At 41.2% G+C, this 45,977-nt stretch carries 43 protein-coding genes and 1 pseudogene; 22 read left to right on the top strand and 22 right to left on the bottom strand.

Going from position 1 to position 45,977, the window contains the following annotated elements; all coding sequences use genetic code 11:
• Positions 1 to 200 precede the first annotated feature (200 nt).
• On the bottom strand, positions 201 to 332 hold the full coding sequence (locus tag E0H94_RS18945; protein WP_264757566.1) for a hypothetical protein: 132 nt from the start codon (positions 330 to 332) through the stop codon (positions 201 to 203).
• Between the two features lie 132 nt (positions 333 to 464).
• Positions 465 to 2,396 (bottom strand): ATP-binding cassette domain-containing protein, encoded by a 1,932-nt coding sequence (locus tag E0H94_RS17235; protein WP_131327610.1) that lies wholly within the window; start codon positions 2,394 to 2,396, stop codon positions 465 to 467.
• A gap of 185 nt (positions 2,397 to 2,581) precedes the next feature.
• On the opposite strand from E0H94_RS17235, the gene E0H94_RS17230 reads away from it, so the two are divergent.
• The 4 genes from E0H94_RS17230 (at position 2,582) to erpA (ending at position 6,479) form a co-directional block, all read left to right on the top strand.
• The gene (locus E0H94_RS17230) at positions 2,582 to 3,589 is read left to right on the top strand and encodes a putative solute-binding protein (protein WP_131327609.1); all 1,008 of its coding nucleotides are present in this window, start codon (positions 2,582 to 2,584) and stop codon (positions 3,587 to 3,589) included.
• A 219-nt stretch (positions 3,590 to 3,808) separates the two neighbouring features.
• Positions 3,809 to 4,819: a putative solute-binding protein gene (locus E0H94_RS17225; RefSeq protein WP_131327608.1), complete on the top strand. Its 1,011-nt coding sequence runs from the start codon at positions 3,809 to 3,811 to the stop codon at positions 4,817 to 4,819.
• Between the two features lie 217 nt (positions 4,820 to 5,036).
• Positions 5,037 to 6,017, top strand: a complete 981-nt coding sequence (locus E0H94_RS17220) for a putative solute-binding protein (protein WP_413773027.1) — start codon at positions 5,037 to 5,039, stop codon at positions 6,015 to 6,017.
• Between the two features lie 126 nt (positions 6,018 to 6,143).
• Positions 6,144 to 6,479 (top strand): iron-sulfur cluster insertion protein ErpA, encoded by a 336-nt coding sequence (gene erpA, locus E0H94_RS17215; RefSeq protein ID WP_116762906.1) that lies wholly within the window; start codon positions 6,144 to 6,146, stop codon positions 6,477 to 6,479.
• Between the two features lie 65 nt (positions 6,480 to 6,544).
• On the opposite strand, the gene E0H94_RS17210 is transcribed toward erpA, so the two are convergent.
• Complete coding sequence (locus E0H94_RS17210; RefSeq protein WP_131327607.1) at positions 6,545 to 7,675, bottom strand: anhydro-N-acetylmuramic acid kinase; 1,131 nt, start codon at positions 7,673 to 7,675, stop codon at positions 6,545 to 6,547.
• Between the two features lie 63 nt (positions 7,676 to 7,738).
• On the opposite strand from E0H94_RS17210, the gene tyrS reads away from it, so the two are divergent.
• Positions 7,739 to 8,971: a tyrosine--tRNA ligase gene (tyrS, locus tag E0H94_RS17205; protein ID WP_131265628.1), complete on the top strand. Its 1,233-nt coding sequence runs from the start codon at positions 7,739 to 7,741 to the stop codon at positions 8,969 to 8,971.
• 63 nt (positions 8,972 to 9,034) lie between these two features.
• Here the strand turns inward: tyrS and E0H94_RS17200 are convergent, their stop codons facing one another.
• The 5 genes from E0H94_RS17200 to dnaA form a co-directional block, all read right to left on the bottom strand.
• Entirely contained in the window at positions 9,035 to 9,406 is a 372-nt protein-coding gene (locus tag E0H94_RS17200) for a hypothetical protein (protein ID WP_131327606.1), read from the bottom strand.
• A gap of 131 nt (positions 9,407 to 9,537) precedes the next feature.
• The gene (gene gyrB / locus E0H94_RS17195; protein WP_131327605.1) at positions 9,538 to 12,006 is read right to left on the bottom strand and encodes a DNA topoisomerase (ATP-hydrolyzing) subunit B; all 2,469 of its coding nucleotides are present in this window, start codon (positions 12,004 to 12,006) and stop codon (positions 9,538 to 9,540) included.
• Between the two features lie 43 nt (positions 12,007 to 12,049).
• Complete coding sequence (recF, locus tag E0H94_RS17190; protein WP_131327604.1) at positions 12,050 to 13,132, bottom strand: DNA replication/repair protein RecF; 1,083 nt, start codon at positions 13,130 to 13,132, stop codon at positions 12,050 to 12,052.
• A 14-nt stretch (positions 13,133 to 13,146) separates the two neighbouring features.
• The gene (gene dnaN, locus E0H94_RS17185; protein ID WP_131265632.1) at positions 13,147 to 14,295 is read right to left on the bottom strand and encodes a DNA polymerase III subunit beta; all 1,149 of its coding nucleotides are present in this window, start codon (positions 14,293 to 14,295) and stop codon (positions 13,147 to 13,149) included.
• Positions 14,296 to 14,405: 110 nt separating this feature from the next.
• Positions 14,406 to 15,779, bottom strand: coding sequence for a chromosomal replication initiator protein DnaA (gene dnaA, locus E0H94_RS17180; RefSeq protein ID WP_131327603.1), 1,374 nt, complete (start codon positions 15,777 to 15,779; stop codon positions 14,406 to 14,408).
• Between the two features lie 649 nt (positions 15,780 to 16,428).
• Here dnaA and rpmH point away from each other — a divergent pair.
• The 5 genes from rpmH to mnmE all read left to right on the top strand — a co-directional run bounded on the left by rpmH (position 16,429) and on the right by mnmE (position 20,530).
• A complete protein-coding gene (gene rpmH / locus E0H94_RS17175; RefSeq protein WP_000831329.1) occupies positions 16,429 to 16,563 on the top strand; it encodes a 50S ribosomal protein L34 in 135 nt (44 codons plus the stop codon).
• Positions 16,564 to 16,593: 30 nt separating this feature from the next.
• On the top strand, positions 16,594 to 16,983 hold the full coding sequence (gene rnpA / locus E0H94_RS17170) for a ribonuclease P protein component (RefSeq protein ID WP_131327602.1): 390 nt from the start codon (positions 16,594 to 16,596) through the stop codon (positions 16,981 to 16,983).
• 9 nt (positions 16,984 to 16,992) lie between these two features.
• Positions 16,993 to 17,313 (top strand): membrane protein insertion efficiency factor YidD, encoded by a 321-nt coding sequence (yidD, locus tag E0H94_RS17165; protein WP_131327601.1) that lies wholly within the window; start codon positions 16,993 to 16,995, stop codon positions 17,311 to 17,313.
• 5 nt (positions 17,314 to 17,318) lie between these two features.
• A complete protein-coding gene (gene yidC / locus E0H94_RS17160; RefSeq protein WP_131327600.1) occupies positions 17,319 to 19,073 on the top strand; it encodes a membrane protein insertase YidC in 1,755 nt (584 codons plus the stop codon).
• A 101-nt stretch (positions 19,074 to 19,174) separates the two neighbouring features.
• Positions 19,175 to 20,530 carry a tRNA uridine-5-carboxymethylaminomethyl(34) synthesis GTPase MnmE gene (mnmE, locus tag E0H94_RS17155; RefSeq protein ID WP_131327599.1) on the top strand — a complete coding sequence of 452 codons (1,356 nt, stop codon included), beginning with the start codon at positions 19,175 to 19,177 and terminating at the stop codon, positions 20,528 to 20,530.
• Positions 20,531 to 20,739: 209 nt separating this feature from the next.
• Here mnmE and E0H94_RS17150 read toward each other — a convergent pair whose 3' ends face one another.
• The 3 genes from E0H94_RS17150 to E0H94_RS17140 all read right to left on the bottom strand — a co-directional run bounded on the left by E0H94_RS17150 (position 20,740) and on the right by E0H94_RS17140 (position 23,533).
• Complete coding sequence (locus E0H94_RS17150) at positions 20,740 to 21,570, bottom strand: class I SAM-dependent methyltransferase (protein ID WP_131327598.1); 831 nt, start codon at positions 21,568 to 21,570, stop codon at positions 20,740 to 20,742.
• A gap of 432 nt (positions 21,571 to 22,002) precedes the next feature.
• Positions 22,003 to 23,181, bottom strand: a complete 1,179-nt coding sequence (locus E0H94_RS17145; RefSeq protein WP_413773026.1) for an MFS transporter — start codon at positions 23,179 to 23,181, stop codon at positions 22,003 to 22,005.
• An 85-nt stretch (positions 23,182 to 23,266) separates the two neighbouring features.
• Positions 23,267 to 23,533 (bottom strand): metal/formaldehyde-sensitive transcriptional repressor, encoded by a 267-nt coding sequence (locus tag E0H94_RS17140; protein WP_131327597.1) that lies wholly within the window; start codon positions 23,531 to 23,533, stop codon positions 23,267 to 23,269.
• A 38-nt stretch (positions 23,534 to 23,571) separates the two neighbouring features.
• Here E0H94_RS17140 and dmeF point away from each other — a divergent pair, with 38 nt between their 5' ends.
• Both dmeF and E0H94_RS17130 read left to right on the top strand, forming a co-directional pair.
• On the top strand, positions 23,572 to 24,552 hold the full coding sequence (gene dmeF, locus E0H94_RS17135) for a CDF family Co(II)/Ni(II) efflux transporter DmeF (RefSeq protein WP_165495630.1): 981 nt from the start codon (positions 23,572 to 23,574) through the stop codon (positions 24,550 to 24,552).
• Between the two features lie 125 nt (positions 24,553 to 24,677).
• Entirely contained in the window at positions 24,678 to 25,379 is a 702-nt protein-coding gene (locus E0H94_RS17130) for a DsbC family protein (RefSeq protein WP_131327595.1), read from the top strand.
• Between the two features lie 68 nt (positions 25,380 to 25,447).
• Here the strand turns inward: E0H94_RS17130 and E0H94_RS17125 are convergent, their stop codons facing one another.
• From E0H94_RS17125 to E0H94_RS17105, 5 genes and pseudogenes are all read right to left on the bottom strand, one after another.
• Positions 25,448 to 25,705, bottom strand: coding sequence for a GlsB/YeaQ/YmgE family stress response membrane protein (locus tag E0H94_RS17125; RefSeq protein WP_131327594.1), 258 nt, complete (start codon positions 25,703 to 25,705; stop codon positions 25,448 to 25,450).
• 202 nt (positions 25,706 to 25,907) lie between these two features.
• Positions 25,908 to 26,435 carry a hypoxanthine phosphoribosyltransferase gene (hpt, locus tag E0H94_RS17120; RefSeq protein ID WP_116762939.1) on the bottom strand — a complete coding sequence of 176 codons (528 nt, stop codon included), beginning with the start codon at positions 26,433 to 26,435 and terminating at the stop codon, positions 25,908 to 25,910.
• Positions 26,436 to 26,639: 204 nt separating this feature from the next.
• Positions 26,640 to 27,959, bottom strand: coding sequence for a guanine deaminase (gene guaD, locus E0H94_RS17115; protein ID WP_131327593.1), 1,320 nt, complete (start codon positions 27,957 to 27,959; stop codon positions 26,640 to 26,642).
• Positions 27,960 to 28,013: 54 nt separating this feature from the next.
• Positions 28,014 to 28,127, bottom strand: a pseudogene (locus tag E0H94_RS17110) (aromatic ring-hydroxylating dioxygenase subunit alpha); the annotation flags it as partial.
• 82 nt (positions 28,128 to 28,209) lie between these two features.
• A complete protein-coding gene (locus E0H94_RS17105; RefSeq protein WP_131327592.1) occupies positions 28,210 to 29,172 on the bottom strand; it encodes a TerC family protein in 963 nt (320 codons plus the stop codon).
• Positions 29,173 to 29,818: 646 nt separating this feature from the next.
• Here E0H94_RS17105 and E0H94_RS17100 point away from each other — a divergent pair.
• Positions 29,819 to 30,103, top strand: coding sequence for a GNAT family N-acetyltransferase (locus E0H94_RS17100; RefSeq protein WP_131327611.1), 285 nt, complete (start codon positions 29,819 to 29,821; stop codon positions 30,101 to 30,103).
• A gap of 102 nt (positions 30,104 to 30,205) precedes the next feature.
• Positions 30,206 to 30,562: a hypothetical protein gene (locus tag E0H94_RS17095; RefSeq protein WP_131327591.1), complete on the top strand. Its 357-nt coding sequence runs from the start codon at positions 30,206 to 30,208 to the stop codon at positions 30,560 to 30,562.
• A 52-nt stretch (positions 30,563 to 30,614) separates the two neighbouring features.
• Here the strand turns inward: E0H94_RS17095 and mpl are convergent, their stop codons facing one another.
• Positions 30,615 to 31,979 (bottom strand): UDP-N-acetylmuramate:L-alanyl-gamma-D-glutamyl-meso-diaminopimelate ligase, encoded by a 1,365-nt coding sequence (mpl, locus tag E0H94_RS17090; RefSeq protein ID WP_131327590.1) that lies wholly within the window; start codon positions 31,977 to 31,979, stop codon positions 30,615 to 30,617.
• 254 nt (positions 31,980 to 32,233) lie between these two features.
• Between mpl and E0H94_RS17085 the strand changes: the two genes are divergently transcribed.
• From E0H94_RS17085 to E0H94_RS17070, 4 genes are all read left to right on the top strand, one after another.
• Complete coding sequence (locus tag E0H94_RS17085) at positions 32,234 to 32,572, top strand: DMT family protein (protein WP_131265648.1); 339 nt, start codon at positions 32,234 to 32,236, stop codon at positions 32,570 to 32,572.
• 293 nt (positions 32,573 to 32,865) lie between these two features.
• Positions 32,866 to 33,381 (top strand): 5-(carboxyamino)imidazole ribonucleotide mutase, encoded by a 516-nt coding sequence (gene purE / locus E0H94_RS17080; protein ID WP_131327589.1) that lies wholly within the window; start codon positions 32,866 to 32,868, stop codon positions 33,379 to 33,381.
• Complete coding sequence (locus E0H94_RS17075; RefSeq protein WP_319922786.1) at positions 33,368 to 34,531, top strand: 5-(carboxyamino)imidazole ribonucleotide synthase; 1,164 nt, start codon at positions 33,368 to 33,370, stop codon at positions 34,529 to 34,531. Before purE ends, E0H94_RS17075 begins: the two co-directional genes overlap by 14 nt.
• 746 nt (positions 34,532 to 35,277) lie before the next feature.
• Entirely contained in the window at positions 35,278 to 36,576 is a 1,299-nt protein-coding gene (locus E0H94_RS17070; protein ID WP_131327587.1) for a lytic murein transglycosylase, read from the top strand.
• A 48-nt stretch (positions 36,577 to 36,624) separates the two neighbouring features.
• On the opposite strand, the gene E0H94_RS17065 is transcribed toward E0H94_RS17070, so the two are convergent.
• The 5 genes from E0H94_RS17065 to E0H94_RS17045 form a co-directional block, all read right to left on the bottom strand.
• Positions 36,625 to 37,002, bottom strand: a complete 378-nt coding sequence (locus tag E0H94_RS17065; RefSeq protein ID WP_131327586.1) for a hypothetical protein — start codon at positions 37,000 to 37,002, stop codon at positions 36,625 to 36,627.
• Between the two features lie 118 nt (positions 37,003 to 37,120).
• Entirely contained in the window at positions 37,121 to 38,020 is a 900-nt protein-coding gene (locus E0H94_RS17060) for a matrixin family metalloprotease (protein ID WP_131327585.1), read from the bottom strand.
• Between the two features lie 110 nt (positions 38,021 to 38,130).
• Entirely contained in the window at positions 38,131 to 40,074 is a 1,944-nt protein-coding gene (gene dnaK / locus E0H94_RS17055; RefSeq protein WP_131327584.1) for a molecular chaperone DnaK, read from the bottom strand.
• A gap of 121 nt (positions 40,075 to 40,195) precedes the next feature.
• Positions 40,196 to 40,744: a nucleotide exchange factor GrpE gene (gene grpE, locus E0H94_RS17050; RefSeq protein WP_131327583.1), complete on the bottom strand. Its 549-nt coding sequence runs from the start codon at positions 40,742 to 40,744 to the stop codon at positions 40,196 to 40,198.
• Positions 40,745 to 40,904: 160 nt separating this feature from the next.
• Positions 40,905 to 41,798: a LysR family transcriptional regulator gene (locus E0H94_RS17045; RefSeq protein ID WP_131327582.1), complete on the bottom strand. Its 894-nt coding sequence runs from the start codon at positions 41,796 to 41,798 to the stop codon at positions 40,905 to 40,907.
• A gap of 108 nt (positions 41,799 to 41,906) precedes the next feature.
• Here E0H94_RS17045 and E0H94_RS17040 point away from each other — a divergent pair, with 108 nt between their 5' ends.
• The 4 genes from E0H94_RS17040 to E0H94_RS17025 all read left to right on the top strand — a co-directional run bounded on the left by E0H94_RS17040 (position 41,907) and on the right by E0H94_RS17025 (position 45,566).
• Positions 41,907 to 42,761, top strand: coding sequence for an MBL fold metallo-hydrolase (locus E0H94_RS17040; protein ID WP_131327581.1), 855 nt, complete (start codon positions 41,907 to 41,909; stop codon positions 42,759 to 42,761).
• A gap of 525 nt (positions 42,762 to 43,286) precedes the next feature.
• Positions 43,287 to 43,523, top strand: coding sequence for a hypothetical protein (locus tag E0H94_RS17035; RefSeq protein WP_131327580.1), 237 nt, complete (start codon positions 43,287 to 43,289; stop codon positions 43,521 to 43,523).
• Between the two features lie 271 nt (positions 43,524 to 43,794).
• Complete coding sequence (locus tag E0H94_RS17030; RefSeq protein ID WP_131327579.1) at positions 43,795 to 44,856, top strand: alpha/beta hydrolase; 1,062 nt, start codon at positions 43,795 to 43,797, stop codon at positions 44,854 to 44,856.
• Positions 44,857 to 45,014: 158 nt separating this feature from the next.
• Positions 45,015 to 45,566 (top strand): peptidylprolyl isomerase, encoded by a 552-nt coding sequence (locus tag E0H94_RS17025; protein ID WP_131327578.1) that lies wholly within the window; start codon positions 45,015 to 45,017, stop codon positions 45,564 to 45,566.
• The last annotated feature ends 411 nt before the right edge of the window (positions 45,567 to 45,977 follow it).

The following is a 45,977-nucleotide window of genomic DNA, read 5'->3' as shown; positions in this document are numbered from 1 at the left end:
TTAATCAATCAGTAAAAATCCACACAAGTTGTTCTTCATAATCTCTTAATGATCTTCTTGATGACTCGTCATCATCAAGCTAGGTCGGCTATGTTACTCTAATTTCAATCAAAGTCAACAGGTTTTGTTAATTATTTTTAAACCCCTTCAAGACTTCCAGATTCTACCGCTTGGGCTAAATCCTTGTTTCTCAACAAGTTTTAATCAACATCACCGCCGATGGATGTGCATTCTACAGCATTCCCAACACGTTGCAATACCCTTTTTAAATTATTTTGCACATGTGTTGGTTTTTTCCACAAAACAATGCAAAAAACTAGTTTTTCATTCATTTTTTAATCGTTTTCGAACCTAAATCGCATATTTATTTTCATTTAATGTGTTTTTTGCTTTTGCTGTTAGTACTTAATGTAGAAAAAGCACAACATTAACGTTGTGCTTTTTCTATTTTGTCATTTGAAGAATTAAAATATGCTTTCCAACGCTTCTAATTCCATCATTAACGTCAGCATCTCTTCTTCAATTTGCTCTAATTTTGCTTTTAACTGATTTTGTTCATCCATCAATTTCAGCAAATCATCCTTACGGTTTGCTTCATATAGCGTAGGATCACCCAATAAAACTTCAATTTCTGCTAAGCGTGGCTGAACTTTGGCGATCTGAACTTCATTTTTTTCAATATTTTTACGAATTGGACGACTGAGTTCACGTTGACGCGCCGCTTCTTTACGTTGAGCCTCTTTGTCCAGTTTAGAAATAGTGGGTTTCACTTCAACTTGGGATTGAACTGGAGCAGACGGTTGTTGACCATTCTTCATCATGTCGATACGTGCTTGACGTAACCATTCGGCATAAGCCGTCAAGTCGCCATCAAATTCACGACTTTGACCCGCATGAACCAAGATCAACTCATCACAGACAGAAGCAATCAATTGGCGTTCATGCGAAACCAGAACCACCGCACCTTCAAAATCTTGCAGTGCCATTGTGAGTGCATGACGCATATCTAAATCTAAATGGTTGGTGGGTTCGTCCAGAATTAATACGTTTGGACGTTGCCATACAATTAATGCTAAAGCCAAACGTGCTCGTTCACCACCAGAGAAACTTTCACTTGGTGTGTCCATACGTTCGCCACTAAAGCCAAAGCTGCCCAAGAAAGAACGTAAACTTGCTTCACTAATTTTTTTGTCGGCAATACGAGCCAATTGCAACATTGGGCTGGCGTTACCATCCAAAGCATCCATTTGATGCTGAGCAAAATAACCAATATTTAGCAGTTCAGAATCTTTACGCGTCCCTTGTAATAGTTTTAGATCGCCAACCAGTGATTTAATCAAAGTTGATTTACCTGCGCCATTCATTCCCAACAAACCAATGCGACTGGTCGGGGTAATTTGCAAATTAACATTGGTCACAATTAGTTTTTCACCGTAACCAATATCGGCAGTTTCAAGTTCCAGTAAAGGTGAACTCATTTTCGACGGTTCACGGAAACTGAAGGTAAACGGCGTATCGACATGCGCAGCAGAAAGTTCCTGCATACGTTCCAATTGTTTGATTCGACTTTGCGCTTGTTTGGCTTTGGTGGCTTGTGCTTTAAAGCGGTCGATATATTTTTGCAAATGTGCACGTGTTTCTAATTGCTTTTCGTAGGCTTGTTGCTGTTGTGCTAAACGCTCACTACGAGTACGTTCGAAAGTCGAGTAGTTACCTGTATATAAAATTAGTTCTTGATTTTCGATATGTAAAATATGGTCGGTAATCGCATCCAAGAAATCACGGTCATGCGAAATCAGAACCAAAGTTCCTTCGTAGGCTTTCAACCAATCTTCTAACCACAGAATTGCATCTAAGTCTAAATGGTTGGTTGGTTCATCTAGTAATAATAAATCTGAACGACTCATGAGGGTACGCGCAAGGTTCAGACGCATACGCCAACCGCCCGAGAAACTTGAAACATCGAGTTGTGATTGATGTTCAAAGAAACCTAAGCCTGCCATGAGTTGTGATGCTTTAGCCGCGGCTGAATAACCATGAATTTCATCAAAGCGACCGTATAAATGAGCCAGTTCATCATCACTTAAGCTTTCTGGATGGTCCAGTTTGTTCTGAATTTCCCAGTATTCTTCGTCGCCTGATAAAACGAAATCAATGGCTTTCATGTCTAAAGCTTTGATTTCTTGTGCCATATGGGCAACGGTCCACACCGCAGGACGGGTCAAAGATCCTCCGTCAGATTCCATTCCCCCCAAGAGCGCAGAAAATAAGGTGGATTTTCCTGCACCATTGACGCCTGTTAAGCCAATTTTCCATCCTGGGTGTAGCTGCATGGATGCTTTTTGAAATAAAACACGTCCACCGCGACGTATAGAAAGTTGATCTAACTGAATCATTGAAATATCTAAATGAGAAGAATAGTGGGCGTATTCTAAAGGAAGTCGCTTAGAAAAGAAAAAGCACCAACCACAGATACACGGAAATGTTACCGATCGGAAATAGAGCAAAAACTCTATTTCACCCCCAAAAAACATGTTTATATAAATTTGTTCCTGAAAAATCAAAAAATTGAGGTGAAATAATGAAAAAAGCCTTTTTTGTCTTGTCTACAGCAACACTCTTCAATTTGTCCAATTTGGCGCATGCAAATATTCATGTTTGCGTTTTCGATTTGCTTGGCAAGTCTGGGGAATCTTATAAGTTGCTTGAAGAATGGGCATTGGCCAGTAAAAACTGGGGCGCCAATATCGACCTGACGGCTTACAAAGATGAAGCCAAATTAGACCAAGACTTCAAAGCTGGTAAATGTGATGGTTTTTATATGACCTCTATGCGTGCCCGTAATTATAATAAATTTGCGGGTTCAATTGATGCATTAGGTGGAGTACCCAATAACGCGATTGCGCAGAAAGCCATTATTTATGTTTTAGACAAACGAAACCAGAAACGCCTCATCACAAAATCAGGTAAAGAGACTTATGAAGTTGCAGGGATTGGGCAGATTGGCCCAGCCTATTTATTTGTACGGGATAAATCAGTCAATACCGTTGAAAAACTCAATGGTAAAAAAATTGCAGTGATGGAATTCGATCAGGCGCAAAAAATTATGGTGAAACGCGTGAATGCTGTTCCTGTGATGTCTGAAATTTCCAATTTTGTGAAAAAATTTAATCAGAATGAAGTCGATGTCGTGCCCGCACCGGCTTATGCCTTTAAGCCACTCGAAATTTATAAAGGGCTGGGCAATAACGGCGCCATGCTCAATTTTCCCGTATTGAATGTCACGGCAGACCTGATTATTCGACCAGAACAATTTCCAGAGGGTTTTGCTGCCCAATCTCGACAATGGTTTGTCCGCCAACTACCTAAAAATTTTGCGATGGTACAGCGCGTAGAAGCCAGCATTCCGAACAAATATCGCATGGAACTGGCTAAAGATGACAAAGAAAAATATCAAAGATTGTTGCGTGACGCGCGAATGGATCTGACGCAACAAGGCATCTATGACCCCACCATGATGACAGTACTGAAAAAAGCCAGATGTACCGTTGAGCGTACCAATTTTGAATGCTCATTGGGGGGAGAATAATTGGATGATAATTTTTCCCCAAAAAAATCTTGATTTAATTGACTGATTTTAATCGAAACACAGCTTTGGATTGGACAATTTGACAGCAATTTTGCAGAGAGTGTCATTTTTTTATTTTAAAATGGAGTAAATACTCTATTTTAAAAGGCAAAACTTGCTTAAGATTGTCTGCGTGTAAGGACACTTAGAACAATAACCAATCTGAAAAGGATGAACACAATGAAAAAAGTCATGTTCGGTTTAGCTGCTATTACTGCTGTAAGTCTCTCTACGACTGCGCAAGCAGCCAAAGTGGATATCTGTGTGTTTGATTTGCTCGGTAAGTCAGGTGAATCTTATCAAATGGCGCAAGAGTGGGCATTAGCAGCCAAAAGCTGGGGTGCAGAAATCAACCTGATTCCACGACAAGATGAAGCCGTCGCGGATAACGACTTTAAAGCAGGTAAATGTGACGGCGTTTTTATGACTGCAATGCGCGCACGCCAATACAATAAATTTGCAGGTTCCATTGATGCCTTAGGGGGGGCACCAAGCAATACCATTGCCCAAAAAGCCATTAGCTTTGCCCTAGACCAACGGAATGCCAATAAAATGGTCACAACATTGAGCGGCAAAAAATATGAAGTGGCAGGTATTGCCCCTCTCGGTTCTGCCTTTATTTTTGTGCGTGATAAAAACATCAATTCCATAGAAAAAGCGGCTGGGAAAAAATTCGCAGTCTTGGGCTATGACCAAGCACAAAAAATCATGGTGCAACGTGTTGGTGCCCAAGCGGTCATATCGGATGTTTCAAATTTCGTGGCTAAATTTAATAATGGTCAAGTCGACATGGTAGGTGCCCCAGCCTATGCGTATAAACCTCTCGAAATTTATAAAGGTTTAGGCAGCAATGGTGCGATGTTTAACTTTCCTGTGCTACAAGTCACTGCCGACTTTGTGATTCGTCCTGAGCAATTCCCTGCTGGTTTTGGACAAAAATCTCGTGACTGGTTTGTGAAGAATTTACCAAAAAGTTTCTCGATGATTAACCGTCTTGAAGCCGGTATCCCTGCCAAATACCGCATGAATTTAAGTGCTGAAGATAAAATTAAATACCAAAAAATGTTACGTGATGGTCGTATCGATCTTACCAAGCAAGGTATTTATGATACAGGCATGATGAGTGTCTTGAAAAAGGCGCGTTGCTCTGTCGATAAAGCCAATTTTGAGTGTTCCATGGCTGGTGAATAAACCATAAATCAATCACTAAGGCCTAGATTATTCTAGGCTTTTTTATCTAAATTTTTGTCTAAAGTGCCAATGTTCAAGGATAAAAACACGCTAATCTTGAACACAGGTAAACGCTTTGCTTTACCACTTAAAATGATGAAAAACATCATTCCAACAATACAAAAAGAATGGAATAAGGACAATTCACATGATGAAACGATCATCAAGGCAACTTTTGATGGGACTTGGGCTATCTGTAAGCACCAGTTTTGTTCAAGCCAAACAAGTGGTGTGTGTGTTTGATTTCGTTGGTAAAAGTGGCGATGTCTATGCCCTAATGAAAGATTATCAATTGGCAGCTAAAAACTGGGGCGCAGATATTGAATTGCGAGTTGCGCAAAATGAAGCGGTGATTGCCGAAGATTTTAAAGCAGGAAAATGTGATGGAATTAGTGTGACTGGCATGCGCGGACGGCAATTTAATGATTTCACTGGCTCACTAGATGCGATTGGAGCCATTCCCAACCTCAAGTTAGCAGTTAAAGTCATGCAAGGTTTAGCCAATCCGACTTTTAGCAAATATATGCTGAAAGGCAAATATGAAATTGCAGGCGTCATTCCTGTCGGTGATGCCTATCTGCTGGTGAATGATCGTAGTATTAACACTGTCGCCAAAGCAGCAGGCAAAAAGATTGCTGTGTTGGACTATGATCAAGCGCAAAAAATCATGGTGCAACAAGTCGGTGCTCAGGCCGTCAGTTCCGATGTCACCAATTTTGGCAGCAAATTTAACAATGGTCAGGTTGATATTATTGGGGCACCTGCTGCTGCGTTTAAAGCACTGGAATTACATAAAGGTTTGGGCAATAAAGGGGCTATTGTCAATTATCCAATTTTACAAGTCACAGGCAATATCATTATTCGTCCCGACCGTTTTCCTAAAGGCTATGGTCAGCAATCGCGTGAATGGGTCAAATCACAACTTCCACGTGCTTTTGGCATTTTAGGTAAAATGAAAGCCGATATTCCAAGCAAATACTGGATGGACGTCCCTGCCCCCGATCAACCAGGCTATCAAAAAATGATGCGTGATGCGCGAATTAATTTGACCCAACAAGGGGTGTATGACAAACGCATGATGAAACTGCTGTGGCAATTCCGCTGTAAAGAAGATGCCAAAAATTTTGAATGTGGCTTGCAAGATGAAAACTACAAATAATCTTGATAAAATTACTCTGATTTGACTTTTAATCTTCAAATATTGACCATATATTGAGTATGCTATACTAGAGATATGGTCTTTTTCATTTTTAAAAGACCCATGAACCGAACAGAGGAATCTATCATGACTGCTCCAACGCTTGTGTTGACCGACAATGCTGCAAATAAAGTACGCCAATTGCGCGATAGTGAAGGCAACCAAGATTTAATGTTACGTGTCTATGTAACAGGCGGGGGCTGTTCAGGCTTTTCTTATGGCTTTAACTTTGCCGACAATATGAATGAAGATGACGCCGAATTCATCAATGGCGATGTCAAAATGTTGGTCGACTCTCTTAGCTACCAATATTTAATCGGTTCTGTGGTTGATTATATTGAAGGTCTAGAAGGTTCACGCTTTATTGTACAAAATCCAAATGCAACCACGACCTGTGGCTGTGGCTCATCTTTCTCGATTTAAGTTGATCACAGATGTAAAAAAACCTCCAAATTCAGGAGGTTTTTTTATGGATGTCTTCTCGACGTTTAAACTGCAGTTATGCTGCCTAGAATACGATAACCTTCAGCGCCAGTCACCGCAGGTAAATTACCGCTTAAATGCTCAACAAAACGCTTCGCTAACCAAGCAAAAGCTGTGGCTTCAACCCAAGTCGGACTTAAACCTAAGTCTGCGGTACTTTGTACCGTCCATTGGTGCTTGCGTAAACGCCAGCGTAATTGTTCCAAAAGTTGTGAATTATACGCTCCACCACCACAAACATAGACCTCACCCGTGTCCATACCTGAACGATAGATGGCTTTTTTAATGGCGCGTGTAGTCAGTTTTAATAAGGTGGCTTGGATATTTTCAGGGTTATCTTCCAATTCATCATACGCCAGCTCATCATTGCGCCAATCCATGATCTGGTCATCCAACCAATCCAAATTAAAATCTTCACGTCCCGTACTTTTAGGCGGCTCTTTGGCAAAAAAGTCATGTGCCTGTAAGCGCTCTAATAAACTGCGAATTGGCTGACCATAAGCGGCCCAGTTGCCATTTTCGTCATACGGTTGTCCGGTATAACGATGGCACCATGCATCCATCAGAATATTGGCAGGTCCAGTATCAAAACCCGAAACCAGCTCTGGTGCACCCGCAGGTAAAAGACTAACATTGGCAATGCCACCTAAATTTAGAATCACACGGTGAATACTTTCATGCTGAAATAATGCCTGATGAAAAGCAGGCACCAAAGGTGCACCCTGCCCACCTGCCGCCATATCACGACGGCGGAAATCGGAGACTACAGGGATTTGAGTGATTTCAGTAATAATATTGGGATCGCCAATTTGCAAAGTAAAACCATGCTCAGGACGATGACGAATGGTCTGCCCATGCGAACCAATGGCTTTAATTTGGCTGCGGTCGAGTTGATGCTGTTCAATCAGTGTATTGATGCCTTCACCAATCATTTTTGCCAAAGCCACATCTGCCTTGCCCATACGATCAATTTCATTGTCATCTGGCAAAGTCAGTGCCATCAATTCATCACGTAAATCGGGGTCAAACGCTAAGGTGAGCGTGGCATGCAACTGCAATGGGTCGAATGAAGCGGCCACAATATCTACCCCATCCATGCTGGTGCCGGTCATTATCCCAATATAGATTGCTGTCATGATTATTCTAAAGCCTGCAATGTGCTGAAAAAGTGTTAGTATATCGCACAAATTGAATAACTGATGTGTTTGGGTTTTGTGATGTCAAATTTCCTGCCAGCTGAAGAACAGCTTGCCCTCATTCAACGAGGCACTCATGAAATTATCTCTGAAGAGGATCTGTTAAAGAAACTCAAAGAGAATCGTCCTCTAAAAATTAAAGCGGGCTTCGATCCGACTGCACCAGATTTGCACTTGGGGCATACCGTTTTAATTAATAAACTAAAAACTTTCCAAGACTTAGGTCATGATGTCACGTTTTTGATTGGTGACTATACCGCGATGATCGGTGATCCAACAGGTAAAAGTGCCACACGCCCTCCGTTGTCACGTGAACAAGTCTTAGAAAATGCCAAGACTTATCAAGAACAAGTATTTAAAATTCTTGATCCAAATAAAACCAAAGTGCGTTTTAACTCAGAATGGTTTGCGACTAAAACTGCAGCTGATTTAATTCAGTTGGCTTCACAGCAAACGGTTGCCCGCATGTTAGAACGTGATGATTTCACCAAGCGTTATAACAATCAGCAACCGATTGCGATTCATGAGTTCTTGTATCCATTGGTTCAAGGCTATGACTCAATTGCACTTGAGGCAGATGTGGAACTCGGTGGTACGGATCAAACCTTTAACTTATTGATGGGACGTACGCTGCAAGGTCGTTATAATCAAGAAGCACAGGTCTGCATTACGGTGCCAATTCTTGAAGGCTTAGACGGCGTCAATAAAATGTCTAAATCTTTAGGCAATTACATTGGGGTATTTGATACGCCTGGCGCCATGTACCAAAAAGTGCTTTCCATGCCAGATGCTTTGATTGAACGTTATTTTGATCTTCTTAGCTTTAAATCGATTGAAGAAATCAAAGTCCTGCTCAAAGAAGTTGAAGATGGTCGTAATCCACAAGAAGTGAAGAAAATTCTGGCACTTGAATTGGTTGAGCGTTTCCACGGTGCGGAAGCTGCTGCCAATGCGCATAAAGGTGCAGGGAACATCATTACCGAAGGTGAACTACCTGAAGGGACACCTGAAATCACGATTTCACGTGCCGAGTTTGGTGGTGAAATGTTTATTGCCTCGATTGTACGTGCTGCGGGTTTAACCAAGAATGCGGCGGCGGCCAAAGATGCTGTTTCACGTGGAGCCGTTAAAGTCGACTGGAATGTGGTCGATGCTGGCTTCTCTGTGAAAGAAAATATCACGGTGATTGTTCAAGCTGGTAAAAAAGCCATTGCGAAAGTGACTTTTACTGACTAAAACCAATCCCGAATAAATTAAAAGCAGGTCACTCGACCTGCTTTTTTTTATGCTTAAATCAATTCAATCACATACACCGACCAGTTTCTTTTTGCAAAACCGTAGTTCAATAATTTGCCATGCATCGGCTTGAAAGGACCAAGTTTCTTGAACGACCTGTCCAGGCTGCGCAAGATGGAGCAAAATTCGGCATTCAGTTTGCGTCGGGTTAAACTCAAATATTTCGGTTTGAATGTCTAAATAACGTGGTTTCCATACGCCGTTTTGCACTGCATGTTGAATACATGCATAACGACTCAAATTACTTTCCACCTTCCCCTGTGCCTCATATACCACTTTAAATTCTGGATGCTCGTATATGATCAGCTCCTGCACTTGTCCCGTATAAAAAGCATTGAGCCAATGATCACGACACTGTTCCAAACTTAAATCCATATGCTTTTCACTCAGTTATTTTTTAGTCAGCATGCCAGAACAATACGACAGTTTAATAACCATCACTAAAAAACAACAAAGTCTATGCAATAAAAAAGCAGCCCGTAGGCTGCTTTTAAAATGACATGCTGTTAGGCATCAATATCGGCATTTAAAGCATTCTCTTCAATGAATGCGCGACGTGGTTCGACATCATCACCCATCAAACAAGAGAACATACGATCAGCCTCAATCGCATCATCAATCGTCACTTGCAACATATTACGATTGTCAGGGTCCATCGTGGTTTCCCACAACTGCTCGGCGTTCATTTCACCCAAACCTTTATAACGTTGGATCATCATGCCACGGCGCGAGTCTTGTAAAATATGCTGCCACACTTGGTGGAAATTGTTGACCACAATTTTACGCTCGCCTTTTTCCAAATATGCACCCTCTTCAAGCAGGCTAAACCAGCTCTTCGAGTTTTTCAGCAAACGGACATACTCACTCGAAGACAATAAGCCTGCATCAAGTAAATAGCTGTGTGGGAGGTTGTGCACATAAATCGTGATGCGTGGGAAATACACTACTGCCTTTTGACCATCAGCCAACTCTTTATCGAAGGCTTCAAGCGTCAATTCTGGACGTAAGCTCGGCTGTGTTTTTTCCACAGCGGCACGCAATTGCTCACCCCACTGTTGTACATAAGCCAAATCTTGTGAATGATCAAACTTATAAGCGTCCATCGAGATCAAACCATCCAATAAGCTTGCAGGATAACGCTGGGTTAACCGCTGTAAACTCTTCTGTGAGGTTTGATAATCGGCAATTACCTTGGCTAAAGCTTCACCACGAATCGCAGGCGCTTCAGCACTGATATGCAAAGCCAAATCATCAATGGCATTTGAAATCAGGAAAGTTTCCAAAGCTTCATTATCTTTAATATATTGCTCTTGCTTGCCTTTTTTCAACTTATACAACGGTGGTTGGGCAATATAAATATGGCCACGTTCCACCAATTCTGGCATTTGACGGAAGAAGAAGGTTAACAATAAGGTACGAATATGTGAACCATCGACGTCGGCATCGGTCATGATAATAATTTTGTGATAACGTAACTTATCAGGATTATATTCTTCGCGACCAATACCACAGCCCAAAGCCGTGATCAGCGTGCCGACCTCTTGAGAAGAAATCATCTTGTCAAAGCGTGCACGTTCCACATTGAGAATTTTACCTTTCAGCGGTAAAATCGCCTGCATTTTACGGTTACGACCTTGTTTCGCCGAACCACCCGCAGAATCACCCTCGACCAGATACAATTCAGACATTGCAGGATCTTTTTCCTGACAGTCTGCCAATTTACCTGGCAAACCCGCAATATCTAAGGCACTTTTACGACGGGTCATTTCACGGGCTTTACGCGCCGCATCACGTGCACGTGCCGCATCAATAATTTTGCCTGCAATTGATTTTGCCGCAGCAGGGTTCTCAAGCAAGTATTCAGAGAATGCCTTGTTCATTGCTTGTTCTACCGCAGATTTCACTTCACTCGATACCAATTTTTCTTTGGTTTGCGAAGAAAACTTCGGATCTGGCACTTTCACTGAAATAATGGCGGTTAAACCTTCACGCGCATCATCTCCCGTGACTGCCACTTTTTCTTTTTTCAGCAAACTCTCATTTTCCATATAGCTATTTAAGCCACGGGTCAACGCTGCACGGAAGCCTGCTAAATGTGTACCACCATCTTTTTGCGGAATATTGTTGGTAAAGCAACGGACATTTTCTTGATAAGTGTCATTCCATTGCAAGGCCACTTCTACCCCAATGCCATTTTCAGCTTGAGTAGTAAAGTGGAAAATTTCATTCAGATGGTTTTTGCCCTGATTAATATATTTAACAAACTCAGACAAACCACCTTCATAGTCATATACATGTTCTAAGTTAATCCGCTCATCACGCAGAACAATACGTACACCTGCATTCAGGAAAGACAATTCACGTAAGCGACGTGCCAAAACATCGACACTAAAAATCGTTTGACTAAAGGTGTCCGAGCTTGGCCAAAAACGTACAATCGTGCCTGTGGTTTCGGTATTACCAATCACTTTGAGTGGATACTGCGGATCACCATGGCGATATTCTTGTTGATGAATATGCCCCGCACGATGAATGGTTAATTCGAGTTTGCTCGACAAGGCATTTACAACGGAAACACCTACCCCGTGCAAACCACCTGAAACTTTATAACTATTATCGTCAAATTTACCGCCAGCATGCAGAATAGTTAAAATAACTTCTGCGGCAGAAACCCCTTCTTCAGGGTGAATATCGGTTGGAATACCACGACCGTTATCAGAAACACTGACTGACTCATCTTCATGAATCGTCACCAAGATTTCATCACAATGACCTGCTAAAGCTTCATCAATGGCGTTGTCCACCACTTCGAATACCATGTGATGCAAACCTGAACCATCATCAGTATCGCCAATATACATACCTGGGCGCTTACGAACGGCATCCAAACCACGCAACACTTTGATGCTAGAGGAATCATAAGCCTTTTCGTTGCTTTGTTCTGTTTGAGTGACAGATTGGTCTTCTGAACTCATGGTTACTCCCTAGTGAAAAATCGGTCTATCCAAAGATGGGAAATCATTGCACAACACATGCTACTCGACCATTTTCCACGTGGAACAATTGGTGGGAAATAGACAAGTCATGTAAATGTTTTTGCACAGATTCATGCTCTAAAGTGGTAATAAAAACTTGACTACCAAGTTGGCTTAATCGCTCAATTAAACGTTGTTGTGCGGCTAAATCTAATTCTGCTGTCAGATCATCTAATAATACCACAGTTTCCTTATTACAGGCATGTAGCATTGCAATCTGTGAGAGTTTTAGCGCCATAATCAACAGCTTTTTCTGTCCACGTGACAGCACAATATCGGCCTCCCCCATTGGGGTTTTCAGGCGTAAATCGGCCCGATGTGGACCATATTCAGTATATCTTCGATCGACATCTTTTTGGTGCTGACTGCACAGGTCATGCAGTAATCCATGTTCTGTATGAAAGCCAGCGACATATTCTAGTTCAACAGTTAAATTGGGCAGTAGATGCTGCAAATCTTGCTGAAAAAATACATTCCACTGTTCCACAATCGCAACCCGCTGTGAGTGTAAAATCTCACCATATTCACCCAACATTTTGTTCCACGGTTCTAAGTCTTCTAGACTTAAATGACGCCGCGATTTTAATAGGCTATTACGTTGTTTTAAGGCGCGTGAATAAAACTGCCAAGCATGATAGAACTCAGGTTCCACGTGAAACATTAACCAATCGAGCAACTGTCGTCTTGGTTTGGCGCCATGATCAATAATATCGGTACTTTGCGGATCAATATGCTGTAAAGGCAATAGTTTTGCTAACTGCCCTTGCGTAGCAATATGATCCCCATTCACTTTCATGACCTGCTCACCACTGACATGTTTTTGCATCCCAATTTTTTCACTGGAAGACTGGGCAAAAACGACGGCATTCTGGGCATCATGCAAAATGTAGTGTTTAGGAATATGGGTACGAAAGGAACGACCTGTCGCCAACAAATGAATCGCCTCCAAAATCGAGGTTTTTCCCGAACCATTCGCACCATAAAAGACGTTAAACGGCTGCAACTCAGAGAGTGCAACCGTTTTTAAATTACGAACACGTTCGATGTTTAAACGCGTAATCTGCATAATAAATCTAGCAATTACACACGCATTGGCATGACAACATAGGTCTGATCGGCATGTGCAGGGTCATGCACCAACACCGATTGATTGGCTTCACTCATAGTCATCGAAACATCATCACCATCCAAAACACCAAGCACATCAAGTAAATATTGTGCATTAAATGACATTTCTAATGGTGCATCGTTGTACTGGATTGCCAAATCTTCAATCGCTTCATCTTGTTCAGGGTTATTGGCACGCAATTGCAAAGTATCTGCACTGAAATTTAAGAATACGCCACGCAGTTTTTCATTACTTAAAATAGAAACGCGCTGTAAAGACTGCTTAAATACATCATGTGCAATCAACACGTTTTTATCGCCACCACGTGGAATTACACGGCGATAGTCAGGGAATTTTCCATCAATAAGTTTCGTGGTAAAACGCACTTTAATGGTTCCCTGCTCTTTATCACGGCTTGGGGTATTGATGGTCACATTCAGCAATTCACGACCAATCAATAACGACAATTGCTCATCTTCAATACTCAGCAAGCGCTGTAATTCACCGACGGCTTTACGCGGTACAATCGCTTGAATCAATTGTTGTGTATTTGAAGATGCCAATGTTTCACATAATGCCAAACGGTGACCATCTGTAGTTACTGCACGCAATTGATTTTCATCAATTTCTAACAAAGTACCGGTTAAATAAAAACGTACATCCTGAACTGCCATAGCAAAGGCCGTTTTTTCAAATAAACGCTTTAATTCACGCTGCGTCACCGCAATCTGTGTACCTTGTGTATTTTCCGTATTGAGTAATGGATAATCTTCGGCAGGCAAAGTCCCCAATACAAAGCGACTGTTACCCGATTTAAGGATACAGCGCTGGTCTTCGGTAATTTGAATATCAATTAATGCAGAGCTAGGTAAAGATTTACAAATATCCATCAGTTTACGTGCAGGAACTGTCGTTTCACCTGCTTGTAAACAAGCACCTTCCATTAAATTGGTACTTGCAACCAATTCAACTTCTAAATCGGAACCTGTAATCGCCAAAGCATTTTGACTCACTTGTACTTTAACATTCGATAAAATGTTTAAGGTGTGGCGACGTTCCACGGCTCCTACCACATGTGAAAGAACATTAAGTAAACTTTCTTTGGCGATTTTTAAACGCACGATGCATTCCTCGAAAAAACTGAAGATGAAAAATAAATTAATTAATTTTTAGCAGTGTACTATGCGGCAGAATATACCGCATTGCAAGAATAGAATTTGACCAAGATCGATTAACTTTGCAGCAGGCGTTGCAAGTTTTTGTAATCCTCATTAAAGATAGGATCATCCTCTCTTAAGCTTTGTACTTTTTCACACGCATGCATGACCGTACTATGGTCACGACCACCAAATGCCATCCCAATTTCAGGGAAACTATCGCCTGTCAGTTCACGTGCCAAACCCATCGCCAATTGACGAGGACGTGCATAAATACGCGTTCGTTTAGGACCGATTAATTCTTTCAGTGGAATGCGGAAATACTCACTCACCACCCGTTGAATATTTTCCGTACTAATGGTTCGAGCACGAATTGCCAAAACATCTTTAAGCGATTCTCGAACCACATCAAGGTCAATTGAGGTCCCTTTGAAACGAGAAATAGCGACCACTTTATTCAGTGCACCTTCTAACTCACGGACATTGGCAACCACTTGTTGTGCAATAAATAACGCACAATTGCGCGGTAAGTCTACACCACTACTTTGCGCTTTCTTTAATAAAATCTCAATGCGCGTTTCAATATCTGGCGGCTCCACCCCAACTGACAAGCCCCAAGAAAAACGCGACACTAAACGGGCGTCTAATTCTGTCAATTCTTTAGGATAACGGTCCGAAGTTAAGATAATTTGCTTCGATTCATCCAATAAAGCGTTAAACGTATAGAAAAACTCAACCAAGCTGGCTTCTTTACCAGCCAATAAATGGATATCGTCCACCAGAAGTAAGTCTAAAGAACGACAGTTTTTCTTAAATTCTTCTACCTTGCCTTGTTGTAAGGAGCTAACAAAATCCTGAACAAAGCTTTCTGCGGTCATATACATCACACGTGCATTAGGTTTGGCTTGTAATAAAGCATTTCCTACCGCTTGCATTAAGTGGGTTTTACCTAAACCTGTCGGACCATATAAAAACAAAGGGTTATGCTGAGAAGCCCCCAATTGAGTCAATACTTTACGGCAGGTTTCAGCAGCCATTTGGTTGGAACGGCCTTCAACAAATAGCGAAAAAGTAAATAAGGGATTTAGCAATCGCTTTTTATTTTTTAACGGCGAATCCTCTTTCTCTTTTTTTACCTTTACAACGGGTGCAGAAGTTTCTAATGCCGCAGTTGTAGTCGCAGGTTGTTCACTTGGAGATAAAATCGCACCTGGACGCGAATCCACCATAATTTCCACACGACGCACCCGCCCTTCAGACAATTGCTCCGCCAAAATGGTAATCAGTTCTAAATGATGTTCCTGAATATAGCGCGTCCAATATGGATTAGGCGCATATAGTCGCAAAGTGTCTTCTAACTCTTCAGCAACTAAAGGGCGAATCCACATTGTAAAAACATTTCCAGATAGCTCTTGTCGCAAGCGAGTTAAGCAGTCTGTCCAAAGCATGTGAAACCCCTATTCATCCATTTTTAAATTTAAAAACACCACTGTCCGCCAAAGCGGGTCGCCATTCTAACCAAGTTATCCACATCTGTCATGAAGAATTCTGCAAAAGTTGCTCAAAAAAGAAATAAACAATCTAAATTTAAATTCAAAACCATGTGTGGATAAAAACACCCACAGGCTGTGGATAAAAAAATACACCAAGTTATCCACAATTCCTTTAACTCTTAAAAACATAGATATCCACAATGTTAACTCTTGTTTTTATATATGAAAAATAGGTTTTCCACAGAAAAAACGTCCCTTAATAAGAATAAATTTAAATTTTAAAATTTGAATTTATTTATAAGGATCGCTTTTGGTGTGGATAACTTAGATACGCGAATGAATTTAAATTTAAACCATTGCGTATTTATATTGGTGTGGATAAATTTGTGAATAATACTGTTTATAACTTATTTTCCATTATTTAACAACTTATTATGATGTGAATAGTTTTTAAATCAGAGCAAGCCCCAATTTAGACTTTCCAAGTTAAGTTTTATTGATTACAAGTTTATTTGGTTCGAAGAGGTGTTTTTGATTGACAGCTCAAGCAATGAACACTAAAATCGCGGACCTTTATAGAAAGATCATTTTTTGGAGTTTCGATATGAAACGTACATTCCAACCATCTGAATTAAAGCGTAAGCGCGTTCATGGTTTCCGTGCTCGTATGGCTACTAAAGCTGGTCGTCAAGTATTAGCTCGCCGTCGTGCAAAAGGTCGTCACAGCTTAACTGTTTAATTTGTTAGTGCTTAGACGATTTTGGGTGTTATGACACTTTATGACTTCGGCGCAGAGCGGCGTCTTCGTTGTGCTGCCGATTATAAAGTTGTGTTTGATGGTGCGCTTTTTAAAGTGCACCAACCCCATTTCTTATTTCTTGCGACACCTTCCAAACAGCCTAACAGTCGTTTGGGTATTGTTGTTGCTAAGAAAAAAGTGCGCCGTGCGCATGAAAGAAATCGAGTAAAACGACTTGCTCGCGAAAGTTTTCGCCTGCATCAAATGCAACTGGATGCCTTGGATATTGTTGTTATGCCTAAAGTTGGTATAGAAACAGTCACGAATTCAGAATTGCATCAGCAATTACAATTTGCTTGGCAAAAGCTGCAACGCATTGCTAAAAAGCATTCAAAAATAGCTCCCTCCCCACAGAAGTAGAGAAGGCCAATGGTACGTGTGCTGCATTGGTTTATTCGATTCTATCAGATCGCAATTAGTCCTATGTTAGGACCACGTTGTCGGTATCTACCTACATGTTCTCAATATTCATTGGAAGCAATCCATACACATGGAGCTGTACGGGGTGTTTGGTTGGCTGCAAATCGTATTTGTCGATGTCATCCATGGGGCGGCTCGGGTTATGATCCTGTTCCTGCTAAAGCAATTCGTTTTATTTCATTTCAGCAAATCGATTCTCAAATCCATCTCGTTGCTGTACCCTTTCGTGGATGTTTATGGAATCAAAATCACTCTAACTTTTTGGGGTAATAGATATGCAACAATGGGCCAGGATTGCAATTCTAGGAGCCATGTTTGTCGTCGCATATTTGCTTATTTTGGCATGGCAAAAGGACTATGGTCATAATGAAGTACAACAGCAGCCACAAGCTGCTGCAGTAGTTTCACATGAAGTGTCTGCCGACTTGCCAAATGGACAGACAGCTACGGCTGCTCCTGATGTGCCACAAGCAAATAGTACTGCTCAGCAAACTACAGAATCGACTGCGGCAGCAAGTCAACAGCTTATTTCAGTTCAAACTGACCTTTATCATCTTTGGATTAATCCTAAAGGTGGGGATATTGTTCGTGTTGAATTACTCAATCATGATAAAAACAAAGATAGCGATGAACCGTTTGTTATGCTGGAAAGCGATGCCAAACGTACGTATGTTGCACAATCTGGTTTAATTGGTCTAAATGGACCTGACAGTGGTCGTAATGGTCGTCCTGTCTATGAAATTGAGAAATCTGCATATACTTTAGCTGATGCAAAAGCAGCGAAAGATAAAGACGGCAAGTCAGTTCAAGTACTTTCTGTTCCGATGGTCTTTAAAACGGCTGACGGCGTAGAAATTATTAAAACTTTCACGTTCACTCAAGGTGAATATCCAGTTGTGGTCAATCACAAAGTGGTTAACCGCAGTGGTCAAAACTGGCAAGGCCAGATGTTTGGTCAGCTCAAACGTGATAATTCGGAAGATCCAGGTAAATCGGATCAGGGTATTTTCACCTTGGGCACCTTCTTGGGTGGTGCATGGGGTACGCCTGAAGAACATTACAACAAGCTTAAATTTGCCAACTTTAACGACGAAAAGTTAAATGTTGAAGCAAAAGGCGGCTGGGTTGCAATGGTTCAGCATTACTTCGTTAGTGCTTGGATTCCAGGTGAGTTGAAGTTGACTCAGGCGAATGGTCAAGCTTATAGCGCTAAATTAGAGTCGCGTAAATCGAGTGATGACATGAACATCCTCAGTTTTACTTCACCAACCATTAATGTGCCTGCAGGTACAGTGGCAGAAGTCGACGCGACGTTCTATTCAGGTCCTAAAATTCAATCTGAATTGAAAGACTTGGCTGTAGGGTTAAATCAGACCGTTGATTATGGTTGGTTATGGCCAATCGCGAAATTATTGTTCCTTGGCTTACAATTCTTCCATAATTTGGTGGGGAACTGGGGCTGGTCAATTATTTTACTGACTGTATTGGTTAAACTCATTTTGTGGCCGTTGTCGTCTAAGAGCTATCGTTCGATGGCGAAAATGCGTGTAATTGCGCCAGAAATGCAGCGAATGAAAGAAGAATTCGGTGAAGACCGTATGCGCTTCTCTCAGGAAATGATGGCATTGTACAAGCGTGAGCAAGTCAATCCACTTTCAGGTTGTTTACCGTTATTACTACAAATGCCAATCTTCTTGGCTTTGTATTGGGTATTGATGGAAAGTGTGGAATTGCGCCATGCGCCTTGGATGCTCTGGATTCAAGACTTATCCGCAATGGATCCTTGGTTTATCCTGCCATTATTGATGGGCGTGACCATGTTCATTCAGCAAATGTTGAACCCGCAACCTGCCGATCCAATGCAGGCGAAAGTGTTCCGCATTATGCCAATTATGTTCACGGTATTCATGTTGTTCTTCCCAGCAGGTTTAGTGCTGTACTGGATTGTGAACAACACGATTACGATTACACAGCAATGGTTTATTAATAAATCAGTCGCTAAAGCACGTAGCTCGTCAGACGCTGCATAACGCAGCGTCTCAAAGCAACTAGCTGATTAAATCCGCTTAAGATGGTAATCTTAGGCGGATTTTTCTTTGGGTTAGATTAGGACTTAAGTCAGGTGAATTGTATGCAGCATCAAACCACTATCGCAGCGATTGCTACTCCGCCAGGACGTGGTGGTGTGGGGGTGATTCGTCTTTCTGGTCCGCAAGCTTATGCGATTGCAGAACAGTTGACGCAAAAGGCATTGCCGAAAGCACGCATGGCCGGGTTCCGCCAATTTCTTGATCTTGAAAAAGAAGTATTGGATGAAGGTTTGGTGATTTGTTTTCCCAATCCGAACTCATTTACGGGTGAGGATGTGGTTGAATTACAGGGGCATGGTGGACCTGTGATTCAAAATGCCTTGCTTGCCCGGTGCTTAGAATTGGGTGCAACCGCTGCTAGAGCAGGCGAGTTTTCCATGCGTGCTTTTGAAAATGGCAAACTGGATTTGGTGCAAGCGGAAGCGATTGCCGATTTAATTGATGCGACTTCGCAGGCTGCAGCTCGATCAGCTGTACGTTCTTTGCAAGGTGCTTTTTCACATAAAGTGAATACGGTGCTAGAAAAGTTAATTCATTTGCGTTTACACGTGGAAGCGGCAATTGACTTTCCTGAAGAAGAAATTGACTTCTTGGCTGACGGCAAGATTTTAACCTTATTGGAAGACGTACAGCATTCCGTGGCTGCGGTGCAGAAATCTGCCCGTCAAGGACAATTGCTACGTGAAGGTTTGCAGGTGGTGATTGCAGGTAAGCCGAATGCGGGTAAATCTTCTTTGCTCAATGCCTTAGCGGGCATTGAACGGGCGATTGTGACGGATATTGCAGGCACCACCCGTGATGTGTTGCATGAAAAGATTAGCTTGAATGGTTTGCCAATAACATTGACTGATACCGCAGGATTGCGTGAAACAGGCGATGTGGTGGAAAAAGAAGGTATTCGCCGCGCGATTAAAGAAATTGAACAAGCGGATTTATTGTTATTGGTCTATGACTTGAGTCAAGGTGAAGACCCACTGCAATTGGCACGTGAATACTTTGAGCATCATCTTGAACCGAAACGCTTAATGTTGATTGGGAATAAATGTGATTTAACCAATGCAACAGCTCAAATTGGCGATTTTCAAGGTTTCAGGCATATTACCGTGTCAGCCAAGCAGGAAACAGGCGTTCAATCACTCATAGAGGCGATTACAGCGCATGCTGGCTTTCAGCCAGAAGAAGATACCTTTATTGCGCGAACACGCCATTTAGACGCAATGAAGCGCACACAGCACTATCTTGCAGAAGCCCATGAGCAGCTGGTGGTGTTTCATGCAGGTGAATTGGTTGCTGAGTCGTTACGTCTTGCACAAAATGCTTTAAGTGAAATTACAGGTGAATTTAGTGCGGATGATTTATTAGGTAAAATTTTTGGATCGTTCTGTATTGGAAAGTAATTTAAAATTATAGTGTTATTCAATACGTTCTAATAGATTCCAATATTTAAATAAAAAGCATTCCTGAATGCTTTTTATTGTTTAGGGCGTGTGTTCATTTGGCTCTGTACCAAATCGACACGCAAGTAATGTAAATCATCGATGGATCGTTTCGTACAAGCTGATCAAATTGAGCGGTAATAGCATGAAAGTGTTTTAATCTCGCACAGTCATTTTTTCGCAATGATTTGTGCCAGCACAATCCGCCCTTCTTGCAAGTTTTTTCCTTGATTTTGCGCCATGGCTTTAAAATCAGCCCCTAGGAGTATGTGAAATCCAAGGGAGGGTAACCCTTCCTTTTGTATCTTCTCGGCCAGAGACACAAACCATGTACGTGCACTTTCGGTTGTGTCTAACCAGTCAGTGATTGTAAAACCGGCTTGTTGGAGTAGCTGACGTAGCTCATTTGGCTGTACCAGAAAGCTGGTGTTTGGTGTACGTGCCCATGGTACAGGAAAAAGGACGGGGCTCAATGAACCCGCAAGAACATCATAAATTGCCAGTGTGCCACCTGACTTCAGCACGCGGTACATCTCCTTATAAAGCTGAGCTTTATCCAAGATATTCATTGCCACATGCTCTGTCCAGACCACATCGAAGGTCTGATCGGGAAATGGCAGTTGGGTTGCATCGCCTTGGTGATAATCAACTTGGTGTGCAAGACCAATCTTGGTCGAGAGCATTCTCGCAGCACGACAGTATTCTTCCGTCAGGTCAATACCTGTGACATGACAGCCGAATTCTTTTGCAAGACAACGCGAAGTCCCACCAATACCGCTACCGACATCTAGTACATGTTTTGTGGCATCAAGTCCAGCAGCATGGGCAAGTTCGAGAGTCGCTGTACGTCCTCTGATATGAAACTCATCAATCGGTGCCAGATCTTCAAGCGTTAGGTTGTTGATGTTCTTGCCTGCTTTTTCCAGTGCTGTCAGTATGACGTTTCCCAAATCGCTACATGTATAGTGCATTTGGATTGTTTGATTGACACGAGATTGCATAAATATGGTCCTCCTCGTGTTGACGATAAGTGATAGGACATATTGACTCTATAATGGAAGAAGGCACGAAAATAACTGTTTTTATTCAGCATTTAATGATGTTTATTTGATCATGCTCGTCGGGTGAGTATTCAATATGTTGTCATTATTAATTCACTCTTGGTAGCACAATCATAACAAATCACATGATCTGGAAATAGGGGTTATCAGTATCAGATCTTGTGCCTAATTAAAAACAACAGTAAAAGAAGATGTTGAGTTACATTGGGGGAAATTCAGTACCTGAGTGATTGCTTTGATGGTTTTCGGTCAATTGGCGATTGATTTTGAGCACATCATAATGATGTATATTAAGCAGGCATTTTGCGAAATACTTGGGGTTGTGTGAAGGCATGCTTGCTGAAATAGTAAAAAGAATTATTCAAAGCAGCTTTAAATCTGGAGGTTATTTTTCTTCTGTAAGAACAATAAAGTGAAACATAGTAGCGCCATACCAATTCCAAAACCGCTCACTGCCAGATTTAAGCCCCATAAATCTGCACTATAACCTACCGCAATAATCGGCACGATCGTGCCTAGATATCCCGTAAACAAATAGGTCGGGATCACTGCGGCACGATTGTGTGGATCTGTCATTTGATGAATCAGGCCAAATGATCCCATAATGCTTAGACCATGTCCCAAGCCTACGCCAATATCACTGATAAAAAACAATAGACTAGATTGGGTTTGCATACAGATAGCTAAGAGTAGACAACTGCCCATCAGCAGGATCAAACCATAATTTAAGCTACGTGCTGCGGGTAACGATTTGGCAAAAAACTGTACGATTGCTGAAATAAACAGAATGCTGGAAATCGCGATGCCACTGACCAGAGGCCCATGCCAAGGAATCAGGTCTTTGACAAAGGATGCAGATAGCGAAGCAAACAGACTAAATGCACCAAAGGCACAAAAAGCGGTTAAACCTGCAATAAAAAAATGAGTTCGGGTCTGAGTGGCAGGAAGCTCTAAATGCGGTGCAATTGAAAATGCTTGAGCTTGAAAAGTCGGTGATTTTAAGCGAAATAATCCGATTAAACAGAGGACTGCCCCTACAATAATCGGCAGATAGGGCGTGAGCAATGGAAATGCGGAAAATTGAGCAATCACACCGCCAATTAATGGACCTAAAGCAAAACCGATGACGGTAATAATTGAGCTTAACTGTGGGGCATGAGATTTATGACTGTCTGGAATGGTGAGCATTAAGCCTAACATAGCGGAAGTACTAATCAGCCCTGAGGCAATCCCAATAATAAAACGCCCTAAGCCGAGCCAACTAGCGCTACTGGCAAAAGCAGACAGTACTAATCCTAGAATGACAAATACGAGGCCGACTTGCAGCGTGCGCAAAAAACCAAAGCTGTTGCTGGCGCGGCCGAAAAAGAGCAGCGTTGCTAAACAGCCAAACATATAGGCGACAAAAATGTAGGTAATTTGGCTAGGTAGCAAATGCCATAATGCCTGATAAATCGGATACAGTGGACTTGCGAGCGCTGTACCGATGGTACCCATGCATAAGGCAAGGCTGATCATCATAAATGAACGCCAAGGATGTTGAACCGTCATAAAGCATCACAAAAACTGTCGGAAAAGCACAGTAAAAAATAAAGAGTTTCGACAGCTTAAGCCGAAATTGATGCTTAAACAATCACTAACCGTAGCGTTTTAATAACTTTAAAAATTCAGCAAGTTCAGCTTCATCAAATTCACTCTGAGGTTTTAGAACATGATGGCGCAGATGGGCTTCAATCAGTTCATTCATTAGACCATTGACTGCCCCCTTTACCGCAGCCACTTGCTGTAATACTTCAATACAGGAGCTGTCCGGTTGCATGAGGGCTTGGTCGATGGCTTGAATTTGCCCTTGCAAACGCTTTACGCGATTCTTAATTTTTTTATCTTCATATAAATGGCCCACACTTTCCTCCAAAAAATAAATATACTACTAGGGAGTATATTGGTGAGAACATTATGCAACATTCGATCATGCACAGAAGCCATAGTCATCAATTTGATGAAGGGAATCCTTTGGCACAAAAACGAATCTTAATTGCGACTATTTTAACGGCAGTCATGATGCTATTAGAAGTGATTGGCGGCTGGATTTTTAATTCTATGGCATTACTTGCCGATGGCTGGCACATGAGTTCGCATATGTTGGCATTGGGGCTGGCTTATTTTGCCTATTGTGCTGCACGTCATTATGCTCAGGATCACCGTTTTAGTTTTGGTACGTGGAAAATTGAAATTTTAGCGGGATATAGCAGTGCAATTTTGCTGTTGGTGGTGGCTATTTTTATGGCCTTTTACTCGGTGGAACGACTGATTCATCCTGTTGATATTCAATATAATGAAGCAATACCGATTGCGATTTTAGGCTTGGTGGTGAACTTGATTTGTGCATGGCTTTTACATGATGGTCACCATCACCATCACCATCACCATCACCATCACCATCACCATCACCATCACCATCACGAAGAATCGACTCATGTGCATCAGCATGAACATGATCTCAATCAAAAAGCCGCTTTTTTACATGTGGTTGCCGATGCGGTGACGTCGGTCTTTGCAATAGTTGCTTTGTTTGCTGGAAAATATATGGGATGGTCATTTCTCGATGCCTTCTTAGGGATTTTGGGGGCAATCTTAGTGGCACGTTGGGCTGTGGGATTGATGCGGGATACGGCGAAAACATTATTAGATGCGGAAATGAATCATCCTGTGGTGGCAGAAATCCGAGAGGTGATTCAGGATCTGCCTGTGGTTGTTGATGTGACCGATTTACATGTCTGGAAAGTCGCCAAAGGTAAGTTTGCTTGTATTTTGGCACTCAGTAGTCACTCATCTATCAGTGCAGATGAAGTGCGTGAGGCATTGTCGATTCATGAAGAAATTGTGCATGTCTCGGTAGAGATTAATCCTTTATCGGTTTAAGGCATAGTTCCACGTGAAACATTCAGGTATTTGTTTTACCAAATACCTGATAAAAATTATCAATCATCACAATAATTCAGCTTAAACTGATTCACTTTTATCACTTACGTGAACGAGCAGAATTCATGTTGAAAAGAACAATGGTTGCGATGCTAGCGAGTTTCATTTCTTGGTCTAGTTTTGCGAGTGTCGAGACTGTAAAAACCAATTTAGCCAAACAACATCCAGATTTGAAAATTGAGAATATTCAAAGTACTGAAATGTCAGGTATCTATAGTGGCTCTATGGATGGTCAAGTGGTTTATGTTGGAGAAAATGCACAGCATATTTTAGTGGGATCGATGATTCGCTTGAAAGATCAGCACAATTTGACCAAAGATTTGATTTTAAAGCAGAACTCAATTGACTGGAAAAAATTGCCACTACAAGATGCAGTGAAAACCGTGCGGGGTAATGGTAAACGTCAATTGGCAGTTTTTTCTGACCCAAATTGCCCATATTGTAAGCAACTTGAGGCTGAATTAAAAAAACTGGATAACGTGACCATTTATACCTTTATTTATCCAATTAAACCGCAATCAGTTGCGCCGTCTAAAGCGGTATATTGTGAAAAAGATCAGAGTTATGCCTGGGAAAACCTGATTGCTAAAGGGATTGCTCCTGCGGGTAATAAAAGCTGCGCCAATCCAATTGAACGTAATTTGAAATTGGGTCAATCTCTTGGGGTGAATGGAACACCGACGCTGATTTTCTCGAATGGCTTTAAAGCGGCGGGTGGCTTCCCTGCTGAACAAATTGAACTCATTTGGAAAGAGTTAGGTTTGTAATGAGATAGAAATTAATTTTAAAAAGCCTTTTCATGGTTCACGTGAAAAGGCTTTTTTTGTGCGAAAAATTAAGCGCGGGATTTTTTCATAATAAGATTATAGATAAACAAAAGAATAATTGCGCCAATCACAGAGGCAATGAAGCCTGCTGCCACATGATCGGCATAAAGACCGAGCATGCGTCCACCATAAGTTGCCAGTAAAGAACCTGCAATCCCTAATAGTGTTGTGACCAAAAAGCCTGCCTTGTCATCGCCAGGATGTAGGGCACGGGCAATCAGACCTGCAATAAAACCCACAATAATTGCAACAATGAGTGACCACATGAGTATTCTCCTTGTTCTTATTTTGAATCAATGATTTTGCTTATTATTTTGGAGAAAAAGGACTTGAATTAAACAGCAGATCTGCAAAGAACTGTGGTGTTTTTGTGTGGAGCTTTTACAGAACCAAGACATATAAAAGCCTTCTAAAACCCGTACAACACGGGGAATAGAAGGCTAGAGATAGTGTATTTAGACGCTAAGCTTAGAGACCAATTTCACCAATAAAAGGAATATGACGATACTTTTGATCGTAGTCGAGACCATAGCCGACAATAAACTTATCTTCGACTTCAAAGCCCAAGAATTTTACGTCTAAATCAATTTCACGGCGTGATGGTTTGCTCACGAGCGTACACAATTCAATCGAGTTGGGTTCACGTGTTTCCAAAATTTCAAGCACTTTGCTTAAGGTATGCCCAGAGTCAATAATATCTTCAACAACAAGGACATCTTTACCACGAATTTCGCCGTCTAAGTCTTTTAGAATGCGTACATCACGGCTCGAAACGGTTGATTTGCCATAGCTCGAAACCGTCATAAAGTCGAGTTCGTGAGGTTTTTCAATTGTTCGGCATAAATCAGCCATAAAAATAACGGAACCACGTAATAAGCCAATTAAGACAAGTTCTTTATCACTTTGGGCATAGTGGGCATTAATTTTAGCACCAAGCGCTTGTACTTTTGCTTGGATTTCTTCAGCTGAAATCATTACGCTCATTTGAACGGTCATGGGCAGATACCTAAAAATCAAAAATAAAAAAGGCGTTGACTTGCAACACCTCAAAATATGCATTTATTTTAATACATCTTCTATCGAGATGCATCTTTTGTTGCTTATTTCTTGTTCGCAGCATGACTATCGTGTCGAAGTATGATCGTGCCTGCAAGCAGCAGCAGGCACAGTTCTAACTTGGACATTGCGGGTGCAATGGCGTTATTTAGGTTGGACATAGGCCGCTTGACCATACACATAAGTTGCGTGAATATTACGATCATCACCCATGGTCATGAGGGCAAATAAGGCATCTTCAATGCCTTTGGCACGTTGTTGACGCAATGCTTGCAAGGCCGTGGCTTGCAGGTCGAGCACAATAAAATCGGCTTCTTTACCTACATTAAAGTTACCTAATTGCTGTTCAAGGCTTAATGCTTTGGCACCACCTAGGGTGGCATGATAAAGCGATTCAAAAGCAGACAGTTTGTCGCCTTGTAATTGCTGTACCTTATAGGCTTCATTTAATGTCTGGAGTTGGTTGAAGGATGTTCCTGCACCAATATCGGTGCCCAAACCGACTTTTACTTGTTTTTCCCAAGTCTTTTTCAAGGGGAACAAACCACTACCGAGAAACAGGTTTGAGGTTGGACAAAAAGCAATGGCTGAATCCGTGGCATGCATGCAATCCCATTCATGGTCTTCTAAATGCACGCAATGAGCAAAGACCGAACGCGATCCTGTAAGACCATAATGATGATAAACATCGAGATAACCTTGCTGTGCAGGGAATAATTCGTTTACCCAAGCAATTTCATTTTTATTTTCACTTAAATGCGTATGTACGTAGACATCTGGATATTCGGCTTTGAGTTGCCCTGCCAGTTGTAATTGTTCAGGCGTCGAAGTGGGTGCAAAACGTGGCGTGATGGCATAGAGTGCACGCCCCTGCCCGTGCCATTTTTCAATGAGGGCCTTTGAATCTGTATAAGCACGTTCAGGCGTGTCGCATAAAGCTTCGGGTGCATGACGGTCCATCATCACTTTGCCTGCAATGAGACGCATCTGGTGGCGTTGAGCAGCTTCAAATAAAGCATCAACTGATTCTGGATGGACGGTACAGAATACTAAGGCGGTGGTGGTGCCATTTTTTAACAGTTCTTGCACAAAGAATTCGGCAATTTTTGCAGCATATGCAGGGTCTTGAAATTGCATTTCGGTTGGAAACGTATAGGTATTCAGCCATTCCAACAGTTGTTCACCATAGGCACCGACCATTTCCGTTTGCGGGAAATGAATATGGGTGTCAATAAAACCAGGCACAATCAACTTCTCAGGATAATGTTGAATTGCAACGCCTGCTGGCAGATGTGCCGCTGCATCTTGCCAAGGACCAAACCATTGAATTTTTCCTGCTTCACTGATCAGCACGCCATCTTCTATATAACGCACTTGCTCGGCAATATCTGCAGCTTGAGCAACTAAATTTTGAATATCTAAAAAACGACCGCGAACGACAGTGGTCTGCAACAATGAAGACATGGAAAACCTTACAACTTTTACTTTTTTCGGTTGATTGTACCTGAAAATGCTTGGCTACACTGTATAACGTTGACTGAGTCCCCATTCGGCTAAAATATGGCGATATGTTGTAGATGAACGGTCTGCTTCAAAATGGGCTTCCATCATTAAATCCAATGGGAACTGCTCCTCTTCAATGTTGAGTGCCTCAGAAGTAGAAAAGACAGATTCAGCGGACTAAATCTGTCTTTCTAATATCAATTCATCAGGTTTAAGCCGATGGATTTTCTTGCTTTTTATTGTGGAGAATGGAGAGCCAAGCTGTAATCGCTAACACGACCACAATAAAGCCTAATGAAATCCAGATTGGCATATGGAAGACATCGAGCATCAACATTTTAAAACCAATAAACAACAGGATGATCCCGAGACCATACGGTAGGTAATGCATCTTCGACGCAGCGCCAGAGAGCAAGAAGAACATGGCACGCAGACCTAAAATGGCCATCAGGTTTGCCGTTAACACGATAAACGGATCACTGGTGACTGCAAAGATCGCAGGAATTGAATCTACCGCAAAAATTACATCAGACGCTTCAACCAGAATCAGGACTAAAAATAGCGGTGTAAACCACAACACACCATTTTGACGAACAAAGAACTTGTCACCTTGCAGTTGTGGCGTGATACGTAAATGTTTACGCAACCATTTCAATATCGCCATATTCTCGATGTCGGGATCATCATCTTGTCCTTTCAGGAACTTGAAGCCTGTGTAAACCAAGAACGCGCCGAACAGATATAAAATCCAAGAGAACTCTTGAACAAACCATGCACCAATAAAAATAAAGATGGTCCGCAGTACAATGGCACCAAGTACGCCGTAGAGCAAAATTTTACGTTGTAATGCAGGTGGAATCGCAAAGGCCGCAAAAATCATGAGCCAAACAAAGACATTATCAATGGCAAGGGATTTTTCCAGTAAATAACCCGCGATATATTCCATGGTTTTTTGGTTGGCAATTGCAACACCAACGGTTTGCTGTAAATACAGCCAGAGACCGCCTGCAAAGAGCATGGCCACACTAACCCAAGCAATACTCCAGCAGGCAGCCGTTTTAAGGGCAACTTGTTGTCCTTGTTTTTGTTTAAATCCGAGAAAGTCGATCAACAGCATAATAATCACAATGCCGAAGAACACCAAATACAGCCATAAATTGCCGATAGATTCCATAAAAATCCTCCACATCTGGCAATTGGCCACAAAAAAAACCTTGACCTGTTGCCAGATGATATAAACATCTGTGTCAACATGATCAAGGTCTTGCCTACATTACGCTGGGTAATGCTCAGATACCGACTTTTTGCAAAGTGTAATGACGATATTCTGACACGTCATCACAATAAATTGTGGCTGACGTCTGGAGGAGGCTACTCCCCTTGTTCAAATTCTGTATTGGACTGCGTCCAAATGATGGGGCAAGAATCGCATATTTTGTACAAAAGTGCAAATTTAAAGCAAATATAATCAATCTAAATCTGCTGATATTTGGTCTATGTGTTTAATGAATACCGAATAACAAAGACGTAAATTTTAAGGTTTAAATGGAACTGTGTTGTCGTATTGAGCGATCACTTTGGCCAATAACGAACCACAGAGCATTAATACGAAATAAATTAACATGCCGCTACTCCTGTGCGTACCATCTGTTTAGCATAGAAATAAATGGGCGTGAGCTTCATCCCTTAAACTAGGGATTTCCTGCATAAGGTGTAACCAGATTTTAAACTTTGGTCGATGCTCTTTAGCAAGGGGGTGTTTTTTCTACAGGGCTTATGGCATGTTAACCGTAGTTCATCTGGATAGAGGAAAACCGAGTATGCAATTCCAACACTATAATAATGCTGAAAAAGGGGAGTTTTTTCTAAATGATGCTGCGGGGCAACGTATTGCGGAAATCACCTATATCTGGCGTGATACGTCTACCATTGTGGCCGACCATACTTGGGTAGATGATTGTTTACGTGGTCAAGGTGTGGCACGTCAGTTGTTGGATGTCTTGGTCGAATATGCACGTGAACAACAGTTAAAAATTGTACCCGTGTGTACTTATGTTGATGTGATGTTTAAACGTGATCAAAGTTTATTGGATGTAGCGGCTTAATACAGTCATCGTATTTTGTTGTACTTTAAGGATTACAACTTAATGAGAACAACATGGTTGCGTTGCCTGAACAGTGTGTTTAACACAGTTGAATTGACGTAAATGAAGAAGCTTTTATCTCTTGCCCTATGTAGTTTGCTCTCCCCTTTAGTATTTGCTGAAGATTGTGCAAAACTTGAGGAAAAGGCGAGACAAAAAGAAGTCCAGATGATTCCCCGTTGGGGCATGAAAGTGATTGCCCCATCCAGAGTGTATTTTCATTCTGCACCAAGTAATAGTTGTAAAATCAAAGATCTGTTCATTCTTAAAAGTGACTCTATTACCGCGTATAGCACGTATGATGATGGCAAAGAACAATGGGTTTCGATCATGTATCTGAGTAAGCGTTTGGGTGATACGGTTCAAGGCTGGGCGAAACTAAAAGACTTTGAATATGTCGGAACCATGTCTGTTTTTTAATTGGGTAATGGTATAAAAAAGCCCGCCGTAGCGGGCTTTTAAATGCACACATTTAGGCGTTTAAAGCGCTGATCAATTTTTGGTGTAAGCCGCCAAAACCACCGTTGGACATAATCACCACGGCGTCACCCTCTCCTGCTTCGTTCACTACAGTTTGAATAATATCTTCGAGGGAACGCGCCACAATCGCTTTGTTGGATGCAGCATCAATCACGGGTTGTAAGTCCCAATCCAGACCTTCAGGTTGATACCAAATCACTTCATCTGCCAGACGTGCTGAATATGCCAGTCCATCTTTATGGCTACCCATACGCATGGTGTTTGAACGCGGTTCAATGATCGCCCAAAGTTTACGTTCACCTAAACGCTTACGTGCACCTTCAAGTGTGGTGTCAATCGCAGTTGGATGATGGGCAAAGTCATCATAGACTTCAACGCCACGAACGGTACCCAATAACTCCATACGACGCTTTACACCACCGAAGTGAGACAGTGCTTCACAGGCAGTTTCAATGCTTACGCCCACGTGTTCAGCCGCAGCAATGGTGGCTAAGGCATTCGCTACCGAATGTTGCCCTGTCATGTTCCATTTCACTTCGCCTTTGACTACACCGTGTTGTAATACTTTAAAATGGGAGCCATCTGCTGAAAGCTGTTCTGCATAAAGTGCTGCATTAGCTTGAGCCACTAAAGAAGTGCGTACCACAGGTGTCCAACAGCCCATTTCCAATACTTCATCAATGTTGCTTTCGGTAATTGGGGCAATAATGCGACCTTCACTTGGAATGGTACGCACTAAATGATGGAATTGTTTTTGAATGGCAGCCAAATCATCAAAAATGTCAGCATGGTCAAATTCAAGGTTGTTTAAAATGGCTGTTTTGGGATGGTAATGCACAAACTTAGAACGTTTGTCGAAAAATGCCGAATCGTATTCATCTGCTTCAACACAGAAGTATTTTCCGCCGCCTAAGCGAGCACTTTCAGAGAAACCTAAAGGCACGCCACCAATTAAAAAGCCTGGTTCTAAGCCTGCCTGATCCAATACCCACGCCAACATGGTGGTGGTGGTGGTTTTACCATGAGTCCCTGCAACCCCAAGCACATGTTTACCTTGCAAGACATGATCTGCAAGGAATTGTGGCCCTGAAATGTAGGGTAAACCCTCATTGAGCATATATTCAACTGCGTCAATTCCGCGTTTCATGGCATTGCCGACAATGACTAAATCGGGGTGCGGTTCTAAATGGCTACGATCATAGCCTTGCATTAAAGTAATGCCTGCATTTTCCAGTTGGGTGGACATGGGCGGATAAACGTTCAGATCTGAACCTGTTACCTTATGTCCTAAATCTCGCGCTAATAACGCCAATGAACCCATAAAGGTGCCGCAAATACCCAAAATATGCAGATGCATTGATCTTTAACTCCACTGCTTTTTGACACAGCACTTCGTAATTGGTGTTGTTGTCAGAATTGATTCGATTTGACAGCAACGATATCAAGGCTCTTAGCGAAAAGATAGTTTTTCTTGTATCAATTTAGACAGTTCATTTACAACAGATTGAGCCAAGATTAAAGTCGATAAAACTCCCTAAAAAGAGCACTTTGACTTATACTTTTGAGCCTATTTTAGGTCCTAATTGTGAATGTAGAGTAATGATGAATACCATGCTGATTCCGTTTGCATTGTTAGTAATATCCAATTGTTTTATGACATTGGCTTGGTATGGACATCTAAAATTTTTACATGGCGCACCCTTGTGGCAAGCAATTTTATTTGGCTGGTTAATTGCCTTACTAGAATATGCTTTTATGATTCCTGCCACTCGTCTCTTGGCACAGGATGGCTGGTCTGTAGGGCAAATGAAAATTACCCAAGAAGTTATGACCTTGTTGGTTTTTGTGCCATTTATGATTTATCTATTTAAACAGCCCTTTAAATTAGACTATCTCTGGGCTGGATGTTGTTTATTGGGTTGTGTGTATTTCGTATTTAGAAGCCAATAACAGTTTTAATAAGAATGCGGTTGTGGTGACTATTTTTCTGAGATGATGTAAAAAACTTACTGCAATCGGTTCACTATAGAACGGCCAAAATAGTACTTATAGCGGCTGATTTTTTCATCAAGGGAATCATTTCCTTATTTTTATCGAAAAAAAACTAAAAATATCTCGCTCTAGCCCTGCTTAAATTTTGGAGAGATGAAAAAGCAGTCTATAATATGGGGCTTCTGAACCATTTAAAGCTTGGCTCTCGTCGAGATTTATCCTCTTTCACACTAGTCTCTGGAACATTAGCAATGAATGCGGCCGCAGCACAAGACGCTCAACCCCTCGTAGGAATTATCATGGGTTCTCAATCTGATTGGGCGACTCTCGAACACACTGCCAATATGCTTAAGCAACTTGGTGTCCCATTTGAAGCTGAAGTGGTTTCTGCACACCGTACCCCAGATCGTTTATTCGAATATGCTGAAACAGCACGTGAGCGTGGTATTCAGGTGATTATTGCTGGTGCAGGTGGCGCAGCGCATTTACCAGGTATGTGTGCAGCAAAAACTGATTTACCGGTACTGGGTGTACCCGTAAAATCTTCAATCTTGAATGGTGTAGATTCATTGCTTTCAATCGTGCAAATGCCTGCTGGTATCGCAGTGGGTACATTGGCGATTGGTCCTGCGGGTGCAACCAATGCAGCGATTATGGCAGCACAAATTCTTGGTTTGACGCGTCCAGAGATTGCTGAAAATGTAGCAAATTTCCGTGCAGCACAAACGGAAAAAGTGGCAAGCAACAATATTCCTGGTCAAAACTAAAGCCAAGCTTAAAAACGGGACACAGGTTATGAACAAAACCATCGGTATTTTTGGTGGTGGTCAGTTGGGTCGTATGATGGCGCAAGCTGCTTTACCACTCAATATTCAATGTACCTTCTATGAAGCAGATACAGACTGCCCTTCCGCAGCTTTAGGTCAGGTGATTTCAAGTCAGACTGAACAAGGTCTGCAACAGTTTATTCAAAGTGCAGACGTTTTTAGTCTGGAATTTGAAAATACACCACTGGCTGATGTCGATCTTTTGACGCAAAGCAAAGCCATTCACCCACCACGTCAAGCTTTAGCTATTGCACAACATCGTTTGTCTGAAAAGGCATTGTTTGATGAGCTACAGATTCCAGTTGCGCCGTATCAAGCCGTGGATTCTTTAGCAAGTTTACAGCAAGCTGTTACGACGCTAGGTTTGCCACTGGTACTGAAAACAGCCACTGGCGGTTATGACGGTAAAGGTCAGTTTGTGCTGCGTAGCGAAGATCAAATTGAGCAAGCGTGGGCCGAATTAGGTCCAGCAAAAAGCTTGATTGCAGAAAGTTTTGTGACGTTCTCGCGTGAAGTTTCCATTATTGCAGTACGTGGTCAAGATGGTGAAGTAAAAACTTGGCCTTTGGCTGAAAATCATCACCATCACGGGATTTTGTCGCATTCGATTGTTCCTGCGCCCAACAGTGCGGATTTACAACCAGCGGCACAAGATTACATCACGCGTTTGTTGAATCACTTGAATTATGTCGGTGTGTTAACACTGGAATTGTTCGTGACGGAGCAAGGTCTATTTGCCAATGAGATGGCACCGCGTGTGCACAACTCAGGTCATTGGTCAATTGAAGGTGCGGTCTGTTCGCAATTTGAAAATCATATTCGTGCGGTTGCAGGCCTACCTTTGGGTTCAACCGAAGTGGTGCGCCCTACTGTGATGATCAATATCATTGGTCAATATCCAAAATCTGAGCAGGTTTTGGCGTTAAATGGTGCACATCTGCATTTATATAACAAAACAGAACGTGCGGGCCGTAAGATTGGTCACATTACTTTAATGCCAAATGACAGTACTCAATTGACCAGTTTATGCCGTCAATTGGCGAAAATTTTGCCTGTACCTTTAGCATTAAGCGAAGATATGACCATTTAAATCCTAAACTGTTTAGCAAAAAAGCGATCACTCTGTGGATCGCTTTTTTTATGCTGAGAACTCAGGCATGCTACGCGACCTTGCATTGAGGCAGTGCCTTTTATCGTAAATTTTAGCTTTTTGTTGTGTATTGAATGAATGAAAAATAAGCTTTAAATCGTATATTTGGGTTGTAGAAGAATAAGAAAATAGAAAAATATTTTGAATTTAAAACTTGGGTTTTGTAAAAAGTTTGAATTTAAATAAAGAATAAAACATCAACTGTGGATAAATTATTTGAATTTAAAACTGATTTTGGGTTTTAAATTTAAATTCTAAAATTTGTTTTTGAATTTAAATAGTCGATTGAGGACAAATAATATGAATTTAAACGTCAGTTGAAGCTTTAAATTCATTCTTTTAAATTTAAAAGCATGTGCATTGGGACTTTTGAATTCAAAATGCTGTATTCGATCTAATAATTCGCGTCGAGTGGGTTTGAATTGTAGGGTTGTCGGCTTTGAATTTAAAAAATACGGTTGTGGATAACCTGTTTTAAATTCAAATTTTTGGTTTTAAATTTAAAGTGATGCTTTTGAATTTAAATTAACGCGTGATTTGGGTTGTGGGTAACTATTTTTAAATTTAAAAGTGAAATATGAATTTAAAATTAAGAAAATGAATTCAAATTTTACCTTTCTTATCTGTCAATTTTGTACTGGAATGTTAAGGTAGGCGCATAATTTGAATTTAAAACGAAAGTGATGATGAAACGAATTAATTATTTTATTTTTGGATCCATTTTCTGGGTCGCGGCACCATCCCATGCAGAACTGATTATTAATGGTCAGCCTACTTCTGTTTCGACTTATAATAATAACTTAACAAACCAAAGTGCTTACAGTGCCGAGAATAATTTCCAAGGTTGTTTGTCAAATTTACGTAGTCAAGCCCTTAATGCAGGTGTCAGCGCTTCAACTTATGATCGTTATACCCAAAATTTAACGCCTGATTATAGCGTGATTGATAAGTTAAATTATCAACCTGAATTTTCGACTCCAATTTGGGATTATTTGTCGGGTCTGGTCGATAATGAACGGGTTGAAATGGGACGACAAAAATTAGCTCAGCATCGTGAGATCCTGAATCGTGTTGCCCAAACTTATGGTGTGCCTGTCGAAACTGTGGTGGCGGTTTGGGGTGTTGAGAGTAATTTTGGCAATATTTCGGGCAGTTATCCTTTATTACAAGCTTTAGGGACTTTAAGTTGTGAAGGTCGCCGTCAAAGTTATTTCCGTGGTGAGTTTTTTGCCACTATGCGTATTTTACAGCGTGGTGATTTAAAAGAAGAACAATTAAGGGGTTCGTGGGCTGGGGCATTTGGTCATACCCAGTTTATGCCTTCGACTTATGAAGAGTTAGCTGTCGATTTTGACGGTGATGGTCGCCGTGATTTGGTCTCGAGTACCTCAGATGCATTGGCTTCGACCGCCAATTTTTTGACCAAGCGGGGTTGGCAAACAGGTATGCCGTGGGGCTTTGAGGTAACTACGCCCGCAAGCCTGTCTATTTCAGGTGAAGGGCGCCGTAATAAGAAAAGTTTGTCTTACTGGATCAATCAAGGGCTGACGCGAGCAGATGGTGGTGCTTTAATTCAAGGCAATTTATCTACCAGTACCCCAGCAGGATTAATGGCACCCGCAGGTGAAAATGGACCTAAATTCCTAGTTTTTAAGAACTTTGATGCCATTTATGGTTATAACGCAGCTGAAAGTTATGCCTTAGCGATTGCGCATTTATCGGATCGTTTACAAGGCAAAGGTGAGTTTCAACAAAGTTGGCCCACCAATGATGCAGGTACGTCGCGTGCAGAACGTCGTGAAATTCAGCAATATTTACTCAATCGTGGTTATGACATTGGTCAAGTAGATGGTTTGATTGGTGATAAAACCCGACAAGCGATTCGTGATGAGCAAATTCGTATGGGTTTAAATTCGACTGGACGTGCAGGGCAACAGACTTTGCAGGCCTTTCGTAATGAAAATGCCAAATTAATGATGAAGTAAAACGGAAAGATGACGGTGCAGGTGTACCGTCATCGCATTTCAGGTGCTTTATTCGACTTCGATCGGATCTAATTTTACCGCGTCTAGAATATCAAAAATAACAGTGGTCACATCTTGACTTAAATCGCGGTTATTAAAAATTTCATGTGCAGTGATGGTGACATCTGTATCACTTGGTAAAAGTCGTTGTTCTTCTTCAATCAAGTGCTCAATCGGCAGCAAAGTCTGCTTGATTTCTAAATGCAAAATATCCTGATATTCAATATTTTCATCTTCCAGTTCAATTTCTTGCTCATTGAAATACGGCAGGATAATAGAGTGGAGATAAGGCTGAATTTCAATAATATCAAACAATTCCAGATCGCGTGTCTGTTCAATTGTGCTGATATGATCATTCACTTCAATGAGAATATGGTAGTAACTCACATTGTTCTCCGCTCAGTTTGCTGTGTGGATGGTTCTATCACAATAGCATGAAATCCAATCTTTTGCTGCGCAAATCAAGCAAAAAGCCTTATAAGGTTTAAGGGTATTTTTCACAAGGCTATTGGTGTGCAGCCAATAACTGTAAATCTGCAGCTCTGAGCCTAAAATGCTGTAAATCTTGTTCTCCTAAAATAGGATACATCAGGGCTTGTGGGTCATTATGATGCGCCAATCCTAGCGCATGGCCTAATTCATGTGCGATGGTGAGTCTAAGATCATCATTTCCATCAAATTGGTAGATTTCAATTTTATTGCCCATAAACACGCCTTTATGAAATTCGCGTGCAGGGAAGCGTTGTTGGGCTTGTAAAATTTGTTGATTCAGTTGTGCGATACCCACATTGTGTTGATCGACTTGTTGGTTAAATGAATCATTCTGTTGTTGAAAATAAGCCGCTTCTTGTTCGAACTGGGCAGTTCTGTATTGTAGTTGGAGGAGTTGATCACGTAAATTTTGTTGCTGTTGTGCGGACTGTACCTGAGCTTGTTGGCTGTTTAAATAGCGATATTCAGCTTCCAATTGTTGTTTTTGTTGTTCTAAACGATGTTGGGTTAAATCTAGCTGAGTTCTGGCGCGTTCAATATTATCCGAAGAGCGGTTGTTTTGATTCTTGCTCTTATCTAGTTTTTGTTGGGTTTGCTTCAAGGCATTGGCATCTTGCTGACGTTGATCATAGATTAACTCGATACTGAGTTTTGCATTTGGATCATAAACAAACAGCGTTTGTTGTGTACCTTGCTGCCAGATTTCTAGGGCTTCCTGACTCAGTTGTATGACTTGAGCTTGAGTGAGACCAAAACGCGGATCAACATTGCCAATTCTAAAGCGTAATCGTTGGTCAAAAGGATGAAATACTCGATCTGACCAGGCGTTATAACGTAATTGATAGTGTGCATGGCTTTGGTAACTGAGCCAAAGTACAGCCAAGAAGAGTAGCGTTAAACCAAATCGATGCATAAATCATTTTTCTTTTTCGTTTGTGCTTAATGTAGCGAAAAGTAAGGATTGTGGAAATATTTTTCAATAAAAAAACCGCGCTTTCGCGCGGTCTTTTTTAAAGAGACAAATTATTTTTTGTCATCTTTGACTTCAGTGAACTCAGCATCTACAACGCCATCGTCCGCTTTCTGTTGTTGACCAGCAGCATCACCTTGGAATGCATTTGGATCAAAACCTTCAGCGCCACCAGCACCTTGCGCTTGTTCATAAGCACGTTGGGTGATTGGCATTAAGATGTTTTGTAAAGCTTCAGTTTTCGCTTTAATGTCTTCAACATCATTTTCTTTAGTTGAAGCTTCAAGTTCAGAAACCGCAGTAGCGATTGCAGTTTTTTCATCTTCAGTAACTTTATCACCAAGATCTTTTACTGCTTTATTCGAGCTAGAAACAAGAGCATCCGCTTCGTTACGAGCTTTTGCTAACTCTTCAAACTTACGATCTTCTTCAGCATTCGCTTCAGCATCTTTGATCATTGCTTCGATTTCAGCATCAGACAAACCTGAGTTTGCTTTAATCTGGATTGATTGCTCTTTACCCGTGCTCTTATCTTTCGCAGATACTTTCAAGATACCATCCGCGTTGATGTCGAACGATACTTCAATTTGCGGAACACCACGTGGAGCAGGTGGGATATCGCCTAATTGGAAGTTACCCAACAATTTGTTTTGTTGAGCCATTTTACGTTCACCTTGGTAAACTGAAATGTCTACCGCAGGTTGGTTGTCTGCAGCAGTAGAGAACACTTGTGATTTCTTCGCAGGAATCGTGGTGTTTTTCTCAATAATTGCTGTTAACACGCCACCCATAGTCTCAATACCAAGAGTCAATGGAGTTACGTCAAGAAGAAGTACGTCAGTTTTGTCACCAGACAACACTGCACCTTGAATCGCAGCACCAATCGCAACCGCTTCATCCGGGTTCACGTCTTTACGTGGCTCTTTGCCAAAGAACTCTTGAACTTGTTGTTGAACCATTGGCATACGTGATTGACCGCCTACCAAGATTACGTCAGAGATGTCAGAAGTCGAAAGACCAGCATCTTTAAGCGCGATACGGCAAGGCTCAATGGTACGAGCCACTAAATCAGCCACTAAACCTTCAAGTTTTGCACGAGTTACATTGATCACTAAGTGTTTAGGACCAGTCGCATCAGCCGTGATATATGGAAGGTTAATTTCAGTCGCATTTGATGAAGAAAGCTCGATTTTTGCTTTTTCAGCAGCTTCTTTCAAACGTTGTAACGCAAGTGGATCATTTTTCAAGTTCACACTTTGTTCTTTCTTAAATTCTTCAACCAAGAATTCAATTAATGCGTTATCAAAGTCTTCACCGCCAAGGAAAGTATCACCATTGGTTGATAACACTTCGATTTGTTGGTCGCCATCAAGGTCAGCAATTTCAATGATAGATACGTCAAAAGTACCACCACCTAAGTCGTAAACTGCAATTTTGCGGTCGCCTTCTTTTTTGTCCATACCGAACGCAAGTGCCGCAGCAGTTGGTTCGTTGATGATACGTTTCACATCAAGACCAGCGATTTTACCCGCATCTTTGGTTGCTTGACGCTGAGCATCGTTAAAGTAAGCAGGCACCGTAATCACGGCTTCTGTCACTGTTTCACCTAAATAATCTTCAGCTGTTTTCTTCATCTTTTTCAAGATTTCAGCAGAGATTTGTTGTGGTGCAAGTTTTTTGTCGTTGACTTCAACCCAAGCATCGCCATTGTCTGCTTTGATGATTTTGTAAGGTACAAGACCGATGTCTTTTTGTACCGCTTGGTCTTCATAACGACGACCGATTAAACGCTTGATCGCGAATAATGTATTTTTAGGGTTAGTCACGGCCTGACGTTTTGCAGACTGACCAACCAAGATTTCACCATCTTTATACGCAATGATCGATGGAGTTGTACGAGCGCCTTCAGCGTTCTCGATTACTTTAACTTTGTCGCCTTCAAGTACAGCAACGCATGAGTTTGTTGTACCTAAGTCAATACCAATGATTTTAGCCATTAGATCTGTTCCTCAAAAATTTTTGTGCAATGTTTTTGCTTGTTATCCGATATGAGAGCCGTTCAAAATTTTTCAAGTTATTTTTCTGAAAATTTTTCACAAACTCCCGTATTTATAGGGTTTATGCGCCTACCATCACCATAGCAGGGCGAAGTAAACGACCATTTAAGGTGTAACCTTTCTGTAAAACGGTCCCAATTTCGTTCGCTTTGGCATTTGGATCAATCCCAACCGCTTGGTGTAAATCTGCATTGAAACCATTTTTTGTATCTGCCTCGATCACACCAAATTTCTCAAGGGTGGTCAGTAAAGATTTCAAAGTCAGTCTTACACCTTCAAGTACAGGAGTTTCTTCTTCACCTGCGGCTTGAATGGCACGTTCTAAATTGTCCACAACATCGAGAAGTTCTTTGGCGAACTTTTCCAAAACCGTCTCTTTGTGTTTGTCAGATTCACGTTGAATGCGCTCAACACTCTTCTGTGCTTCATAAACGGCATTTGCTGTACGGGCTTTTTCTAATTTCAAGCTTTCTTCAAGTTTGCCGATTTGCGCTTGTAAATCTTCAACTGAAACGTTTGTTTGCTCGGTTTCAGCTTGAGTTTGCGCTGTTTGTGACTCAGCTTGCTCTTGTTGAAGGTCTTGAGCCTGTTCGTTTTGCTCAGTTGTCATTGATTTACTCCGTTTAAAAGGGTTCTTAAACATGTACAGTCCTTTGGCGTCAGTGTTCACTGGTTAATTCTGAACTGTCATGAGTTATGAAATTCATGATTAGTAAAAGAGGTCGGGGCAGGAAAGCAAAATTCAAGTTGCATGCTTGATTAAATTTGCACTATTTCTGTTTTTTCTCAGATAAATTGAAGTGTTGAATCACAAATGCGATGAATTCTTGCGTTTTTTTACTTAAATGTCGCCGCGATGAATACACCACAGACAGTTGCATTTGCGGCAGGGCGTAGTCGGGCAGAATCTGATGTAGCCGATTTTGATTCAGCTCAGTTTGCACCAATGCGGTTGGTAACATGGCAATGCCCTGTGCCTGTTTGCACATTTCTAATAACGCATAGGCATCATTGCTTTGGATCACACTATGTAAGTTATAGTTTTGCGGGTGTTGATTGGGTGCGTTTAGCGTCCAAACCGAATGCATGCTGTGATGGGTCAGGCAGGTATGTTGTAACAACTGTTCAGGATGTTGAATCTCGGGCGCTTGTGCCAAATAATCGGAATGTGCGCATAAAACAGAGTCAATCGGAAAGAGCGGGCGAGCAATTAAACCTTCAGCTATTTTAGGGCTAATCCGAAAGGCTAAATCGATTTGGGCATCAATTAAATCGAGAGTGTCTTCTGTAATCACAATATCGAATTGTACAAATGCAAACTGCTGTCTAAATTGCTTAATGCATTCTGCTAGGCCATTTTGCAGTAAAAAAAGCCCTGTAGTCAGTCGAATGGTACCAATCTGTTGTTGATCATGAGTCATTTCTAAAAGGAGTTGCTGCTGTTGCAAAATATTCTCGCAGTAATGCAGAGCTTGCTCTCCTGTCGATGTCAGGGAAATTTTACGGGTATTGCGATGAAATAATCGGGTCGAAAAATGATTTTCTAGATGTTCAAGGTAGCGAGATACCATGGCGCGAGAAACATTGAGCTGGTCTGCGGCTTTGGTCAAACTGCCTTGTTGGGCAATACAGACAAAGACTTGAATGGCTTTTAGGGTATCCATATTTATGTTTATTGTTGCGTATATTGCAACAGTTTATCTTAAGTTGAGCTGTTTATTTGTCAGAAACTGAAATTTAAAATATTCAAAATCAAATAAGAGATGAATACCATGCAAACCAAGTTTTATGCCCTTGCCTTCACTGCTTTAGCGCTTAGCTCCACTGCCTATGCGCAAGACCTAAAAATTCACACCTATTTAGCTAAGCCTGAACATTTCGGCGTGACATCTACCCTGATTGAAGGCGATAAAGAAGTCATGTTGGTGAATGCTCAATTTTCTAAATCAGAGGCACTGAGAATTGCCGCGGATATTCTCGATCGAGGTAAGACTTTAAGCACGATTTTTGTCAGCTATGGTGATCCTGACTATTATTTTGGTTTGGATGTTTTTCAGTACTATTTCCCGAAGGTTAAAATCATTGCAACGCCTGAAACGGTGCAACATATTCAAGATACCCAAGCATTAAAAGTGCAGTACTGGGGAGAAAAAATGGGAGCCAACGCACCAAGCAAAATTATTGTTCCGCAAGCCTATACGGCTCAAATTTTAAAGCTTGAAAGTGAACAGATTGACATTAAAGGTCAAAAAGAACTGACCTATTTATGGATTCCAAGCGCTAAAGCAGTGGTCGGTGGAATTCCTGTTTCATCGGGTATTCATTTGTGGATGGCAGACACGCCAAGCTCCAAAGATCGTGCTGAAGTGGTTAAGACATTGGAATCAATCAAAGCGCTTCAACCTGAAGTCGTGGTTCCTGCACATATGAACGCTGGTGCGGCCGAAGGTCTTGATGCTGTGAATTTCTCGATAGACTATTTAAAGCAATATGAGAAAGCGGTGAAAGCCAGCAAAAACTCAGCTGAGTTAATCGGAATCATGCACACACAGTATCCTGCTTTAGGTGAGTCAAGCAGCTTAGAGTTGGGCGCTAAAGTGGTCAAAGGCGAGATGCAGTGGCCTTAATGATAATTTGCATAAAAATGATCATGATGAGCAGACTTTCATGATTTGGGCAAATGTTTTGAGGACGGATCACCACAATCACGGTCATCGTGGTTTATAGATATTTTAAAAATCTGTTTTTAAAGCTTATTCAACCTTTGAATAAGCTTTTTTTTGAAAATTGTTGAGAATTGCTACATCGTATAGGTTGAGCACAGTAGAAACGTGATGAGTTAAAGGTTCTGTAGATACTTGGCAACAGCAGTAAGTCTTTTCATTTCGATATTTTTTAAGAAAACCTACTTTCTGAGGTGTATTGAGCTGCAACGATGTACTTTATGCGATTAAAAATAATCACTTAATTCATTTTCTTGCTCGAAGAAAAAAATGATGCTTCAAAACAAGCTTAATAAAAGATTGCAGAATGTAACCAACAAATAAAAAACGCTCACCATACATGTGCGCAACGCATTGAAAAAACATGAATGATGACTTCGCAAAACTAAAGATTGGTTTTTGTATTTTTTATTTGAAGAGGAACAAAGTATGAAAAAAGTCGGACTATTGACGATTTCTATGTTAGCTATTTCAGTGCTTGCAGTGGGTTGTGCATCTAAAGACCCTGTACAAGCGACTGAAACAGCTCAAATCTCGACTGGAGCAGAGGTTGCAGTACAAGGACAAGACGGAATTGCGACACAAGTCGATGGATCTGTAAACTCGAATGTCCCTCAGGCATCAACGGAGCAAATGCAAAACCAACCGCAATCGATTCAACAATAACGCATAATGTTGTTGAGTTGAAAACGGCATATAGAGTGAAGACAGTACTTGAATGAGGTGTACTGTCTGAAGCTATCTCAATTCAAAATTATTTCAGTATTTTCTATGTAAGACTGCGTGTGTATTGATGATTTTGACTTAAACTTGCAGTCATAGTGTTAATGACAATATGCTTAAAGCAGATTAGCTTTGTTGCAAAAGCCATAATTTAAGGTTGAACTTGTTCAGTAAAGTTTGACCGAAAGATAAAACAACAAGGAATAAGTCGTTTATGGGCATCTCAATACAAAAAGTGATGGAGCAAAATCAAGCTACAGTAGCGCGACTACTCGATAAGTTGCCTAATTTTGTACAGGAGAATATCGTCAAGGCCTTAGCCTATCCTTATCACTACCCCGAATTAGACTCCTTTATTAAATGTCTAGTGGCAGTTCAATACAAACAGAACAAAGTAGGCTTTATTTCGGCAGATGCACAACACTCTCGTAAAGCCTTTGAATTACAAAGTCAGCTTATTACAGCAAAATCGACCGCCATTAAACAGGTCGAAGATTTACGCTTACCTTTGCAAAGTGGAACTATTTTTGCGCGTCACTATCATCCTGCGCCCAATAAAAAACTTCCGATGTTGGTGTTCTATCATGGAGGAGGCTTTGTGGTGGGCAGTATCGATAGTTATGATGAAGTGTGTCGTTTATTGGCTGTACATGCGCATGTCCAAGTGCTCAGTATTGATTATCCTTTGGCACCAGAAGCCTCGCCATATCAAATTGTACAGAGCTGCGAAGATGCCTTGGCTTGGGTGTATCAAAATCGAAAGCAACTCAAAATTTTAAAAAATCGTATAGCAGTTGCAGGTGACAGTGCAGGTGGCAATTTAAGTGCGGTGGTTGCGCAACGCAGTATAGGTAAAGCCTATGCCCCGCAAGTCCAGTTCCTAATTTATCCAGCATTAGACTTTAAAAGTCGTCATCCTTCCTTTTTTGCTTATAAAGATGGTCTAGTTTTAACTGGAGATGATATCGATACTGTGACCGCACATTATGCCACTCAGCATCAGGTTGCTTTGGATGATCCAATTATTTCCCCGACTTATGGTAGTTTAAGAAAATTAGCGTCCGCCTTTGTTGTTACGGCAGGGCATGATGTACTGCATGATGAAGCTGAGATCTATGCCCATAAGCTACGACATCATGGTGTCTCCGTGGCATATCATAATTATCCAAGCATGACTCATGGTTTCATTAACATGGCGGGCTTATCGCGGACTGCGAAGAAAAATTATATCGAAATGAGTAAAAAATTCAGAAAATTTTGGGATAAACACAGTTAAAGTAAGATGCAAATAAAGCATTTTAAATATTTGAATATCCATACATAAATTTAAAACAATGATTTAGATCTTATAAATAGAAAGTTTAAAAGTATCTGAATTTAAAGAGTTGTGTTAAATATAACCAAATATAAAACAGCATTATAGGAACCCACAACATGTTAAAACAGAGCCTCGCGTTATTGACTGCGGCTACATTCAGTGTGTGTACCTATGCAGCCAATACTCTGGTGGAAATGAAAACATCAATGGGAAATATTGAAATTGAGCTATTTAATGATAAAGCACCAGTTTCAGCCAAAAACTTTGAAGACTACGCAAAAGCAAATTTCTATAACGGAACTATTTTTCACCGTGTCATTCCTGGTTTTATGATTCAGGGTGGAGGAATGGATGCCAACATGGTCGAAAAGCAAACCAAAGCACCTATTAAGAACGAATCTTCAAATGGTTTAAAGAACACGCGTGGCACTCTGGCAATGGCACGTACCAATAACCCAAACTCAGCCACCAGCCAATTCTTTATTAATGTCGTTGACAATGACTTTTTAAATAAAGGATCTATGAATGCAGGCTATGCGGTTTTTGGTAAGGTGACGAAGGGGATGGATGTGGTCGATAAAATTATCAAAGTACCGACTGCTAGCTATGGTATGCACCAAGATGTACCGACGCAACCAGTGAAAATTCTCAGTGTGAACATTAAGTAAGCAAGCTCCACTAAATCATTAAAAAAAACAGCAGAAATATTTTATTCATATTTCTGCTTTATAATTAATAGTTTACCTTATATTTTGTGTAGTAATGAACCAAAACAGTGCATAAAAATACAACACCCGATAAAGCAGCCAGTTAAAAGAGCTTGCACTCGTAGCAAAACCGTATAGAATGCATCCCATACCGACGAGATAGACGGAAACGAACGAAGCGTGAAGCGCTGAGTTGTTGAGTTTATCGAAGTCCAGCTTCTAGCGCTGACGAGGTGTTAGAAAGATCATTAAGAGATTATGAAGAACAACTTGTGTGGATTTTTACTGATTGATTAATCGAAATTATTTTCATTGATTGATGGTAGAAATTACTCGAAGTTTATTTGAGAAATATTTGTCAGAAAATTGATG

The organism is Acinetobacter sp. ANC 4173 (assembly GCF_004331255.1).
Taxonomy (GTDB): domain Bacteria; phylum Pseudomonadota; class Gammaproteobacteria; order Pseudomonadales; family Moraxellaceae; genus Acinetobacter.
Note: the sequence above shows the minus strand (reverse complement) of the source record. Positions and strands in the feature narration are given on the sequence as shown.

Excerpts from the sequence above, each read along its gene's own strand:
- E0H94_RS18945 (WP_264757566.1), bottom strand. The coding sequence starts at position 332 with ATGAATGAAAAACTAGTTTTTTGCATTGTTTTGTGGAAAAAACCAACA.
- E0H94_RS17235 (WP_131327610.1), bottom strand. The coding sequence starts at position 2,396 with ATGATTCAGTTAGATCAACTTTCTATACGTCGCGGTGGACGTGTTTTA.
- E0H94_RS17230 (WP_131327609.1), top strand. The coding sequence starts at position 2,582 with ATGAAAAAAGCCTTTTTTGTCTTGTCTACAGCAACACTCTTCAATTTG.
- E0H94_RS17225 (WP_131327608.1), top strand. The coding sequence starts at position 3,809 with ATGAAAAAAGTCATGTTCGGTTTAGCTGCTATTACTGCTGTAAGTCTC.
- E0H94_RS17220 (WP_413773027.1), top strand. The coding sequence starts at position 5,037 with ATGGGACTTGGGCTATCTGTAAGCACCAGTTTTGTTCAAGCCAAACAA.
- erpA (WP_116762906.1), top strand. The coding sequence starts at position 6,144 with ATGACTGCTCCAACGCTTGTGTTGACCGACAATGCTGCAAATAAAGTA.
- E0H94_RS17210 (WP_131327607.1), bottom strand. The coding sequence starts at position 7,675 with ATGACAGCAATCTATATTGGGATAATGACCGGCACCAGCATGGATGGG.
- tyrS (WP_131265628.1), top strand. The coding sequence starts at position 7,739 with ATGTGTTTGGGTTTTGTGATGTCAAATTTCCTGCCAGCTGAAGAACAG.
- E0H94_RS17200 (WP_131327606.1), bottom strand. The coding sequence starts at position 9,406 with ATGGATTTAAGTTTGGAACAGTGTCGTGATCATTGGCTCAATGCTTTT.
- gyrB (WP_131327605.1), bottom strand. The coding sequence starts at position 12,006 with ATGAGTTCAGAAGACCAATCTGTCACTCAAACAGAACAAAGCAACGAA.
- recF (WP_131327604.1), bottom strand. The coding sequence starts at position 13,132 with ATGCAGATTACGCGTTTAAACATCGAACGTGTTCGTAATTTAAAAACG.
- dnaA (WP_131327603.1), bottom strand. The coding sequence starts at position 15,779 with ATGCTTTGGACAGACTGCTTAACTCGCTTGCGACAAGAGCTATCTGGA.
- rpmH (WP_000831329.1), top strand. The coding sequence starts at position 16,429 with ATGAAACGTACATTCCAACCATCTGAATTAAAGCGTAAGCGCGTTCAT.
- rnpA (WP_131327602.1), top strand. The coding sequence starts at position 16,594 with ATGACACTTTATGACTTCGGCGCAGAGCGGCGTCTTCGTTGTGCTGCC.
- yidD (WP_131327601.1), top strand. The coding sequence starts at position 16,993 with ATGGTACGTGTGCTGCATTGGTTTATTCGATTCTATCAGATCGCAATT.
- yidC (WP_131327600.1), top strand. The coding sequence starts at position 17,319 with ATGCAACAATGGGCCAGGATTGCAATTCTAGGAGCCATGTTTGTCGTC.
- mnmE (WP_131327599.1), top strand. The coding sequence starts at position 19,175 with ATGCAGCATCAAACCACTATCGCAGCGATTGCTACTCCGCCAGGACGT.
- E0H94_RS17150 (WP_131327598.1), bottom strand. The coding sequence starts at position 21,570 with ATGCAATCTCGTGTCAATCAAACAATCCAAATGCACTATACATGTAGC.
- E0H94_RS17145 (WP_413773026.1), bottom strand. The coding sequence starts at position 23,181 with ATGACGGTTCAACATCCTTGGCGTTCATTTATGATGATCAGCCTTGCC.
- E0H94_RS17130 (WP_131327595.1), top strand. The coding sequence starts at position 24,678 with ATGTTGAAAAGAACAATGGTTGCGATGCTAGCGAGTTTCATTTCTTGG.
- E0H94_RS17125 (WP_131327594.1), bottom strand. The coding sequence starts at position 25,705 with ATGTGGTCACTCATTGTTGCAATTATTGTGGGTTTTATTGCAGGTCTG.
- hpt (WP_116762939.1), bottom strand. The coding sequence starts at position 26,435 with ATGACCGTTCAAATGAGCGTAATGATTTCAGCTGAAGAAATCCAAGCA.
- guaD (WP_131327593.1), bottom strand. The coding sequence starts at position 27,959 with ATGTCTTCATTGTTGCAGACCACTGTCGTTCGCGGTCGTTTTTTAGAT.
- E0H94_RS17105 (WP_131327592.1), bottom strand. The coding sequence starts at position 29,172 with ATGGAATCTATCGGCAATTTATGGCTGTATTTGGTGTTCTTCGGCATT.
- E0H94_RS17100 (WP_131327611.1), top strand. The coding sequence starts at position 29,819 with ATGCAATTCCAACACTATAATAATGCTGAAAAAGGGGAGTTTTTTCTA.
- E0H94_RS17095 (WP_131327591.1), top strand. The coding sequence starts at position 30,206 with ATGAAGAAGCTTTTATCTCTTGCCCTATGTAGTTTGCTCTCCCCTTTA.
- mpl (WP_131327590.1), bottom strand. The coding sequence starts at position 31,979 with ATGCATCTGCATATTTTGGGTATTTGCGGCACCTTTATGGGTTCATTG.
- E0H94_RS17085 (WP_131265648.1), top strand. The coding sequence starts at position 32,234 with ATGCTGATTCCGTTTGCATTGTTAGTAATATCCAATTGTTTTATGACA.
- purE (WP_131327589.1), top strand. The coding sequence starts at position 32,866 with ATGAATGCGGCCGCAGCACAAGACGCTCAACCCCTCGTAGGAATTATC.
- E0H94_RS17070 (WP_131327587.1), top strand. The coding sequence starts at position 35,278 with ATGAAACGAATTAATTATTTTATTTTTGGATCCATTTTCTGGGTCGCG.
- E0H94_RS17060 (WP_131327585.1), bottom strand. The coding sequence starts at position 38,020 with ATGCATCGATTTGGTTTAACGCTACTCTTCTTGGCTGTACTTTGGCTC.
- dnaK (WP_131327584.1), bottom strand. The coding sequence starts at position 40,074 with ATGGCTAAAATCATTGGTATTGACTTAGGTACAACAAACTCATGCGTT.
- grpE (WP_131327583.1), bottom strand. The coding sequence starts at position 40,744 with ATGACAACTGAGCAAAACGAACAGGCTCAAGACCTTCAACAAGAGCAA.
- E0H94_RS17045 (WP_131327582.1), bottom strand. The coding sequence starts at position 41,798 with ATGGATACCCTAAAAGCCATTCAAGTCTTTGTCTGTATTGCCCAACAA.
- E0H94_RS17040 (WP_131327581.1), top strand. The coding sequence starts at position 41,907 with ATGCAAACCAAGTTTTATGCCCTTGCCTTCACTGCTTTAGCGCTTAGC.
- E0H94_RS17035 (WP_131327580.1), top strand. The coding sequence starts at position 43,287 with ATGAAAAAAGTCGGACTATTGACGATTTCTATGTTAGCTATTTCAGTG.
- E0H94_RS17030 (WP_131327579.1), top strand. The coding sequence starts at position 43,795 with ATGGGCATCTCAATACAAAAAGTGATGGAGCAAAATCAAGCTACAGTA.
- E0H94_RS17025 (WP_131327578.1), top strand. The coding sequence starts at position 45,015 with ATGTTAAAACAGAGCCTCGCGTTATTGACTGCGGCTACATTCAGTGTG.